This window comes from Undibacterium sp. JH2W (genome assembly GCF_049340425.1).
Taxonomy (GTDB): domain Bacteria; phylum Pseudomonadota; class Gammaproteobacteria; order Burkholderiales; family Burkholderiaceae_D; genus Undibacterium.
Genome location: NZ_JBMPOT010000004.1, coordinates 288,357 through 346,027, shown reverse-complemented (window position 1 = coordinate 346,027; position 57,671 = coordinate 288,357). Strand labels below are relative to the sequence as shown.

At 51.0% G+C, this 57,671-nt stretch carries 44 protein-coding genes (2 of these 44 cut by a window edge); 20 read left to right on the top strand and 24 right to left on the bottom strand.

What is annotated here, in order from left to right:
* A protein-coding gene (locus ACO0LC_RS07925) for an MdtB/MuxB family multidrug efflux RND transporter permease subunit (RefSeq protein WP_423002146.1) crosses the window boundary here: on the bottom strand, positions 1-2,123 show its 5' portion. The gene continues 982 nt to the left of window position 1, outside the view; the window shows 2,123 of its 3,105 coding nt (coding positions 1-2,123); the start codon lies at positions 2,121-2,123; its stop codon lies off the left edge, out of view.
* 30 nt (positions 2,124-2,153) lie between these two features.
* Complete coding sequence (locus ACO0LC_RS07920; RefSeq protein ID WP_423002096.1) at positions 2,154-3,491, bottom strand: MdtA/MuxA family multidrug efflux RND transporter periplasmic adaptor subunit; 1,338 nt, start codon at positions 3,489-3,491, stop codon at positions 2,154-2,156.
* A 312-nt stretch (positions 3,492-3,803) separates the two neighbouring features.
* Between ACO0LC_RS07920 and ACO0LC_RS07915 the strand changes: the two genes are divergently transcribed.
* Positions 3,804-4,052 (top strand): hypothetical protein, encoded by a 249-nt coding sequence (locus tag ACO0LC_RS07915; RefSeq protein ID WP_423002095.1) that lies wholly within the window; start codon positions 3,804-3,806, stop codon positions 4,050-4,052.
* 139 nt (positions 4,053-4,191) lie between these two features.
* On the opposite strand, the gene ACO0LC_RS07910 is transcribed toward ACO0LC_RS07915, so the two are convergent.
* The gene (locus tag ACO0LC_RS07910) at positions 4,192-5,214 is read right to left on the bottom strand and encodes a LacI family DNA-binding transcriptional regulator (RefSeq protein ID WP_423002094.1); all 1,023 of its coding nucleotides are present in this window, start codon (positions 5,212-5,214) and stop codon (positions 4,192-4,194) included.
* A 113-nt stretch (positions 5,215-5,327) separates the two neighbouring features.
* On the bottom strand, positions 5,328-6,878 hold the full coding sequence (locus tag ACO0LC_RS07905) for a tryptophan halogenase family protein (RefSeq protein ID WP_423002093.1): 1,551 nt from the start codon (positions 6,876-6,878) through the stop codon (positions 5,328-5,330).
* Positions 6,879-7,159: 281 nt separating this feature from the next.
* On the opposite strand from ACO0LC_RS07905, the gene ACO0LC_RS07900 reads away from it, so the two are divergent.
* Entirely contained in the window at positions 7,160-9,592 is a 2,433-nt protein-coding gene (locus tag ACO0LC_RS07900) for a TonB-dependent receptor (protein ID WP_423002092.1), read from the top strand.
* Positions 9,593-9,806: 214 nt separating this feature from the next.
* Positions 9,807-10,283 carry a cache domain-containing protein gene (locus ACO0LC_RS07895; protein WP_423002091.1) on the top strand — a complete coding sequence of 159 codons (477 nt, stop codon included), beginning with the start codon at positions 9,807-9,809 and terminating at the stop codon, positions 10,281-10,283.
* A gap of 49 nt (positions 10,284-10,332) precedes the next feature.
* Here ACO0LC_RS07895 and ACO0LC_RS07890 read toward each other — a convergent pair whose 3' ends face one another.
* Complete coding sequence (locus ACO0LC_RS07890; RefSeq protein WP_423002090.1) at positions 10,333-10,638, bottom strand: DUF6882 domain-containing protein; 306 nt, start codon at positions 10,636-10,638, stop codon at positions 10,333-10,335.
* A gap of 511 nt (positions 10,639-11,149) precedes the next feature.
* Complete coding sequence (locus tag ACO0LC_RS07885; RefSeq protein WP_423002089.1) at positions 11,150-12,487, bottom strand: GH1 family beta-glucosidase; 1,338 nt, start codon at positions 12,485-12,487, stop codon at positions 11,150-11,152.
* Positions 12,488-13,505: 1,018 nt separating this feature from the next.
* On the opposite strand from ACO0LC_RS07885, the gene ACO0LC_RS07880 reads away from it, so the two are divergent.
* Positions 13,506-14,840, top strand: a complete 1,335-nt coding sequence (locus ACO0LC_RS07880; protein WP_423002088.1) for an MFS transporter — start codon at positions 13,506-13,508, stop codon at positions 14,838-14,840.
* On the opposite strand, the gene ACO0LC_RS07875 is transcribed toward ACO0LC_RS07880, so the two are convergent.
* Complete coding sequence (locus tag ACO0LC_RS07875; protein ID WP_423002087.1) at positions 14,825-15,433, bottom strand: hypothetical protein; 609 nt, start codon at positions 15,431-15,433, stop codon at positions 14,825-14,827. The genes ACO0LC_RS07880 and ACO0LC_RS07875 overlap by 16 nt on opposite strands.
* A 359-nt stretch (positions 15,434-15,792) precedes the next feature.
* Here ACO0LC_RS07875 and ACO0LC_RS07870 point away from each other — a divergent pair, with 359 nt between their 5' ends.
* Together ACO0LC_RS07870 and ACO0LC_RS07865 are read left to right on the top strand one after the other, a co-directional pair.
* Complete coding sequence (locus ACO0LC_RS07870) at positions 15,793-17,178, top strand: pyridoxal-phosphate dependent enzyme (protein WP_423002086.1); 1,386 nt, start codon at positions 15,793-15,795, stop codon at positions 17,176-17,178.
* Positions 17,175-18,368 carry a trans-sulfuration enzyme family protein gene (locus tag ACO0LC_RS07865; RefSeq protein WP_423002085.1) on the top strand — a complete coding sequence of 398 codons (1,194 nt, stop codon included), beginning with the start codon at positions 17,175-17,177 and terminating at the stop codon, positions 18,366-18,368. Before ACO0LC_RS07870 ends, ACO0LC_RS07865 begins: the two co-directional genes overlap by 4 nt.
* A 69-nt stretch (positions 18,369-18,437) precedes the next feature.
* On the opposite strand, the gene ACO0LC_RS07860 is transcribed toward ACO0LC_RS07865, so the two are convergent.
* The 3 genes from ACO0LC_RS07860 to ACO0LC_RS07850 form a co-directional block, all read right to left on the bottom strand.
* Positions 18,438-19,529 (bottom strand): tryptophan 7-halogenase, encoded by a 1,092-nt coding sequence (locus tag ACO0LC_RS07860; RefSeq protein WP_423002084.1) that lies wholly within the window; start codon positions 19,527-19,529, stop codon positions 18,438-18,440.
* Between the two features lie 2 nt (positions 19,530-19,531).
* Entirely contained in the window at positions 19,532-22,483 is a 2,952-nt protein-coding gene (locus ACO0LC_RS07855) for a LodA/GoxA family CTQ-dependent oxidase (RefSeq protein WP_423002083.1), read from the bottom strand.
* 261 nt (positions 22,484-22,744) lie between these two features.
* Positions 22,745-23,497 (bottom strand): NUDIX hydrolase, encoded by a 753-nt coding sequence (locus ACO0LC_RS07850; protein ID WP_423002082.1) that lies wholly within the window; start codon positions 23,495-23,497, stop codon positions 22,745-22,747.
* A 156-nt stretch (positions 23,498-23,653) separates the two neighbouring features.
* Between ACO0LC_RS07850 and ACO0LC_RS07845 the strand changes: the two genes are divergently transcribed.
* A complete protein-coding gene (locus tag ACO0LC_RS07845) occupies positions 23,654-24,223 on the top strand; it encodes a 2OG-Fe(II) oxygenase (protein WP_423002081.1) in 570 nt (189 codons plus the stop codon).
* Positions 24,224-24,238: 15 nt separating this feature from the next.
* On the top strand, positions 24,239-24,787 hold the full coding sequence (locus ACO0LC_RS07840) for a 2OG-Fe(II) oxygenase (protein WP_423002080.1): 549 nt from the start codon (positions 24,239-24,241) through the stop codon (positions 24,785-24,787).
* Between the two features lie 66 nt (positions 24,788-24,853).
* Here the strand turns inward: ACO0LC_RS07840 and ACO0LC_RS07835 are convergent, their stop codons facing one another.
* The 4 genes from ACO0LC_RS07835 to ACO0LC_RS07820 form a co-directional block, all read right to left on the bottom strand.
* On the bottom strand, positions 24,854-25,957 hold the full coding sequence (locus tag ACO0LC_RS07835; protein ID WP_423002079.1) for a hypothetical protein: 1,104 nt from the start codon (positions 25,955-25,957) through the stop codon (positions 24,854-24,856).
* Between the two features lie 197 nt (positions 25,958-26,154).
* Complete coding sequence (locus ACO0LC_RS07830) at positions 26,155-27,273, bottom strand: hypothetical protein (protein WP_423002078.1); 1,119 nt, start codon at positions 27,271-27,273, stop codon at positions 26,155-26,157.
* 122 nt (positions 27,274-27,395) lie between these two features.
* Positions 27,396-28,226 carry a sugar phosphate isomerase/epimerase family protein gene (locus ACO0LC_RS07825; protein WP_423002077.1) on the bottom strand — a complete coding sequence of 277 codons (831 nt, stop codon included), beginning with the start codon at positions 28,224-28,226 and terminating at the stop codon, positions 27,396-27,398.
* A 7-nt stretch (positions 28,227-28,233) separates the two neighbouring features.
* Positions 28,234-29,073: a phytanoyl-CoA dioxygenase family protein gene (locus tag ACO0LC_RS07820; protein ID WP_423002076.1), complete on the bottom strand. Its 840-nt coding sequence runs from the start codon at positions 29,071-29,073 to the stop codon at positions 28,234-28,236.
* A 153-nt stretch (positions 29,074-29,226) separates the two neighbouring features.
* Between ACO0LC_RS07820 and ACO0LC_RS07815 the strand changes: the two genes are divergently transcribed.
* Complete coding sequence (locus ACO0LC_RS07815) at positions 29,227-30,156, top strand: LysR family transcriptional regulator (RefSeq protein WP_423002075.1); 930 nt, start codon at positions 29,227-29,229, stop codon at positions 30,154-30,156.
* 3 nt (positions 30,157-30,159) lie between these two features.
* On the opposite strand, the gene ACO0LC_RS07810 is transcribed toward ACO0LC_RS07815, so the two are convergent.
* Positions 30,160-31,602 (bottom strand): PLP-dependent aminotransferase family protein, encoded by a 1,443-nt coding sequence (locus ACO0LC_RS07810; RefSeq protein WP_423002074.1) that lies wholly within the window; start codon positions 31,600-31,602, stop codon positions 30,160-30,162.
* Positions 31,603-31,690: 88 nt separating this feature from the next.
* On the opposite strand from ACO0LC_RS07810, the gene ACO0LC_RS07805 reads away from it, so the two are divergent.
* On the top strand, positions 31,691-32,944 hold the full coding sequence (locus ACO0LC_RS07805) for a benzoate/H(+) symporter BenE family transporter (protein WP_423002073.1): 1,254 nt from the start codon (positions 31,691-31,693) through the stop codon (positions 32,942-32,944).
* 19 nt (positions 32,945-32,963) lie between these two features.
* Here ACO0LC_RS07805 and ACO0LC_RS07800 read toward each other — a convergent pair whose 3' ends face one another.
* From ACO0LC_RS07800 to ACO0LC_RS07790, 3 genes are all read right to left on the bottom strand, one after another.
* Positions 32,964-35,231, bottom strand: coding sequence for a CHASE2 domain-containing protein (locus ACO0LC_RS07800; RefSeq protein ID WP_423002072.1), 2,268 nt, complete (start codon positions 35,229-35,231; stop codon positions 32,964-32,966).
* A gap of 87 nt (positions 35,232-35,318) precedes the next feature.
* Positions 35,319-36,959: a GAF and HD-GYP domain-containing protein gene (locus ACO0LC_RS07795; RefSeq protein ID WP_423002071.1), complete on the bottom strand. Its 1,641-nt coding sequence runs from the start codon at positions 36,957-36,959 to the stop codon at positions 35,319-35,321.
* Between the two features lie 110 nt (positions 36,960-37,069).
* Positions 37,070-37,834, bottom strand: coding sequence for a 3',5'-cyclic-nucleotide phosphodiesterase (locus ACO0LC_RS07790; protein ID WP_423002070.1), 765 nt, complete (start codon positions 37,832-37,834; stop codon positions 37,070-37,072).
* Between the two features lie 313 nt (positions 37,835-38,147).
* On the opposite strand from ACO0LC_RS07790, the gene ACO0LC_RS07785 reads away from it, so the two are divergent.
* Together ACO0LC_RS07785 and ACO0LC_RS07780 are read left to right on the top strand one after the other, a co-directional pair.
* Positions 38,148-40,520 carry an ATPase, T2SS/T4P/T4SS family gene (locus ACO0LC_RS07785; protein ID WP_423002069.1) on the top strand — a complete coding sequence of 791 codons (2,373 nt, stop codon included), beginning with the start codon at positions 38,148-38,150 and terminating at the stop codon, positions 40,518-40,520.
* 89 nt (positions 40,521-40,609) lie between these two features.
* Entirely contained in the window at positions 40,610-41,029 is a 420-nt protein-coding gene (locus tag ACO0LC_RS07780; RefSeq protein WP_423002068.1) for a VOC family protein, read from the top strand.
* Between the two features lie 282 nt (positions 41,030-41,311).
* On the opposite strand, the gene pgi is transcribed toward ACO0LC_RS07780, so the two are convergent.
* Entirely contained in the window at positions 41,312-42,958 is a 1,647-nt protein-coding gene (gene pgi, locus ACO0LC_RS07775; protein ID WP_423002067.1) for a glucose-6-phosphate isomerase, read from the bottom strand.
* Between the two features lie 191 nt (positions 42,959-43,149).
* Between pgi and ACO0LC_RS07770 the strand changes: the two genes are divergently transcribed.
* On the top strand, positions 43,150-43,590 hold the full coding sequence (locus ACO0LC_RS07770) for a response regulator (RefSeq protein WP_423002066.1): 441 nt from the start codon (positions 43,150-43,152) through the stop codon (positions 43,588-43,590).
* Between the two features lie 170 nt (positions 43,591-43,760).
* Here ACO0LC_RS07770 and rsmA read toward each other — a convergent pair whose 3' ends face one another.
* From rsmA to ACO0LC_RS07750, 4 genes are all read right to left on the bottom strand, one after another.
* On the bottom strand, positions 43,761-44,543 hold the full coding sequence (gene rsmA / locus ACO0LC_RS07765) for a 16S rRNA (adenine(1518)-N(6)/adenine(1519)-N(6))-dimethyltransferase RsmA (RefSeq protein ID WP_423002065.1): 783 nt from the start codon (positions 44,541-44,543) through the stop codon (positions 43,761-43,763).
* A 29-nt stretch (positions 44,544-44,572) separates the two neighbouring features.
* A complete protein-coding gene (gene pdxA, locus ACO0LC_RS07760) occupies positions 44,573-45,616 on the bottom strand; it encodes a 4-hydroxythreonine-4-phosphate dehydrogenase PdxA (protein WP_423002064.1) in 1,044 nt (347 codons plus the stop codon).
* A complete protein-coding gene (locus tag ACO0LC_RS07755) occupies positions 45,616-46,980 on the bottom strand; it encodes a peptidylprolyl isomerase (RefSeq protein WP_423002063.1) in 1,365 nt (454 codons plus the stop codon). Before ACO0LC_RS07755 ends, pdxA begins: the two co-directional genes overlap by 1 nt.
* 262 nt (positions 46,981-47,242) lie before the next feature.
* A complete protein-coding gene (locus ACO0LC_RS07750) occupies positions 47,243-49,549 on the bottom strand; it encodes an LPS-assembly protein LptD (protein WP_423002062.1) in 2,307 nt (768 codons plus the stop codon).
* A gap of 147 nt (positions 49,550-49,696) precedes the next feature.
* On the opposite strand from ACO0LC_RS07750, the gene ACO0LC_RS07745 reads away from it, so the two are divergent.
* The 4 genes from ACO0LC_RS07745 to ACO0LC_RS07730 are packed head-to-tail and all read left to right on the top strand — an operon-like array spanning position 49,697 to position 54,049.
* Positions 49,697-50,761 (top strand): aminoglycoside phosphotransferase family protein, encoded by a 1,065-nt coding sequence (locus ACO0LC_RS07745; protein ID WP_423002061.1) that lies wholly within the window; start codon positions 49,697-49,699, stop codon positions 50,759-50,761.
* A gap of 18 nt (positions 50,762-50,779) precedes the next feature.
* Positions 50,780-51,493 (top strand): N-acetylmuramate alpha-1-phosphate uridylyltransferase MurU, encoded by a 714-nt coding sequence (murU, locus tag ACO0LC_RS07740; protein ID WP_423002060.1) that lies wholly within the window; start codon positions 50,780-50,782, stop codon positions 51,491-51,493.
* Between the two features lie 2 nt (positions 51,494-51,495).
* Positions 51,496-52,863 carry a Xaa-Pro aminopeptidase gene (gene pepP, locus ACO0LC_RS07735; protein WP_423002059.1) on the top strand — a complete coding sequence of 456 codons (1,368 nt, stop codon included), beginning with the start codon at positions 51,496-51,498 and terminating at the stop codon, positions 52,861-52,863.
* 4 nt (positions 52,864-52,867) lie between these two features.
* Complete coding sequence (locus tag ACO0LC_RS07730) at positions 52,868-54,049, top strand: FAD-dependent monooxygenase (RefSeq protein WP_423002058.1); 1,182 nt, start codon at positions 52,868-52,870, stop codon at positions 54,047-54,049.
* A gap of 10 nt (positions 54,050-54,059) precedes the next feature.
* Here the strand turns inward: ACO0LC_RS07730 and ACO0LC_RS07725 are convergent, their stop codons facing one another.
* Positions 54,060-54,818, bottom strand: a complete 759-nt coding sequence (locus ACO0LC_RS07725; RefSeq protein WP_423002057.1) for a hypothetical protein — start codon at positions 54,816-54,818, stop codon at positions 54,060-54,062.
* A gap of 229 nt (positions 54,819-55,047) precedes the next feature.
* Here ACO0LC_RS07725 and ACO0LC_RS07720 point away from each other — a divergent pair, with 229 nt between their 5' ends.
* The 3 genes in view from ACO0LC_RS07720 to ACO0LC_RS07710 are tightly spaced (at most 15 nt apart) and all read left to right on the top strand, a layout consistent with a single transcriptional unit that may run on beyond the window.
* Positions 55,048-56,325 (top strand): sensor histidine kinase, encoded by a 1,278-nt coding sequence (locus ACO0LC_RS07720; protein WP_423002056.1) that lies wholly within the window; start codon positions 55,048-55,050, stop codon positions 56,323-56,325.
* Positions 56,322-56,960 carry a response regulator gene (locus ACO0LC_RS07715; protein ID WP_423002055.1) on the top strand — a complete coding sequence of 213 codons (639 nt, stop codon included), beginning with the start codon at positions 56,322-56,324 and terminating at the stop codon, positions 56,958-56,960. The genes ACO0LC_RS07720 and ACO0LC_RS07715 overlap by 4 nt, the downstream gene beginning before the upstream one ends.
* Before the next feature lie 15 nt (positions 56,961-56,975).
* Positions 56,976-57,671 carry the 5' portion of a MipA/OmpV family protein gene (locus tag ACO0LC_RS07710; RefSeq protein WP_423002054.1) on the top strand. Its footprint extends 60 nt past the window's final position, so 696 of the gene's 756 nt are visible here — the first part of the coding sequence; it begins with the start codon at positions 56,976-56,978; its stop codon lies off the right edge, out of view.

Sequence of the window (57,671 nt, the reverse complement as noted above, 5' to 3'; positions counted from 1 at the left end):
TGCAGGCCCAGCTCTTGCTGGTCGCTGGCGACATCGGCCAGTTGTGGCAGCTTGCGCAAACGTTCCAGCAGCGCAGTAGTCGAGCGCGATAGTTCAGCAATATCAGGTGAACTCAGCATGAACTGGTACTGCGTCTTGGCTATCCTGTCTTCTATGGTCAGGTCCTGCACAGCCTGCATATAAATGGCGATGCCTGGCACCTTGCGCGTCCGCTCACCCAGGCGTCTGGCGATCTGGGTAGCCGATATCACGCGTACATTCAGGGGCTTCAGCACGATCAGCATGCGGCCTGCATTCAGGGTAGCGTTTGCACCATCCACACCGATGAAAGAAGATACGCTTTCCACCGCCGGGTCCGTCAAAATTACGCTGGCCAGCTCTTGCTGGTGTTCTGCCATGGCGGCAAACGAAGTGGATTGCGCTGACTCGGTAATGGCCTGTATCTGACCAGTATCCTGGACAGGAAAGAAACCCTTGGGGACAAAGATGTACAGCAAGCCAGTCAGAGCCAGTGTCGCCACAAACACCAGCATGGTGGTTTTTTGCCTGTCCAACACCCAGGTCAGCATGCGGCCATAGCCTGCAATGGTCTGGTCAAACATGCGGCCCACGGCACGCTTGACCGGGCCAAAGTCTTCTTCTTTTTCATGATGCAAAAGACGGGCGCACATCATTGGTGTCAGGGTCAGGGACACGAAGGCAGAAATCAATATCGAGACAGCCAGGGTAATCGCAAATTCATGAAACAGGCGGCCCACCACGTCGCCCATGAACAGCAGTGGTATTAATACCGCAATCAGCGAAACGGTGAGGGAAATGATGGTGAAGCCGATTTGCTGCGATCCCTTCAGGGCTGCTGCCATTGGCGATTCGCCTTCTTCGACATACCGGGCGATGTTTTCTATCATGACAATCGCATCATCAACCACAAAGCCCGTTGATATCACCAGTGCCATCAGCGTCAGGTTATTCAGCGAAAAACCTACCATGTACATGACACCAAATGTACCTATCAATGACAAGGGTACGGCAACACTGGGGATGATGGTGGCAGGCACACTGCGCAAGAAAACAAAGATCACGAAAACCACCAGGCCTATGGCCAGCAGCAATTCTATTTGTACATCATCGACAGAGGCGCGTATGGTGGTGGTTCTGTCGCTCAGTACCCGCACATCGACAGAGCCCGGCATGGCAGCCTGCAAGCTGGGCAGCAAGGCCTTCACGCGGTCTACCGTCTGTATCACATTCGCGCCAGGCTGACGCTGTACATTGAGAATAACAGCCGGGGCCTTGTCGGCCCAGGCTGCCAGGCGCATGTTCTCAGCATCATCGACCATGGTGGCAACATCACGCAGACGGATGGGGTTGCCATTTTTGTAGGCGAAGATCAGGTTGGCATATTCAGCCGCGCTTTTCATCTGGTCATTGGCATCGATCGTCGACGCGCGCAGGGGGCCATCAAAACTGCCCTTGGCCTGGTTGACATTGGCGCTGCCTATGGCAGTGCGTAAATCATCCAGCGACAGACCAAGATTAGCCAGTGCCGTGGGGTTGGCCTGTATCCTGACAGCAGGCCTGCGCCCACCGGCAATACTGACCAGGCCGACGCCACGTACCTGCGAAATCTTTTGTGCCAGACGGCTCTCGACCAGATCATGTATGCGTATGACTGGCAGGGTTGTCGATGAGACCGCGATCGTCAATACCGGCGCATCAGCAGGGTTGACCTTGCTATATACCGGCGGCATCGGCAAATCACTGGGCAACAGATTACTGCCTGCATTGATGGCGGCCTGCACTTCTTGCTCGGCTACATCGAGTGACAGACTCAACTCGAACCGCAGGGTGATCACAGAGGCACCACCAGAACTGGTCGATGACATTTGTGCCAGGCCCGGCATTTGTCCAAACTGGCGTTCCAGCGGCGCCGTGACCGACGAGGTCATGACATCCGGGCTGGCACCGGGATAAAGCGTGGTCACCTGTATGGTGGGGTAATCAACTTCAGGCAAGGCCGCGATAGGTAATAGGCGGTAAGCCAGCAAACCAGCCAGCAAAATCGCCAGCATCATCAGCGAAGTTGCGACCGGTCTTTCAATAAACAGACGTGAGGGGTTCAGGGTAGCCATGATGTGATGAGCTAAGTGCCCTTATTTCCTGGTTTCTGCTGTGGAGGCTGAGGCGGGAGCTGATGCCGCTGCTGGAGCTGAAGCAGGCACCGATGCCGACGCAGCCCCTGAAGCAGAAGCACCGCCTCCTTTACGTCGTTTGCCACCGCCACCACGCGGCTCATCACCGCCGCCTGGTCTGGCCGACGCTGCAATGACTTCCACCTTGCCGCCATCGCGCAAACGGTCTGCGCCATCGGTCACCAACTGGTCACCCGGCCTGAGTTCCGCCTTGACGGCCACCCAGTCGCCATCGGTGGCCAGTATGGTGACTGGCTTCAGCGTCACTACACCGCCTTCACCGACGACATACACAAAATTGCCTACCGTGCCGCGCTGTACTGATGCAGCAGGCACTGCCAGCGCGTCTTTCATGGTATCGAGTTGCAAGCGCACATTGACAAACTGGTTGGGGAACAGACCGTTGTCCTTGTTGGGGAACAGGGCCTTGACCTTGATCGTGCCAGTCGTCAAATCTATGCTGTTGTCAGTATTGGCGACACTGCCTTCTGCCAGGACATTTTTTTGCTCCCTGTCCCATGCTTCTACCCGCAAAGGCACATCATTCTTCATTTGCTGGCGCAATTTATCGAGGCGTACATCGGGGATGGCAAATACGATGGCAACCGGCTGGGTTTGCGTGATTGATACCAGGCCATTGGTGTCCGAGCTATGCACAATATTGCCCAGGTCAGCCTGCTTCAAACCAGCCAGGCCAGAGATGGGAGCGGTTACGCGGGTATAACTCAACTGCAGTTTGGCATTATCTACTGAGGCCTGGTCGGATAAGATGGTGCCGTGCAGTTGCTGCACCAGCGCCTCTTGCGTATCCATTTGCTGTTTTGGGGCTGCCTGCTTTTCGACCAGGTCTTTGTAACGCTGGTAATCGAGTTCGGCATTTTTTAACTGCGCCTGGTCACGCGCCAGCGTGCCCTGTGCTAGTGACAAGGCAATCTGGAAAGACTTGGGGTCTATCTGCGCCAGCAACTGCCCGGCTTGCACAGCCTGGCCTTCCTTGAAATAAATCGCTTTGAGTTCACCATCAGCCTTGGTGCGTACCACAGCTGTATTGGCGGCAGCGATATTACCTATCGCCGTGACGATCATGCGTATGTCACGCTTTTGCGCAGGCACGACGGATACTGGCTGTGCCTTATTGCCGCCATCACGTCCGCCACCTCGTTTCCCAGAGGGGGCATTGCCTGCATCTGCTGGTGCGCCGGCATCCGTGCGATGGGAATACCACCAGCCACCTGCCGCTACTGCACCTACTACCAATATGGCAGCAGCCGATTTCCAATTGACGATTTTTGATGTCATCTTCCTGCCTTCACACTGTCAGTTCTAAAGCGAGTAGCAAATCAGTTTGTATCCATGCGCTCTACAGAAAACCCTGAGGAAATACTATAAGTACAAACCAATAGCCGTTTTATCAAAACCATACTATCTGGAAAGTTCGAGCCTGTACAACGTGAAATTCAATTCGTTACTTAAAGGAAAGACTACGTTACTTAGCCTGCGGCACTTTATCCTCTGAAATCAAGTTCTGCTTATGACGCTAGCGTCTTTTGTGTTGCCATTCAGGCTATACAGCGTGCTCTTGTCTAAAAGCCTATTTCACAGAAGACTGCCTTGATATTTAGGTTTTCCCTGACGGGCATTGAAGGATTAGACGTTTATTTTTTGCGGGCAGTCGCTACTGCCGCGAAACTGGCATCGTCACTCGCTGAGGATACGACATTCGTTTCTGAAGGTTCGCCAGCACTCTACCTGCTACCTGCCATACTTGGAGGTGCAGGCGTGAATATTATTTCTCACGTACTGATAAAACATTTAGATGAAGCGAACAAGCTTTTCAAGCAAGATCATGAAAACTCATGAGTTGATGCGCTCTTCAAAAGCAGGTTCAGCGCCCTCCCATGGCGAAAGCTCTCAAGAGCAGGGTAGATAGGATCAATGCGGAGGTAGTGCATGAGTGACCTGCATTCTTTTCCTGAGCGCAATACTTATAAATATAAACTCAGCGCATGCGCCTGGTAGTTTCCCTGGCGATCAATTCCAGCCCCGGCAATACAGCATCCACCGCAGTGCCGCCAATCAAGCCCAGCAAGGTTTTGGTAGCGAGTAAGCCCATGTCATACAGGGGTTGATGTATGGTCGTCAATGGTGGCGTGGTATACAGGGAACTGGGTAAATCATCAAAACCTATCAGGGATATATCTTCCGGCACGCGTATCCCTTTGCGGTATAAGCCCAGCCTGACGCCGTAAGCAGACAAGTCATTCGCGGCAAAAACCGCACTGAATTGCTGCTGGGTTTCCAGCAAACGGTTAATTGCCAGCAAACCACTGGCCTCATGAAAATTACCTTCAGCTATCAGGTTTTTTTCGAAAGGGATATTGGCTTCCCGCAAGGCGCGCTGATAACCTTCCTGACGCTCACTGGCATCGGTATTATTTGCTGGCCCAGTGACAAAGGCAATACGCCTGTGACCCAGTTCTATCAAGTGCCTGGTCGCCAGGTAAGCGCCGTGGACATTATCCAGCTTATAGCCTATCGCGGTTTTGCTATGCAAACTGCGGCCAGTAGCAACAATAGGTTTATCCAGGGCAAATTCAAGCACTTTTTTATCAGCGATACGACCCGACAAAAGAATAATGCCATCCACCTTGCGTGCCAGTAAAAGCTTGATGCGGGCCGCCTCTTCCTCGGCATTCCAGTGCCCGCTGACGATGACCGAGGCATAACCAGTACCCTTCAGGCCATCATCGACACCATGCAATGTTTCATCAAAAAACGGACTGGCAATATCCTGCACCACAATGCCTATGGTCATGGAACGACCACTTTTAAGGCCTTGTGCCAGCTGATTTGGCTCAAATTTCATATCAGCAATGGCAGTTTCCACAGCCTTGCGTTTATCGTCAGAGACTTTGGCCGTACCATTCAAGATACGCGACACAGTACTGGGCGATACGCCAGCTTCACGAGCCACATCCAGCAAGGTTACAGGTTCATTTTTTCTTTTCGTTCTTTCAACCACGCCATGCCTTCCTGGTACGAGTATTCACAATTTAATGAAAAGCTTTTCACAATCAGCATACCATGAATTTTTGTGCACGCGTACTAAGTCAGCCCGCTATCATACAGATGGGACTAGCGTGCCGTCTTGCACAAGTGCTCTACCAGCAGCCTGTGGTCCGGCAGGTCTGCCAGGGCGCGCTGTGCCATTTGCGCTATCATCTGGAATTCCTGCCTGGCATCTTGCGCTTGTGGATAGTTAAAGTGATTGTTCGCCATATCGGTTTGAAACTCCATCCCATATAAAACAAATTGCCAGCTGGATGGCGGATACATTTCCAGATCGGCGATAAAATCCATGCGGTGCGGCGGGCGGCAGCTCCACATCTTCAGCTTTTCTTGCAGACTTTCAGGTATGGAAGCAAGCTCGCGGTTATCGCGCCAGAATGCCGAGTCTGTTCTCTGGCTAAGACAGAAATGCATTTTGACAAAATCAACGATACGCTCATAACGCGCTTTCATATGCTGATTGAACTGCCTGGCAACTGCCTCAAACTCGCCATTGAAAGGGAACAGATAGGTCAGCAAATAAGTGGCCGTTTCTATCAAGCCTATGCCGGAAGATTCCAATGGCTCTATGAAACCACCTGACAAACCTATGGCCACGCAATTCTTGATCCACTGGGTTTCACGGTAACCCACATTGAGCTTCAGTAATCTGGGTGTCATCTCATCTGCTGCGGGACCGATGTATTTGCGCAAGACTTGCTCAGCCCCGGCGTCGTCAGTGTGGCGACTCGAATAAACATAGCCTATGCCGCGCCTTTGCTGCAAACCAATATCCCATATCCAGCCAGCCTCTTGTGCGCTGGATATGGTGTATGAGGGTATGGCTGCATCCGGCCTTGCATAGGGCACTTGCAAAGCCACGGCACGGTCGACAAACAACACATCGTTGAGGGATTTGAAAGGCGACCCCAAGACCTTGCCTATCAGGCTGGCACTAAAGCCGGTGCAGTCTATGAACAAATCTGCCGCCAGCGCCTGGCCATCACGGGTATGTACTGCAGCAATAGCCCCCTGCCCGTCGAGTTGCACATGCTCTACCGTCGCCAATACCTGTTTTACGCCCAGCGATTGCCCATGCTCAGCCAGCAGGGCGGCAAGACGGCCCGCATCGAAATGATAGGCATAATTCATAGGCCCCAGAAAATCCTTATCAACAAATCTCTTGGGCGCGCGTGAGGCATCAGCAATGCACTTTTGCATGGTCACTGCATCAGCGAAACCTGGCTGCCGCCCTTCGCACTCTGCCAGACCTTGCAACCAATATGGCAGCAATTCCGGACCACGCTGACTGGGATGACTAAAGGGATGAAAGTAATGATCTGCACCAGCACTACCCGCGGGACGAACCCAGTGATCAAAGCGTATGCCTTGCTTGAATGTGGCATTGCAGGCTTTGACAAACCGGGCCTCATCTATGCCGATTGCGGCCAAAGTACCGCGTATGGAAGGAAAGCTACCTTCACCCACGCCAATAATGCCTATGTCTTTTGATTCGACCAGACGGATCTCTATGCCTGTCCCGGCCCTGGTCGAAGACAGGTGTTTCGCCAGGAAACAGGCACTCAGCCAGCCGGCCGTACCGCCACCGACGATCAGGATACTTTTGACAGCTTTCATAACGCATGCTCCCCTTAGTCAAGATGCCCTGCTCTGGTGATAATCATTGAGAAAAAATTCACTCAAGCAAGGACTGTTGCATCTCATATTTACTGCTCGCTTACATATTACAACATTCTTGAAAACGTTATCATTTTATGTTTGACATGGAAATCAAGTTCTATGTATTATGAAAACGGTTTCAAAAGAAAGCAAATGAAACACAAATAAGAAAACGTTTTCATAAAAACGTCATGGTTAATACAAATCAAAAAACCAATCCAACCTGTAACAGGAGACATATGAAAATCCGCAATCTTGCGACCCGGAAAGTCGCGATCACACCAGTTCAACTGGCGATCCTTACCCTGATCGCCAGTATGGGCGCAGCCCAGGCGCAAACCCAGCCGCCAGCACCTGCCCCCGCCACCAGCCAGACCAAGGCCAAGGACAATGCCGACAGCAGCACCATTTCCGAAGTCATCGTCACCGGCACTAAACGGGCCACTCCCTTGCAGCGTACCCCAGTCGCCATCACAGCCATCAATGCAGCGGCACTGGACGATGCCCACGTGCAAAACGTACAGGATGTGGTCAATCTGGTGCCTGGCTTTCAGGCCACCAATGAAGGCGATCATGGCGTCATCACCATGACCATGCGTGGCATAGGTAATGACAGTGCTAAAACCGAGTATGCTGATCCTGAAGTGGCCTTGTTCATCGACGGTATTTATGCTCCCCGCCCCGAAGGCGCAAGCTCTCTGCTGTTTGATCTCGAAGGCATAGAAGTATTGCGTGGCCCGCAAGGAACATTATGGGGACGCAATGCCACCGTAGGTGCAGTGAACATGCAGACTGCCAAGCCAAAAATTGGTGAAAGCTCGGGCAGCCTGGAAGGCGGCCTGGGTAGCTACAATCGCTTTGGTGCCCGTGGCGCATTCAATATACCAGTGAGCAATGAGTTCGCCTTGCGCTTTGCCTTTGCCCATGAAAAACATGACGGCTATGTCGATTACCAGGCTCCAGCCATGCTATCTCTGGATAGTCAGAAAGCAGCATTTGCCAGCTATCTTAAAAACGGTGGCACCGTCGTGGCTTTCCAGCCTATCAACTATGCCTTGTTTGTTCAGGATGGTCCCAAGTATGGTGCCCAGGATCAAAGTGCAGCACGCATCAGCATGTTGTGGAAACCGAATGCGGCTACCAAGATTGACCTCTCTTATGAGAAATTCATAGACCGTGGCACGCCATCGATGAACCTGCTGCAAACACCGCGCCCAGGTCAAAGTCACTGGTCGGCCTTGATCGACACTGCCCCCTTCGTGGAACGGGATAGTGATGCTGTCAGAGGCAGGATAGAATACGCCATCGACAAAAATATGCAACTGACTTACATAGGCGGCTATTCCAAGTTCAGCGGCTCCTCTCGCTTCGATCAGGATGGCGGTGCCAATGTACCGACCAGTTTTACATCTGGCGGCAGTATGCAGGCAAATAATACAGTGTCCTCACACTATAAAAATTTTAGCCATGAAGTGGAATTGCAATCCGTCGGCAGCCGCGATATAGACTGGCAGCTCGGCCTGTACTATGGCTCCGAAACCAATGACATCCGTTTTGATATTCCTATCCTGAATGGCACCTACCAAGGTACTGTGGGCTGGCAAGGCTCGTTTATCCAGCCCAAGGAAACCGTAGAAACCGCGGCAGCCTTTGGCCAGGCCACCTGGAATGTCAGCAATGAGACCCATATCACCGGTGGCTTGCGCTACACCCAGGACAAACGCACAAATGTCGGCGGCCGCGGCTATGGTTTTTCAGGCAAACCAGAACTCAGCCAATTACCTATCACACCGAATGTCAATCCCGCCTCAGCCAATTCCAACTTCTCCGCTTACTCCTTCAATGATGGCAGTTATAGCGGCAACAAAGTCACAGGTTTGCTGCGTCTTTCGTACGATATTGACAAAGATAATATGGTGTACGGCAGTCTCTCTACCGGCTATAAATCTGGTGGATTGCAAGATGGTGGTAAAACCTATGGCCCGGAAACCCTGACCAACTTTGAACTTGGCTCCAAGAGCACTTTGATGGGGGGAGCAGTCAGGTGGAACAATGCCCTTTACTATGGCAAGTTCAAGGACTTCCAGTTCAGTGCTCCCGTCACCGCACCTGATGGTACCCGCGGCTTGCAGACTTCCAATGCAGATGGCGCAACGGTATATGGCTTTGAATCCGAACTGGCAGCAAAACTCAGCAAGGACGACAAACTGCAAGTCACCATAGCCATCGCCAAGGCGACCCTAGGTAACCTGATCGGTGGCTCGAATGACTATGCGCTGCCACCCTGCAAGATACCGGGCATCAGCAACTGCCTGGACGTATCAGGAAATACCATGCCACATACCCCGAAGTTCTCGGCGCAAGTCTTGTATCAACATACTTTCCATCTGAGTGAAGGCACATTGACGCCACGTATCAGCCTGCATTATGAAACTGATACCTGGTTAAGCGTCTTCAACTATGGGGATGGCGACAAGCAAGAAGCCTATGCCCGTGCAGACCTGGGCATGCGCTATCAATCCACAGGCAAGGCCGCTTGGTATGCAGACTTCTTTGTGCGCAATGCAAGTGACAACAAGGTCAAAACCAGTGCCTTGAATGCCAACGGCCCATGGCAGGCACAATACCTGCCACCACGCACATTCGGCGTGAATGTCGGTATTGATTTCTGAGAACTGAACCAGCGTTGCTCCCCCTCTCTCCCTGGCTCACGCAAGTGAGCCAGGGATTTTCATTGCGGGTCTGGAAAAAGACGTTTTTTCATTGTTTAACATATGTGCAAATCGCAAACATTGCATTATGTAAATTCAACATTAGAATGAATTCAGGCCAAGCGCGACTGAGCTTTCCCCTTTGCCATGTATTTTTTAACAATAGGAGATCAAGATGCGAAGATTATTCATCAAAGCTACACTTGCTGTTCTGGGTTGCTCACTCATGGCATTCAGCCTGGCCTCAGCCGCCGCCGAGAAAGGCAGTGCAGATGAAGCTGTTGCCCTGGTAAAAAGGGCCGCCGCCTATTTAAAAGAAAACGGCAAGGACAAGGCTTATGCTGAATTCAACAATACCAACGGGCAATTTGTCGTTAAAGATTTATATGTTTTCGTCTATAACACCAACGGCGATGGCATCAATCGTGCCCATGGTGCCAATCCCAAGATGGTAGGTAAAAACCTGCTGGACTTAAAAGATGTGGACGGCACACCCATAGTCACAAAATTCCTGAACGTAGCCAATAGCAAAGCCGGGCAAGGATGGGTTGATTATAAATGGCCCAACCCAACCACCAAGGTATTGGAACCAAAATCTACCTATGTAGAAAGAGTGGGGGATGTGTTGATAGGGTGTGGGATTTATAAATAAAATTATTTGCGGTATCTGGGAGTTTGCTCCTCCCAGATACGAAAATGAATCAGACCTTTCTAATTTCCCGAATCAAGAGGAAACTGGCACTACCTTCATGAGGGCTACGATAAACGCCTTTGGCATCCAGAACATGGGCTGCGACAGCGGCCATTTCCCATGCATCTGCAGTCTCGGCTCCCCATTTTGCGGTATTTAGCCAAGGGTATTCATGTTTCTCACCAAATTCACGCCCCCTTAACATGCGCTTACGAAAATTTTCTTTTACGTGAAAATTTTCCCATGCCCACAACCAATTGCTATAAGTCGTTGAATAAGAGCCGATTAAGTCTATATCTGCGATGACCGCAGTCACACTATCCTGACACCAATCGTGACGCTCGTGCTCTCCAAATTGAAAACTGCCGTTTCAGTTCATTTATTTTACCTTGCAATTCTTCTATACAAGTATCGACAAAATCGCACCAACGTTCATAGGAAAGCCACTTCACATAATCCAGGCTGGCAGTACACATGTCGCCATAACAAACATGACAGGCGATATTAATCGGCGTTAAATCTACATTGCGCTCACTCCACTCACCTTCCGCCTGGTAATGCGCATTACATACCGCACATCAGGCATAAGGCCAAGGGTTTTCAGCATCTGGATAATCCGAGTGCCATTTTTGCACAGGATCGGCAATCAGGTGCTCACATACATAAGTCGCATGCGCCTTGCCATGTTTAGTGCAGTCCAACTCATCAAATCCAGCATTCACACCAATACGGTTCGTACTATTCGAATATCTGAAACTAACAGTAAACCGTCAGCTTGGCAATGCGGTCTTCAAAAATCCTAAGCTTGGTATGGTCAGTATGCATCCTCAACGATAGCTCAATTGCGTTCGCACGAAATCCCTATACCAATAGGCACTGTCCTTCAAAGTGCGCTGCTGGGTTTGGTAGTCCACATGCACCAGACCAAAGCGCCTGGCATAGCCAGAGTTCCATTCAAAATTATCCAGCAAGCTCCAGTAAAAATAGGCTTGCACATCAACTCCACTCTGCATGGCAGCATGCAGAGCCTGCAAGTGCAACTGCAGGTATAGTATGCGTTGTTCGTCATGGACTTTGCCATCTTCCATTTCATCTGCCACTGCCATGCCATTTTCTGTGATGTAGATTGGTGGCAAGTCTGGATATTCTGCGTTCAGCTTCAGCAATAAGTCCGTCAAACCAGATGGATAAATCTCCCAGCCCATATCAGTAAAACCCAATTTTCCTTCAGGCAGCCTGGGTGGATTTTCAGTGCTGACAAAGGCACGAAAATAATAATTCACGCCGAGGAAATCCAGCGGCTGATGGATGATATCCATGTCTTCGGGATGAACATGAAATTGACTCATGTCCATGCGGTCCAGCGCTTTTTGCGGATAGCAGCCTTTGAATATAGGGTCCATGAACCATTGCACCGACCGCGCATATTCCCATTCAGCCTGAGCAATATCTGCAGCAGATGCCGTTGCTGGCATGGCCGGCCATTGATTCAAGACTATCCCCAGTTTGGCTGGACAATGAATAGTCCGCATGGCTTGCATGGCCAGGCCATGCGATAGCAAAAGATGATGGGACACTTGTATGGACAAGGCAGTATCGGCCACACCCGGAGCAAACTGGGCATTGCCATACCCCAGATTAGCCGTGCACCAGGGTTCATTGTGCGTAGCAATACTGGCCAGGCGATGTCCAAAGCGACGTGCCACTTCAGTCGCATATTCAGCAAAGCGCAAACAGGTATCACGATTCAGCCACCCACCGAGGTCTTGCAAGGCTTGCGGCAAGTCCCAGTGATACAAAGTCAGGTGGGCGGCTATGCCATGCGCTTCCAGTGTATCCAGCAAGTTTGCATAAAACTCAAAACCTTTTTCATTCCAGTCACCATAACCCATGGGCTGTACCCGCGACCAGGAAACAGAAAAGCGATACGCCTTTACTCCCAGCGCTGCAATAATACCTACATCGTCCACATAGCGATGGTAATGATCACAGGCCACATCTCCTGTACTGCCATCAATGATGGTGCCAGGAGTATGGGTAAAGCTATCCCAGATGGAAGGTCCGCGACCATCAATATCTGCCGCCCCTTCTATCTGATAGGCACTGGTGGCCACGCCCCAGGTAAAAGCAGGTGAAAATGCAGGCATTGTTGAAGGATTAGTCATAATCTCACTTAGTATAAGTTTGCTTTAGGGAACCCCTGATTCAGTTACTGCGCGACGCTATTTGGGACCTGCGATGCTCGCCGTACAGTCATACGAAACGCTTCATGCCAGTCAATGCGTCCAACTGACGCCGCTCGCTACACTTAATCTGAGATTCCTTAGGTATATTCAAGTGCATATTGCTACCATGCATCACCATGTTTCATCACTTAAGAGCGCAATAGCCACTCTTTTTTAGCGCCCCGGCCCCGGCCCCGGCTCTGCGCTAAAAATATGAAACAAGCCACACAAAAAAAAGAAAACGTTTTCAAAAATACCAACAATTAAACAGCCTCACCACCGCAGTCCGTTTTATCAATAAATCAGCCTCAAACGCGCATAATTCTTATCGGATTTCAAATAAAGATAAATGAAAACGTTTTCACAACCGGAATTTATCACTGGATATTTAAGCTGTCAACGCCCGACTCCATCAATTTGGATGACTTCCCATGATAGTCGGTGACATTGCCAGGTAAAGCAGCGCTTACACTAGCCTGATTTTTATCCGCAGTTCACTTATTAATCAAAATCATTCTCAAAAAAAAATCATTGCTATCAGCTATGGTGTGCCACGCTTTAATCACGAAATGCCAGCAGTATTTCTTAAATAAATCATGCTGTGAGAAACTAAAAAAATCTCAAAAGGACAATAATCCCTATATGAAATTAATCAGTCAAGTTTGCATACTGCTTCAACTATTTTTGGATTTTTTTAATAATCTGAAGTGCATGAAGAAAAAATCATGCTATCCTGCGCTTGAAAAGGTTTTCATATCAACGTAAGACCTTTCCCCATAAAAAACCATATTAACGAGACAGCCTGACTAGTCATTCTCCTGCTACAAATCAGCTTCCAAATTGATTTCAGCTTCAGGTGAGAGAATGCAAGCCGACATCAATGCCATTGCTGAATTGTGCACAGGTATAGATCAAGCGCAGCAGGCTTGCCGCCCACTTGTAAAGAAGCGTGCAGCCCATGATAACTGAGACAGAGATCCATATTCCGACGGCAAACCCAGTCAGAAAATCCCCCTTATTCTGGGTGCCGACAACTTACTTTACGATGGCACTGGCCTATATGATGCTGACCAATGTCAGCGCCATCATGTTCAAGAACATGGGCATGGACAACGGCAAGGCAGCTGAATATGCGAGTTACCTTATCCTCGCCTATACCATCAAGCCCCTGTTTGCCTCTTTCGTGGAAATGTACAAGACCAAAAAATTCTTTGTCATTTGCACGCAACTCATCATTGCTCTAGGTTTTGTCTGCGTCACGCTGACCATGTCCTTGCCTAATTACATGCTGATACTGATGAGCCTGTTCTGGATTATTTCATTCCTCGGCGCTACGCAAGATATTGCTGCTGACGGTGTATATGTCACATCGCTGGATAGCAAGGCGCAGTCACTGTATTGCGGCATCCAGAGTTTGAGCTGGAATATCGGGCCCATCGTTGCAGCAGGTGGTCTGGTCTATTTGAGTGGCAAGCTGCATACTGATCTGTTTCATCACGACCCCAAGGTATTCGGGGCCGACTGGATAGACGCCTGGCGGGTGATTTTCCTGGTCGTGGCCGGCATCATTGCCCTCATGGCAGGCTGGCATTTACGTACCATGCCGGATGGTGCCAAGGCAGAAAACACACCTGCCAATGTCGGTGAAGCCCTGTTCATCCTGCGCGATTCTTTCGTCACTTTCTTCCAGAAACGCGATGTCTGGCTCATGATAGGCTTTGCCTTCCTGTTCCGTCTCAGCATAGGCTTCCTGGAAAAAATCGGCCCTTTCTTCATGGTTGATCCCGTCAGCAAAGGCGGCCTGGGCTTATCAAATGAAATGCTGGGCCTGACCTACGGCACGTATGGTCTGATCGCCGTGTTACTCGGTTCTTTATTGGGCGGCTGGTTCGTCGCCAAACGCGGCTTGCAACCTACTCTGTTCATACTCTGCTGCGCAGTCAACATACCCAACGCCAGCTTTTTGGTCATGAGCATCTTCCAGCCAGAAAGCCTGTGGCTGGTCACCACCGGTGTCGCCGTGGAGAAATTCTTTTTCGGTTTTGGCTCAGTCGGCTTCATGATCTATCTGATGCAGCAACTCGCCCCAGGCAAATACACCACAACGCACTACGCCTTCGGCACTGGCCTCATGGGCCTGTGCATGATGGTCACCGGCGTTATTAGCGGCCACTTACAGCAATTGCTGGGCTATACAAATTATTTCATCTTCGTCATGCTGGCCACTATCCCCTCATTTGCGGTATGCTGGTTTGCGCCCTTCCATCACAAAGAAGGTCAAACAGAGCACTGACACGCAGCACACAATAAAATAAAGGCGGCTCGTCCCAACCGTTCACGCTTTAACGTAACAAGTCCCCCACTTTCAATGCCGCCTTGCGCGGCATTTATTTTTGTTGGTTGTGGATGCTGTGAATGAGCATATCTTAGGGTATCACCAGTATCAAAAAATAGATCAAGGTCGCTTTGGTGTTGCCGTTGATCTTTGTGTTGCCGTTGATCTTTGTTTTGCCGTTGATCTTTGTTTTGCCGTTGATCTTTGTTTTGCCGTTGATCTTTGTTTTGCCGTTGAATTTGGTGTTGTCGTTGCTTTTGAAGTTCGTAGTTCCCATGTGTCGATGCCTTTGCTGCATGGCAGAAAATGGAAATAGAAAGTCCGATGTTTGAGCGTAGCGAGTTTTCGGACTTTCCCATTTTTTGCCATGCGGCAAAGGGAACCCCGCAGGGGCAGCGACGCCTGGGTCGCCTTTTTGGCACACCTTTTTGGCGAAGCAAAAAGGTGTGTAGCTGCCGGTCTACCACCGGCCTGCAATCGCAAATAACGAATGAAGGAATTTGAAAAATCCGGCTCGAAATTGACAAAATTTCGATGTAAATAAACTTCATGGCCTACGACAAACGCCCCTGGATTCCTGCCAAAAGCACGCAGGAATGACGTTATTAAGTATATTCGTTTGCGGCCTTCGAACAGCCGGATAGGACACAGCACCATGCTTCACACATAAAGCCTTGATATAAGCAAACCGCATATACCCCAACAATTTTCCAAACTATGGCTATACTATTCCCATACTTGCCACTTTGACCTCAAATCAATCTTACCCAAATGCAAGTAAATCATTTTCCAACTATGCATAGTTGGAAAAATTCCTTAGCCTCAGGAGATGAAATAGCTAGCATAGCTGCCTCATAAACAAATGCTAAACCTGTCGCACTACACTGTATGCACCCAGGAGCACACTAAGATGACAAAACAAACTGATCCCGCAGTACTTGCGTTGATTGGCAATACGCCTATGGTCAAGGTTACCCGCTTTGACACAGGGCCATGTGAATTATTCCTCAAACTGGAATCACAAAACCCTGGCGGCTCCATCAAGGACCGCATAGGCAGGTCAATGATAGAAACAGCAGAACGCGAAGGCCGCCTGCAGGCAGGTGGTACCGTGATAGAGGCCACTGCTGGCAACACCGGCCTGGGCCTGGCGCTGGTGGCGCGCGCCAAGGGTTACCGCGTGGTGCTGGTGGTGCCGGACAAGATGTCCACAGAAAAAATCCTGCACTTGAAAGCCATGGGTGCAGAAGTTCACATCACCCGCTCGGACGTAGGCAAGGGCCATCCCGAGTATTACCAAGACTATGCCGCACGCCTGGCCAGGGATATCCCGGGCTCCTTCTTTGCCGACCAGTTCAATAATCCAGCCAACCCACTGGCGCATGAAACCACGACAGGGCCAGAAATCTGGGCACAGACTGATCATAAAGTCGATGCCATCGTCGTTGGCGTAGGTTCTGCCGGTACGCTGACTGGCCTGACACGTTATTTCAACAAGGTGCAACCTGAGCTGGAATTTGTACTGGCCGACCCTAAAGGTTCGATACTGGCCGAGTACATAGAGACAGGCAATGTCAATGAAGTCAGCGGCTCCTGGGCGGTCGAAGGCATAGGCGAAGATTTCATCCCCGGCATTGCCGACATGAGTTCGGTCAAGCACGCCTATACCATCGACGATGCCGAAAGCTTTGGCACGGCACGTGAACTGCTGCGCGCAGAAGGCATACTGGCAGGCTCTTCTACTGGCACCCTGCTGGCCGCAGCCTTGCGCTATTGCCGTGCCCAGACCACACCCAAGCGCGTAGTCACCTTTGTCTGCGACACTGGCACACGCTATCTGTCCAAGGTGTATAACGATAACTGGATGACAGATCAGGGCTTGCTCAAGCGCAAAAACTATAACGATCTGCGCGACATCATCAGCCGCCGTTACGATGAAGGTGGCGTCATCAGCGTCAATGCCAGCGACACCTTGATGGTGGCTTTCAACCGCATGCGCAGTGCCGATATCTCGCAATTGCCTGTCATACGTGATGGCGCGATTATCGGTATCATTGATGAATCAGACCTGCTGTTGAAAGTATCTGCCGATGCCAGCCTGTTCCGCAGTGCCGTAGAAGACACCATGACCAGCCAGATAGAAACCCTGGCACCGGATGCCAGCATCGCTGCATTGCGCGCAACGCTGGACCGCGGCCTGGTTGCCATCATTGCCGCCGACAAGCCTGAAAAACAGTTTTATGGCCTGATTACCCGCTTTGACCTTCTTAACCATATGCGCAGGACACTTTCATGAGCTATCCCGAATACAAGAAGCCTACCCACCCGCAAGCCTTTGGCACGCGTGTCATCCACGCCGGGCAATTCCCCGACCCGGTCACCGGTGCCATCATGCCGCCTATCTATGCGACGTCCACCTTCGTGCAGGACAGCCCTGGCGTACACAAGGGCCTGGACTATGGCCGCTCACACAATCCCACCCGCTGGGCGCTGGAACGTGCAGTAGCTGACCTCGAAGGCGGCGCGCAGGCATTTGCTTTTGCTTCCGGCCTGGCAGCAATAGCCACTGTGCTGGAAATCGTCGATAGCGGTGCCCACATCATCGCCGGTGACGATATGTATGGCGGCAGCTATCGCCTGTTTGAACGCGTACGCAAACGTAGCGCTGGCCTGCAGTTCACCTACGTGGACATGACCAAGCCGGAAGAAGTGCTGGCCGCGATACGCCCTGACACCAAGATGCTGTGGGTAGAAACACCAACCAACCCCATGCTGAAACTGGCGGACCTGCGCGCGATTGCAAAGATCTGCCGCGAGCACAATATCATCGCCGTGGCAGACAATACTTTTGCCAGCCCTAAGGTACAACGTCCGCTGGAACTGGGTTTTGATATCGTCGTGCATTCCATGACCAAATACCTGAATGGCCACTCCGACATCATCGGTGGTATTGCCATCGTTGGTGGCGAAGCCCATCAGGCTGACTGGCGCGAACGCCTGGGCTTTTTGCAAAATTCCGTTGGCGCGATCGCCAGCCCCTTCGACAGTTTCCTCGCCCTGCGTGGTATCAAGACCCTCAACATCCGCGTTGAACGCCATAACTCAAATGGCCTGGATTTGGCACGCTGGCTGGAAAAGCAGCCCAAGGTCAAAAAAGTGTATTACCCGGGCCTGGAAAGCCACCCGCAACATGAGCTGGCCAAGCAGCAGATGGATGGTTTTGGCGGCATCATTTCCATAGAACTTGATACCGATCTGGCAGGCGCACGTCGCTTCCTCGAACGTTGTGAAGTATTCGCCCTGGCCGAGAGCCTGGGTGGCGTAGAAAGCCTGATAGAACATCCAGCCATCATGACGCATGCAACGATCCCGGCAGAACAAAGAGCCAAACTGGGTATTACCGATTCATTCATACGCCTGTCGGTAGGCATAGAAGATGTGGAAGACTTGAGGCAGGATTTGCAGTCTGCTCTCGATGCAGTTTGACGTAGTCTGATGTAATTTGATGTAATGTTGAACTACAGCCCCTGGCCTGGCAAACCAGGGGGAGTACATTCAAGCAGCAAGCCGCCGTTTCCAGAATGATTGATCTGCCCAGCGTTGCTCCTGCTGATACCAGACTTGCAGATGATGCAGATAAGCTGCCTGTATGGATGCCAACTCCGCCACATAAGCAGCTTGTGCCTCAGCATTATAATGCGACACAGCCTCCGCAGCAGCGAGGCCAGTGTACAAGGCATTGAATATGCCTTGCGAAGACAGAGGATCAAAACTCAATGCGGCGTCCCCAATGGCCAGCCAGTTGGGCCCGGCAAATTGCTGCAGTACCGCAGTGCGGGCAGCACAATATCCATGCTGCTGTCCTGGCACAAAACCATATTCATCAAGACAGGCCGACAATTGCATATTCTGGCGCAGACGCTGTAATAGCCCTTGCTGATGATTGCAGGCGGCTGCTTCCGGCAAATCGGCATCGGTGTAAAACGCCACGATGCGGCCCTGCCCTGGCAGGGATGAGCTATACCACCAGCCGCCGGCTTCGGCACTGATGTGACTGGAACCTGCTGTCTTGTCTGTGTCCCTGCCCACCAGCCAGCTGCACACCAGCTTATCCATGGCTTTGCGAGCTATACCCAGTTGCCGTGTCAGTAGCGATTTTCTGCCGCTGGCATCGATCAGCATTTTGGTCTCTACCTGCACAGTCTTGCCCTGCACGGCGATGACGACATCCCAATACTCAGGATTGCTTTTTGCCGATGCAAAAGACAGCAGCTTGCTTTGCCTCAGCAAAGCCGCACCACGCTCTTGCGCGACATCCTGCAACCAGCAATCAAAGCGTTGACGATCGAGATACCAGCCATGCCCATCAAGATTGCGCATGGCATCCTGCTCTGTCGCCAGATCACTGCCCCAGTGACTGATATTCAAATGCGCAGGCTGGTGGCCTTGCTGTAAAAATGCTTCATACAAACCCATGTCAGCCAACAGCTTGCTGGCTGCGGCTGGCAGGGATTCACCTATGCGCATGGCTGCTGGCGGTGCTGCTTCCAGCATGACTACTTTTTGAAATGGCGCGAGGTTCAAGGCAAAGGCAGAGCCCGCAGGCCCTGTCCCTAAGACCAACGCATCTATCTGCAAGATCGTCATACTTAACGATGCAAACCCCGCGGGAAGCGGCGTACTTTTTCTATCGTCATGATATCGACAGATTCAGCATTCGTCACTTCTGCTGCCCCTACCCTGGCATGCTCATCATGCGCGACATGCTGAGCATTGGGTGCAGGCATGTCGGCGATAGGTATGTGCTGGTCTTCGACTTCAAACTCCGCCGGAAAGTGTGCATGATCAGATGGGCCGGGATACACTTCCACCACACCGAGATGATCAAAATGATGGATCATATTATTGATCTGGTCGGTATAGCTGGTGCTGCCCAACGGGTTGATCCATGAGGCGCGGTTGGCAAATGCGGCCAGTCTTTCACCCAGCGGCTTTTTCTCATCCATGACGACGGCATAGTTTTGCTTGGTCAGAACCTGATTGGGCACACGGGCAGGCCAGAAGCTGGGTACATAAGGGTCATAAGACTTATCGTAACCCGAGCGGCAGCTTGCGGTATCTGTCTGCCATGGCACAGCCATCCAGCGGGTAATGCCGCCAGCCTGCTGGCCGTACAAGGGGCCGTTAGGTATAGTGACTCCGTCGCTGGTCAGTATCTCGCCCAGGCCAGGTGCAATCCAGCCATCGACGGCATGAGCAAAGCGGAAGGGTGCCATATACATGGTGCTGGCACGTACCGGCCAGGTCATTTCACAACCTGGGTGGAAGGCATCGGCCAGGCAAAAGTCCAGCGCTGCCTGCGTCAATGTGTCGCCTTGCTGCTCCAGCGGCACCTGGTCTATGCGCTCAGCATGTTTGCGATCAGGGTCGTAGTCTTCAACAAAATTACCCTCTGCCCATTCCATCAGCATTGCCAGTTGGGTTGCCGTTAGCGAGGCATTTTGCCTTGGTGTTTGCGCAGCGGGGATAGCCATGGCATCGCCATACAGCCACGGCCAGGGCTTGGGCGACCAGGCATCGACTTCATAATTGCGGAACTGGTTGGCGATGGTACGGCGCAATTCTACATAGGCGGTATTGGTACTCGCCAGGCGCGACAATGCCTGCTCACTCGTGAGGTCCACCATGCCCTTCCAGCCAAAACCTGCATTGAAGCCAGCATTCACCCATTGCAAGCCATGCAGGCGCTCAAACAGGGGCAGGATATCGAAAGTAAAACTGGGGCGTTTTGGCTTGGGCAAAGTACCGGCAGTAATGGCGACATCGCGCATCAGATCCCACATGGTACGCACTGATTTTCTTTGCGGCGCATAATTTGGTGGCGCGACAACGACCCAGGACGGCTCTACCATCAATTCCAGCCCTTCATAAACGACCTTGGCGTTGATGGGGCCGTCAGAAGTATCATCATGCCAGCCTTCATTATTGGCGAAGGTAATAGCGCGGCTATTGTCGTAAGAGGCGGATACACCATGCCCACCCAATACAATCAAACGACCTTGTTCATCAGTGAAAGCCTCGCCCAGATCTACAGGCTTGCCCATGAATTTGCCATCATCAAAACGCTGCGGCTTGGATTTTTTGCCGCTGACTTTTCTTTGCTTCGGCGTGATGGACAACATGGTCCTATCCGGCACTGCCGCATTGCGCAAGGTGGTTTGCGGTGCCGATGCGGCTTCAGGAATATCCAGCGCCAGCTGGAAGCCATACCAGGCTGACTTGGTATTGGCGAGTTGCACCTGCCACTCTATCTTGGCATTGTCGGCATTGAGTTCCTTGACGATCTCGCCTTTGGCATTCACGCCATAGACGCGGAACCTGGCTCCCTGGCGTTTGAGTTTTTTATGGGCGTCGCGGTAATAGCCGGGGGCCTCTGGTTTTGGATAAGGCACTTCCGGCCCCAGAAACCATTCTTTCTCACTGGTGCCTACACGCGCCACACCGATGGACGGGTAAATCACGGCCTTGACGATGCAAGTGTCCTTGACTACGGGTTCTGCTTTTGCCTGCGCTACCGCATGAAAGGGACAGCCCGCAGTTGGGGAACGCGGCTCGCGTGGATCTTGCAGGCTTTGGCCATTGGCTTCATGCCTGGCATCTGCACCTGCTGCATACACGACTTTGCGCGCCTCGGCGATAGAACCAACTGGTGCCTGCTCTGGCGGCACGCGCCAGATATTGAAGGCCAGGCCCTGGCCATATTCAGACTGTCCACGCACACTGATATCCTGCTGCGGCAAGATCAGGGTGGCGACATGGATGAAAGGGCTTTCTGACTCTGGCCATTCCACCGTTGCTTCATCCAGCGGCATGGTCTTGGGATTGGTACGCAGTTGCACCATGAAGCGGAACTGGTATTCACGCTTGGCCAGGCGGTTGCACATATCGACTGCCAGATAGTCGCGCTCATCATTTGGCACGTTCTCTGGCGGTGTCACTGGCTCCAGGCGGTATTTGACATAGTCTTTTTGCCCGGCATGAAACGGCAGGATGGCCCAGTAAGTCGTGGTCAGGGTGCTGCCCTCGACCTTTTCCATCTGATCCAGTATTTTTGCAGTCTTGGGATGTTTTTTCAGATAGCCGGGATAATCCTGCGCGATCACACCGGCATAAGTGAACTCCACCATCTCCTTGGCATTATCGACAAAGAAGACCGGGAAGTTTTGCATGATGAAGTCAGCAGTGTCGCCATCATCACCCAGCGCCTTGGGGCCGGGCACGCCAAACAGTTTGATGCCTATGCCCAGGGTTGAATACAAATCGGGGGAAGTTGGTGTGGTGTCGCTGGAAAACCTGACCCAGGCATCCAGGCTCTCATGCGCAAAAACACCGACCTTGAGTTTGGCCGGTATTTTCTTTTCCATCACCAGCCTGGCGCTGGCAACCCCATGCAATTTGCGGAAAACCGCACGCTCTGCCGGACGCTGGCCCAGCCTGATACGGTTTCCCTGTGCTATCCCGACAAACATCTCGGTCAGACGCTCAGGTGCCTGATTGGCCTGGTCAAAACATGGCGGAATGGGGTCTTGATCTTTGCTCATACACTGTCTCCCTATTTGTACTGAATGCGCAATTGCTAGCTTTAGTTTTAGCTGGTGCGCATTGTTGACACGGACATTTGTCGGACACGCATAGCAAGGCGTGTCCGGCAAACATGAAAATCAGGAATGCAGAATGATTATTTGATAATATTAAATTTTCGTCAAGTTTAGATGTGCACGAATGTGCATTTTTGACAAAACTTGACGATGTTGGTTTGGGGCATTAACTCAAAATGCCCCAAACTAAAGATGCAGAAAAAGCTATTTGGCCCCGACCTCACCCGTCATCAGGCGATTGAAGTAAACCGTGCCCTGGCCCTTGCGCAAGCCATACAACTGCGCCGGACGATTACTTCCCAGACGCCACTTGCCCGGCAACTCTTCCAGGAAATCACCTTCCCGGATACGCTTGCGAAACGCGCTCTTGTCCACCAGACGCCCCAACAAGACCTGGTACACGCGCTGCAGTTCAGACAGCGTGAATTCTTCCGGCAATAAATGTGCTGGCAAGGAGGTGTATTCCACCTTGTTGCGCAGGCGCTGGACTGCCACATCGAGGATCTGCGCATGATCAAAGGCCAGCTTGGGCAGGCCCTCGTCCGATTCAACCGGGCACCAGCGCACCGCATCGGCATTGCCACCGTGGCTGAGCGTAATGCGGTCAGAAGAAATCAGGGCAAAATAAGCAAAGGTGGTAGACCAGCCACGCGGATCACGGTTGCGGCTGCCAAAGCCCTGCAATTGCTCAAGATAAGGCGCTTCTACCCCGGTCTTTTCCTTGAGCTTGCGCAGCGCTGCGCCATCCAGGTCGATATCATTGTGGACATCGATAAAGCCACCAGGCAAACTCCATTGCCCCTTGCAAGGATGGTCACCCCGCTTGACCAGCAAAACTTGCAGAGCCTGATCCCTGATCGTGAAAATCACCAGATCTACACTGGTTAAAGGGACATCATAGTCATGGATATTGTAATTGAGCAGAAATTCTTTTTCGCTTTGCTTAACAGTCGCCATGCTTTTTCCTCTGAGTATTCAATGCTGACATTGTAAGCGAAAGCTGGATTTAGTACAAATCCGCCACTAAGTTTGTAAATATTTAAAACTAACTTAGTTGAAATTTGCAACAAAGTGCCTTATATTACAGTCAGTACGAAACAAATCGAGAACGACATGGAACTCAATAACTACGGTGCAGGCGTATTTGGCATTAAGAATTTCATCACTGAAGAAGAATGCGAGCGCATGATCTTTAGCAGTGAACAAATGGGCTATGAAGAAGCCATGATACAGACTGGCACAGGTATGCGCATGTATAAGGATGTACGCAATAATGACCGCGTCATCTTTGACGACAAGCCCCTGGCAGCCGCTATCTTTGAAAGAGCAAAGCTGTTCCTTCCTGCAGAATTAAAAGAATGGACTCTGCTGGGCCTGAATGAACGCTTTCGCTTTTACCGGTATGAAGAAGGTCAGTATTTTAAATGGCATAAAGATGGCAATTATGCCCGCAATGAAGATGAAGTCAGTTTTTTGACCTTGCTGATTTATCTCAATGGTGACTACACAGGCGGCAGCACTTCATTTCGCTGGGAAACCATACAGCCAGAAAAAGGCATGGCCCTGGTTTTCCCGCATATGATGTTGCATCAGGGTGCACCCGTGGAAAGCGGGGTGAAATATGTCTTGCGTACGGATGTCATGTACAAAAAGGCTCCAGGCTCAGAAATACATGCAGCATAGTGTTTTAAAAACCTTATGAAAATAGATGAACATGGTTCAGGTGTATATAGCATCAAAAACTTCCTGACCGAAGAAGAATGCAAGCGCATGATATGTTGCAGCGAGCAGATCGGCTATGAAAAAGCTGATATACAAATTCAATCGGATGCAAGCAGACAAGAACAGGTGCGCAATAATGAGCGCATTATTTTCGATGACACTGCACTTGCCGACTCCATGTACAAGCGCAGCCATCTAATTCTGCCAGCGACCTTGAAAGAATGGACTTTGTCAGGCTTGAATGAACGCTTCCGTTTTTATCGTTATGAGGCTGGCCAATATTTCAAATGGCATCACGATCTCCAATTCAAGAGATCAGAAGTAGAAAGCAGTTTCTTTACTTTATTGATTTACCTGAATGCAGATTATCATGGCGGCCATACAGCATTCCGTTTTGCAGACATCAAATCTGAAACAGGCATGGCATTAATTTTCCCTCACTTGCTAGCACATCAGGGAACAGCTATTGATACCGGAATTAAATATGTCTTGCGCACTGACATCATGTATAAGAAGCTAGCGTAGAAAACACGCATCCATGTCTGACTCAAGCCATTGAACATGATTGCCTGTTTGCGGATGCACTCATAGTCAGGATTTTTGCTGATAGCTGCGAATCGCCTCATTGTGTTCACGCAGATCAAACTGATACAAGCCAAACCATCCCTTGCGCACCTTGACGGTCAGGGCTTCATCCATACGCTTGCTGCACCAATAAGCCCTGCTTGGCTGGTGATATTTGACGACCGGCAGGTCCTTATCTTCGGGTAGCAAATTCATGCAATTCGCATCACGGTGATATCTGGCTTCCAGCAATGATCCACCGGCGATTTGATTAATACGAATACCGCCTATATAACTGGAAAAACCAAATATCACCCCGCTGAGCAGCGCCAGGCCAACGACTATGCTTCGTGGTATGACATCAGGCTTACTTGCCTTGATCATTAAAAAGACCAGTATTACGACGACTGCCAGCCCTGAAACAATATGCGGTAAAAAATAACTAAAGTTAAAGAATGCATATTCCTCATGCTGCAGCAACACATCCACGAAGCTGTATGTGGCCAGCACCGCCATTGCCAGCAATACCATCCTGGTAGCGGAGTGTTTCAGCAAGTCAAAATCAGACGCTTCAAGCTGAGTGTTTTTGGGGAATTTCTCCAGAATTGCTAGTTCACGAAACACTTTGAGCAAATCAGGTTCTGCATTTCCGCTATTTAAATCAGCGTTTTTATTTTGGAGCTGCCAGTCTTTAACATCTATGCTCAAGGGGCTGGCTGCATAAGTTGGACGCAACTGTATCAACTGCAAACGTTTCATATAGCTAGCATCTTTCAAATCACTCCAAAGCAACTCTCTTTCAAGGAAATTGACGATTGCAAGGCCACTTCCTGGTGGGAGCTTGAGTCGCACACCAGACTCGTCAATATGCAATTTAGCTGCACGATAAAATGCAGCCTTTATAAGATCAAAGGCAATAACTGCGATGCAGGCCAGAGTAGGAAATAGCGGCAAAGATATTTCTGATGCGATCTTCAGGAGATCTTTCGGCCTTAGTAAGCCCTGATACACAAGCCAAATGAAAGGCCCCGTGACAACAAGTAAAAGTAATGTGAAAATTAACAGATGAAAAATCGACGACTGTCGATTTTTCTTCCAGCTAAATACATAGCTTGCAGGTGTAATTTGCATACTATTTTTTAATTGATTTGTGCACTCAAAAAACCGATTAGCCTGCATGATGCGATAGATAAATGCCTGCCTCAATATCAATCATGATCGATGGGGCAAACACAATTCTCGTCACGAGCATGGTGCACATGGCGCACATGGCGCACCCTACCCGCTTACCAGGCTAGCCACGTCACTACCCTGGCTGACAACCTGCCTTAAGATTTTTGCTTAAAACTGCGTATTGCCTTCGTCTGCTCCCTGAGATCAAACTGGTACAATCCAAACAATCCCTTGCGGACCTTGACCATGACTGCATCCTCTGCGTCTATGCTGCACCAATAGTCTTTAGTCTTGCTGGTATATTCAACGACAGGTAAGCTCTTCTCTACAGGAATTAAGTTTTCACAACTATCATCCCTATGATATTCGGCCGAGATCAAAGGGCCGCCAGCGAACTGGTTAATCCGGATACCGGCAACATAGCTAGTGACCACAAACGAAAAGCTGGCAAACACGATCATCGCTGCAATAATCCCCTTGGGAGGGGGCTCGCTTTTATTTGCTGTCAAGACCGCCCAGGCCAGCACGAGTGTCGCCAGAGCAGCAATAATAATATGGGGAAGCAGATAATCTTTATTGAAAAATGCCCAGCCCTCCTGCTGCATCATGACATCGGCAAAGCAATAAACAACGAGGGCAGCAACTCCCATTAATATATTCCTCGTTACCGGATGCTTCATTAAATCAAATGTCATCGCCGCCAGACGTGGATCTTCACCTTCAGACGCTGCCTCGAAAATACCCAGCTCGCGCAAGACGCTGAGCAAATCGCTACGCGCAGGTTTTATTGCATATTGCGAGAGTTCAGCACCGGGTATTTTCCAGTCCTTAAGTCGTATCGCCCAAGGGAGCCAGCTTGTTTTCGAACGAAGTTGCACGACTTCAAACCTGGGTAGATAAGTTGCATTTTTCAAGTCTGCCCACTCTATCCTCTTCTCAAAGAGCTTCCATTTAGCAAATACTGATCCTGCTGACCACTCCAGAAACATTCCCTTTCCATCAACAACAAGCTTCATTGAACGGTAAGCACATTGAATACCAAGCTGGATAAAAATAATAAGCGCCAGGGGTAGGATCATGGGAAGAGTTCTTTGCCAGGCCTTGCCTGATACCAGAATTTTTTTAAAGTCTTCGGGCTTGAGTAATTCCCAATAGCGCATCCATATGATGATTGCCACAAACAATAAAACTGGAACAAACAGTATCAGCTTTTCCCGCATTGACAAGGCACTCTTGCCATGGATAAAGGTGTATCTTTGTTGTTGATCTTGCATGTAGCAAATCTCAGTTGGAATGGAGCTACAGTATAGACAGAAGAGGAATGCCTTGTCACAAAAAACAGCTCCTGGCAAGCCTCGCCATACTGGTTTACTTTTTCAAAGATGGTCCAAGGTTTTTATTTCCCTGTATAACGCTTACGCAGCAACTGCATCATCGCCACATTCAATTCCCAGGCATCAGACACTACCTGGTTCGTATATGGCAGGCTTTGCGTATAAGGTGCAGGACCAAACTCTGGTGTGAGCGTAATCTGCTTTGCACCTGAGGTACTCTGGCTGGCAACAATCGCATCCCACCAAGATAGGTGCTGTTGCAAGGCTGCCGCATGCTCAGGTGCGCGGAAATCATTGACTTGCGGACCCTGGCTATGGCCGACGCGGGCATGGATGTGGCGCACATGAGGGAATACTTTTTCCAGTATATGCGCCTGGTCTTCCAATAGGGATTCACAGGAGCAGCACCAGTGTGAAAGGTCTGCATTGAGTTGCAATTGTGGGCGTTGCTCAAGGTAGGGCAGCAAGAGCATGGGATGGCCACTGAAGCGACTGCGGTGGATTTCGTGGACGATGGCGACACCGGTTTCAGCAGCTATCTCGTCAGCTAGATCCAGCAATTCATTGTTTTGTGCCTGGCTGTAAAAGTCCTTGCCGGTATGAGTGTTTACGAACAGGGGTTTTGCTGCGCAGGCATTGCGTAGCAAATCTATGAGTGCTTGCTTGTGTGTGGCAAAGTCACTGTGAAAAACAGTTTCCCATTGCTGGGCGATGAGCTTTAGACCTGCTGCGTCAATCGCGCTAGTCCATGCCTCACGTTCAGCCACATCCATAGGCAGGGACATTTCTATGCCATCGAAACCAGCTTCCAATACTTGGGCAATAAAAGCTTCACGGCTAAGGTGAGCACTGCCCCAGTGCGGGGCGAAAATCAATACTTCAGCATTCATCATATGCTACTCAAACAAAACCACGGACAGGGAAACTGGCATCACGTTGTATCCAGTTTTGCGGCGAATAATTGGTAGTTCCATCCGTTACATGCAGGGTATAGGCATGGCGTGAAACTGCAGAGCGATTTGGTGCGCTGTAATGTGGCAGCAAGCCATGGAAGCATACCAGGCTGCCTGCCTTGACTTCCAGAGGAATAGCCGTGCTGTCATCTGGCCACGGCATGCTGTCGAGTTTTTCTACCCGCACCTGATCGCCTTCGCGCACAAAGCGTTCACGCATGGGTGTGCGGTGCCCGCCCGGTTCGGCCGACATGCAGCCGTTTTCCAGAGTCGCATCTTCCAGGGCAAACCAGAAAGTGGTGACACTGACAGGGTCGGTTTCAAAATACGTTGCATCCTGGTGCCAGCGTACTTCACCACCTATGCCAGGCTGCTTGAAGATATACATGGACTGGTAAATCTGTGGCTGCTGCAAACCCAGTTGCTCAGCCACTTTAGCCAGCGCAGTACCGCGCGAAAATGCGCTGAAGACAGGATCAAGATCATGTATCGCATGGCCTATCTTGTTGATGGACAAGGACTTGGCCTGGCGCAGATTACCTTGTTCATCAAAGGCTTCTTCTTCAAAGAAACAACTGATGTTATTGGCAGAATTGAGGAAGTAATGATCGACCTTCTTTTCCTGCTCCTTGGTTGTGAAGATGGTTTTGGAAGAAGCCGGATCAAATTCATCAACGATCTGGGCAGCACGCTCGCGCAAGGCGGCTATTTCGTCTGCACTTTTGAAATTGGGGACGATGACGTAGCCGTCTTGCTGAAATTGCTGGATTTGTTGTGCGTTGAGCATGTTGACTCCTGGCTGTGAATGCGGGGGAAGCAAAAGACCATCATTTGTTGTGATGCTTTAGCTTGATATGCATCAAGTGTAGCCAAATTAGCTTGTCTTCCACAATACCAACAATAGTTGACAGATTGTCGTCAAATTGAAGACAATCCCTTTATGGACCAACTAAAGGCAATGGAAATCTTCGTCGAAGTAGCAAGGCAGCGCAGTTTTAGCGCGGCAGGACGCCACCTTGGCATTAGCCGCGCCATGGTCAGCAAGCACATCATGCAACTGGAAGCGGAACTGGGCGCACGGCTGCTGCACAGGTCTACCCGTGAAGTCAGCCTGACCGAGCTAGGGCAAGCTTACCTGGAACCTTGCAGCGCCAGCGTGGAACATGCACGGCAGGCGCGGCTGGTGGTCAGCCAGGCGGGCAATGAACTGGCCGGTGGCATACGTATACAGGCACCAAATAGCTTTGGCAGCGAATGGCTGGCCGATGCCCTGGCCCGCTTTACCCTGCTCCACCCCATGCTGCAACCTACCTTGCATGTGGATGACAATCTGCTGGACCCATTCAAACACGGCTTTGACCTCAGCATACGGGTAGGTGGTATCCCTGACAGCCCTGGCTTGCATGCACGCAGGCTGGCCCCCTGTCGCGGTCTGTTGTGCGCCAGCCCGGCTTATTTGGCAAAGCATGGCATGCCAGCCCACCCTACAGAATTGAACCGGCACCGCTGCCTGCACTTCAGCCATCTCACCCAGGGCAATACCTGGCATTTTGAACGGGATGGTGAAACCCTGGCAGTGGATATCACACCGGGCTTTGCCTCCAACAATGGTAAGGTCTTGCACCAGGCTGCTTTGCGTGGGCTGGGTATAGTCTATGACACGACTTTTCTGGCATGGCGTGATTTAATCGAAGGTAAGCTGGTGACAGTTTTGCCAGACTGGGGCTTGCCGCTGAACGACTTTACCGCGCTTTACCCTGCTACCCGCAAGGTCAGCCCCAAGGTGAGGGCACTTATCGATTTTCTGGTGGAAGAGTATCAGCCTGTGCCGGAATGGGACAAGGCATTGATAACAGCAAAACTGATCTGAACCTCATGAGCTAAACTCTTGCGCCAGCTTACCCAAAGTCTTGATACCCTGCTCCATCTCCCGTCCCCATGGTCGCCCTATATTCATGCGCAGATAATTGGCGTATTTGCCTGAGCCAGAAAACAGGCTGCCGGGTGTAAAAGCAATACCCGTTTCCACTGCCTTGCGTAGTAAAGCCAGACTATCTACATGCTCAGGTAATTCCAGCCATAGCCACCAGCCACCGGCAGGGCTGATGACTTGTGTACCCAAGGGGAAATAGCATGCTATGGCCGCAGCCGCCAGCGGGATATTGGCTGCCAGGCGTTCACGTAATTTGCGTAAATGAGATGGCAAGGCCCCTGAGTCAATGAACTCAGCCAGTACCGCCTGTTCAAACAAGGGAGTGATTAAAGACGCACTTAGTTTCAGAGAATTGATCCTGGCCTGATAGCGGCCACCCGCTATCCAGCCTATACGAAATGCTGGGGCCAGGCTTTTGCTGCAAGAACCACAATAAATGACCCTGCCATGCTTGTCCCAGGCCTTGATGGCTTGCGGTCTTTCCTGCTGGTGCGACAGATCGCCAAAGACATCGTCTTCTATCAAGGCCAGGTCATATTGTTCGACCAGGCGTAGCAGGCGTTTTTTGTTTTTTTCCGGCATGGAGCAACCCAGAGGGTTCTGGAAATTCGGCATGACGACGATAGCGCGTACCGTGCCCTGATGTTCCAGCGCATATTCCAGTGCTTCCAGGCTGATGCCCTGACCTGGCACACAGGGGATTTCTATGGCCTTGATGCCCAGGTTTTCCAGCATTTGCAACAAACCAAAATACACAGGGGATTCGACGATGACAGCATCACCCGGCTGGGCAACGGCGCGCAAGGCCACACTCAAGGCTTCTGTGCTGCCATTGGTGATGAGCAGATCGGTGGCCTGCAAATCCATGCCTGCGCTTTTCAGCCAATGTATCAGACTGGTTTTCAAGGCAGGCAAGCCAGTCCCCCCCGGGTAGACACCGATCAGCATGGGGTCTTGTCGCAGCAGGCGCTGAGCTATTTTGGCGAGTGCTTCACAGGGATACCATTCTGGTGCAGCACTGGCCAGGTGCAGGCCCAGATGCAGGGGTTGTGCCGTCAGTGAATACAACTCTGTCATTCTGTGTTGCAGGGACATCAGCTTGTCATACTCGACTACTGGTGTAACCTGGTTGAGTTTTTTTTTCGTGCCAGTGTTTGTCAGTTGCCTGGTTTTCCAGTCTGCAACAAACATGCCAGACTTATTGCGCGCCTCGACCAGCCCCAGGCTTTCAAGATAGCGATAACAGCGTATGACCGTAGATACGCTGACCTGCTGTTTTTCTGCAAACTGGCGCACCGATGGCAGGCGTTCACCGACCTGATAGCGGCTGGCCCGGATATCTGCGCTGATAGTGTCTGCCAGTTGCCTGTAACTGTGCTGCATAACAGATGCTCTTCAATTTAATCTGTATAGCATAAGACAGATAGACACTGTAAGTAAATGCCCGCCTGTACTGAACTAGACTAGATGCATGAATACACCACACTCCCTCCCTCTCCCTGCCCCGGCAAATGCTGTCAAGCCGGGTTTTGCCGCTACGGCGGCAGATTTTTTTCCCGCTGTACTGGCTGGTTTGATCGCCGTCCTGATCTCGTATGCCGGGCCCATGCTGCTAGTGTTGCAAGCTGCACAAAGTGCAAAACTAACAACAGCACAGACCAGCTCGTGGATATGGGCTATCTCCATAGGTTCTGGGCTGGTCGGGGTCTGGATGAGCTGGCGGCACAAGATACCGGTGATCTGTGCCTGGAATACGCCGGGCGCTGCCTTGCTGGTGACCGGTTTGGCGACCGTTCCTTATCACCAGGCCATAGGTGCCTACCTGGTTGCGGCAGCCGCAATCTGGCTGATAGGCATTACTGGAGTCTTTGAGAAGCTCATGGCGAAAATACCCAAGAGTCTGTGTGCAGCCATGCTGGCGGGTATCCTGTTTCGCTTTGGCGTCGATGTATTTGCCAATGCCCACAGCGATGTGGCAGGTGCGCCATTGCTGGTGACTACCATGTTTGCAGTTTATCTGATATTCAAGCGCCGCAGTGCACGCTATGCGATTGTGCTGACTTTGCTGAGTGGCGTCATGCTCTGGAGTCTCCTGGGCTGGGGTGACAGCAAGCAAGGACAGGTCATAGCCGTGCAACTAGGTTTGACCATGCCAGTCTGGACTACGCCTGAATTTTCTTTGAGTGCCATCATCAGTCTGGGCTTGCCATTGGCCTTACTTTGCCTGACTGGCCAGCAAGTACCCGGCGTGGCTGTCATGCGGGCCGCTGGTTACGAACAGGCCCCCACCAGCAAGCTGGTCAGTGCCACCGGTTTTGTCAGTATCTTGCTGGCCCCATTTGGCTCCCACGGTGTGAACCTGGCAGCGATTACTGCAGCGATATGCACAGGGCCAGAAGCGCACCAGCAAGCAGAAAAACGCTGGGTTGCTGGCGTAGCCTGCGGTGGATTTTATTTATTGATAGGTAGCTTTGCCGGTTCCCTGACCGCTTTGTTCCTGCATTTGCCACATGCGCTGGTGACTACGGTTGCTGGCCTGGCCTTGCTGGGAGCAATTCAAAATGGTCTGGTGAATGCCATGCAGGAAACAACTGAACGTGAAGCTGCGCTGATTACCTTCATCGTCACCGCATCGAATATCAGTTTGCTGGGCCTGGGTTCTGCCTGCTGGGGCATCGTTCTTGGTGTCATTAGCTACTACCTGCTGCGCGTGAAATCCAAATAAGGAAAGCCTTGCTTGAAGCTCACTCGCTGAACTTGCTGACAAAGGTGGCGACCCCATCCCAGTCGGCAGGCAGCGGGTTTTGCCGGTAGTGGGCAATACGTTCCAGAAAGACCTGGGCAGCCTGGTCTTCTGGACGTACTTCCAGATAAGACAGGAAAGACTTTTCTGCAGCATCCCATTGCTGTGCACGAAAATCATCAAGTGCCTGATGCCAGAGTTCCAGTAAGGCAGATTGCGCATCATCTATGGTGGTCGCGATGGCAAGCGGCTCAAAGATGGAGATGGGCCTGGTCTTGCCTTTGACCCTGACCCTGTCCAGTTCTCTATAAGCAAATTCTGGTGCGGCAGATTGTGTCGCTTCACCAACCACGATACCTACGCCATATACTTTGGTGATTCCTTCCAGACGCGAAGACAAATTCACCGCATCGCCCATAACAGTATATGCCAGCCTGATCTGGGAACCCATATCGCCTACGCGTACTTCTCCGGTATTCAAGCCCACCCCTATCTTCAGCGCAGGCCAGCCGCGCTTGACAAAACTATCACTCAAGCCTTGCGTGATAGTCTGCATTTTCAGGGCACTGGCAACGGCCAGTCTTGCATGGTCTTCCAGGCGCACCGGTGCTCCCCAGAAAGCCATAACACAATCACCTATGTATTTATCGAGAGTGCCGCGATTACCACGTATTTCTTCTGACATGGCGGTCAGGTAGATGTTGATGAATTCACGCAAATCTGCCGCACTCAGGGTTTCGGAAATTGTCGTGAAACCGCGTACATCAGAAAACATCACGGTCAACTCACGAATTTCACCAGCCATGGTGTAGCTGTCCGGTTCTTCTGCCATCACAGCAACCAGTTCAGGCGCTACATATTCACTAAAACGTCTGACCACGCCACGCAGTTTTCTGGATTCAACCAGATAACCCCAGGCCAGATTAAATACAAACAAGGCGGATATCAATAACAGTGCAGATGCCAGCGGCAGCACCAGATCGAAGGACTGGTACATCCAGTAATTGAAACCAATAACTATCACAAAGGTGGCTGAGGTAAAGAAGATCGCTGCCAAAGCCTTGAACCTGGTCAATGCAAATGTCAACAGTAATCCCAGCAAAATAATCTGCATCACTTCGAAAGCGCGACTGGTGTCTGGCCGCTGCTTGAAGTCACCATCGAGTATGGAGGCAATCACGTTGGCATGCATCTCTACCCCCGGAAAGTCCAGGCCCACAGGTGCTGTACGCAAATCTTTCAAACCCGCGGATGTCGTGCCTATCAAGACAATTTTATTGGCCAGCCTATTTTCTGGCAGGACTTTCTTCAACACATCTGCGGCAGACACATACACAAAGCCACCACCACGCGGGCCGCCCTTGCTCTTGTATTGTATCAAGACAGTTAGCAAAGGTTCTAAAGGAACGGTGAGATTAGGAGTCGAGTTAAGCTTGATCGCCTCTATGCTGCCATATTCATTCAAATAATTTTGCGAATTCACGCCATCCGACTGCAGGAAAACTGGTTTGATCTTGCTGGCATTGAGCGCCACCCTGGCTGTGGCCAGGGAAAGCGATTCATAGTATCCGGTATCAAATTTGGCCAGCAAGGGGACACGACGAATTACGCCATCAGAATCAGGGGAGGGATTAAAGAAGCCACCGGCAATAGCTGCTTTTTGCAAGACTGGAAGATTGCTGATGTATTTGCCAAACACCGCCGATTCAAGATGACGGCCACCGAGTTCTGCATCAGTAAAAGCCGGTGTCGGCAATAAACCCTTGGAGAGGTCATCCACCTCATTGGACAAGGCAAAGCCAAGGACTATGGGGCGTCCAGCCAGCGTCTTGGCCAGCCTGTCATCGAAGTCCAGCTGTGTCCTCAGGCCACCCATCTGGCTCAGGAAATGCTGATCTTCTTTCAGTTCCTTCTTTGCCAGGTCTTCCAGAATCCCCAAACCGGAACTACCGTCAGGCTCGGGGAAAACCGCATCTACCCCTACCGCTCTGACATGATAATCATCTGTCAGTCTTTCCAATAGCGTGGCCAGGGTATTGCGTTTCCAGGGCCACTGCCCATATTCCTTGAGGCTTTTTTCATCAATATTGACGATGACGATGGCATTGTTGAGTTTGACAGGCTGCACCCGCATGCGCATGTCATAGATGAAATTATCAACCCTGTCCACCAGGGTCACAGGAAGAAAAGCATTTGCCTGTAAAACCGCGACGATGATCAACAGCAGGCAAGCTCCCCAACGCGCCATTTTATTGACAGGTCTACGCAAGTTACCTCCGCATTAATATGCTGCTCAAGTCAGGATCGTGGCCCGGACCTCAGGGTCAGCAAATCTTTTTTGATGCTGTCGTACTGCTCAGGCTTTATATCCAGGAATCTGACTGGCATCCACTTCATCGATCTGCGCCTTGTCCATGAAGCGTTCGGCATAAGTCAGGTAGACTTTTTTCCTGACGAAGATATCGAACAAGTCCGGGTCTATATGACCATTCAAGGCAAAACTGCCCAGTATGCGCAAGGATTCGGTCAGGGTCTTGCCATCCTTGTAGGGTCTGTCTTTCGCTGTCAGTGCTTCAAAGATGTCGGCTATCGCCATGATCTTGGCTTGCACTGACATTTGCTCACCACGCAGGCCGCGTGGATAACCTTTGCCATCCATGCGTTCATGATGGCCACCAGCATATTCAGGCACGTTTTGCAGGTGTTTGGGCCAGGGCAAGGCTTCCAGCATTTTGATGGTGGTGGAGATATGATTATTGATGATGGCGCGTTCTTGCGCATTCAGGGTACCCGCACGCACCGAGAGATTCTCGACTTCGTCGGCATTCAGGAAAGCCTGCATTGTGCCATGGGCATCAGTCCATTGCCATGCGGCGATATCGGTCACACGTTGTAAATCTTCGGGGCTGGTTCTTTCTGAACCTATGTTCAGTTTGTGTAAAAAATTCCTGGCATCTTCTATTTTAGCCAGCTCAGCCTGCAAACCCAGTTCCAGTTCGGCGATGAGATTTTGATTATTGACGCTGGCCTGGTACAAGGAGCATTTACTTTGCAATACCCTGATTTCAGCATCACGCTTCAAGACTTCAAAGCGGGTATCGAGCAAATGCACACGGTCAAATATGGTTTCCAGTTTGGTGGATTTTTCGACCACATGCACTGGGGTGGAAATCTTGCCGCAATCATGCAGGATGCCAGCCATCCATAATTCCTTGCGGTCCTTGTCTGTCATGGAGAATTGTGCCAGTGGCCCGTCTTCGGTTTCATGTACGGCATTGGCCAGCAACATGGTCAGTTCTGGCACATGCTGGCAATGCCTGCCCGTGTGGGGTGATTTTTCATCTATGCCTATATTGATCAGGTGTACCAGTGAGACAAACAGATTTTCCAGTTGCGATATCAATTGCTGGTTGGTCAGGGCGATGGCCGCCTGGGAAGCCAGGGCTTCAATAAAACGCTGGTCGGTTTCGGTGAAGGCGCGCGGTTCGCCAGTTTCAGGATCGGTGGCATTGATGAGTTGCAGCACACCTATCAACTCACCCTCATGGTCATGCATGGGTACGGTCAACAGGGATTTGGTCTTGTAATGAAATTGCTGGTCAAAATTGCGGGTGCCAGAAAAATTGAATACACCAACGGTGTACACGTCCTGGATATTCACCGACAGTTTGTAATTGGCAGCATAGGCAGCCACGGCATTGAGGTTTTTACTGCCGCTGGCATCCACCAGCGGGATATTGGGTATATCTACAGTTTGTCCCTTGACACCACCCTGATACATATTCAGGGTGTCATTCAGGGAGATATTGAAGCACAGGCTTTGTTTGTCCTTGCTGGTGCGGTACAGGGTGCCGCCATCGGCATAGGTGATGCTTTTAGCCGAACGCAGTATATTTTCCAGCAACAGGGGCGTGTCGTGATTACTGCTCAGCTCCAGGCTCAGCTCGGTCAGCTTTTCCAGGCGTTGTGCAATTTCGCTACTGCTTAGTGCAGTCATAATCACTTTCTCCAGATCTCATCGAGGTTCTTGGTAAACTGCCTGCGCATGCATCTTGCCATTACTTTGTTTCGGCAACATGAACAGTGTATGACTTTCGCCACTGAATTTCAAAAATCGAAATCATCACCAGACTTCAGGGCTTTGAAGATCCTATGCTCATTTTGCCTCAGTTCTTCCATGATTTGCACTTCCTGCCCGGGTTTTAAATGATAAATATAAAACTCTACTGACTCGGGTATCGCAGCAATATCATCTATCAACGAGGATGGACAAAAATGCCTGGAAATCAGGGCCAGTTCTGCTTCAGCATTGGGGAAGGAACAATCGACTATCACCATGTCCAGGGCAGCTTGTCCGGCCAGACTGTCCCATAGCGCGGGCGTACTCGCCATGTCACCTGTAAATACAAAACCTTTGTCCGCTTTACGCACCCAATAGGCAACCGAGCCTGGGGTATGGTCGACAGCAAGCGAGCTAATCAGCCTGTCCCCCAAATTCATGGTACTGCCTGGCTGCATTTCCTGATATTGCATGCATGGCTTGTCAGCGTTCGGCAAAGTACTGAAATCCGGCCAGATGATCCAGTTGAATATATGGGTTTTCAGGGCATGCAAGACTTCTGCAGAGGCGTGTACGGTGACAGGACTACTGCGTTTGCCAAATACGGCATCCATCAGCAGGGGCAGTCCGGCGACATGGTCAAGATGACAATGACTGATAAACACATGATCTATCGCCACCAATTGCTCTATGCTGAGCCGTGACAAACCTGTGCCAGCATCGAGCAAGACATCTTGATCAATTAATAAGCTGGTTGTGTAAGGCTCGCTACCACCTATGCCGCCTGCACAACCAAGAATTTGTAATTTCATAAATACAAAAATAGTGGGCCACTGATACTACATGACTTTGTTATCTTAAGAACAACATTCATCTATCCAGACCTCAGAAGCAGCTTAACACTTCTCTGAAGGCAAGAGAGTTCAAGAGTCTCATTCCTTCCCTGAAGATAGGCTAATTTGCGGCTTTGCGCTATAAAGAGTTGACTTTGTAGTCAGACATTCGACTTCCGTGATACATTTTTGTAAAAATTGACTTAAGAGAATAATAATTTACAGTATCTTGCAATAGCTCCTATGCTTTAGCCGATAATTAAAGCTGAAAGTCACAATTCAAGGAAAACGAATGGTGGTAACTGCTCAAGTCGCAAATGCTTCCAAAGAGAGTCTCGATCACAGGCTGCAATTTTTCAAGAATCTCCAGACACTGACAAACAAAATACATGGTGCAGATGCTTTGGACCAGATCATGCTGGATGTATCACCTGACATCTGCAATCTGTTCGAATGTGATCGGCTGACCATCTATGTCGTCGCCCAGGACAAAATCACCCTGATATCCAAAATCAAAACCGGGCTCAACTCTTTCAAAGATTTGCGTTTATCGATTTCTGACCAAAGCATCGCCGGTCATGTTGCCCTGACCAAGAGCATGATCAGCTTGCGCGATGTCTACGATGATGAAGAGCTGCGCTCACACTCTCCCACCCTGAAGTTCCAGCGCGCCGTCGATCAGCGCACCGGTTACCGCACCAAGCAGATGCTGGTCGCCCCGATCATTGATGCGCAAAGCAAAGACTTGCTGGGCGTCGTGCAATTCATCAATCATCGCTCGGGAGAAGCATTTACCGCCATTGCCGCGGAGGGTGTGCAAGCACTGTGCGAAACCCTGGCTGTTGCATTTTCACAAAAAAGCAAGACTCTGCCTACCAATACACCACGCACCAAATTTGATTTCCTGGTGTCGGAAGCCATACTCTCGGCCCCTGAACTGGAACTGGCGGTCAGGTCGGCACGTCGCAATCTGCAAGATCTGGAAGATGTACTGATAGATGAATTCCAGGTCTCGCGCAAGATCCTGGGACAAGCCTTGTCCAAGTATTTCAACGTACCCTATGAAGAATACAAGGCTGACCGCATTATCCCGATTGACCTGGTCAAAAAACTCAAGCGCCAGTATGTGGAACAAAATTCCTGGCTACCCATCACGGAGGACCAGAATGGTCTGACGGTATTAGCCATAGACCCAGAACATACCAATACCACCCATGTGGTGAATCATGTATTTGCCACTTCCAAGATACATTACCGCGTCACCACCAAGAAAGAATTCCGCCAAACCATAGACCAGTTCTTTGGTAGTGCCAGCGACAGTGGCTCAGTAGATGAGCTTTTGTCCGGCATGGAAGACGAAGATGATGAGCATGCTGGCCAGGCCGTGGTGGAAGTCTCAGCCGCAGTCGAAAATGAACTGGTCAAACTCATCAATAAAATCATTATCGACGCCTATCAGCAGGGTGCCTCCGACATCCATATAGAACCGCGGCCAGGCAAGGAAAAGACCCTGATACGCTTTCGCAAGGATGGTTCGCTGTCACCATATATAGAGATACCGGCCAGTTATCGCAGTGCTTTGCTGGCGCGTATCAAGATCATGTGCGACCTCGATATCTCGGAACGCCGCAAGCCCCAGGATGGCAAGATCAAGTTCAAGAAATACGGCCCCCTGGACATAGAATTACGGGTCGCCACCATCCCCTCCTCTGGCGGTATGGAAGACGTGGTCATGCGCATACTGGCAGCGGGCGAACCTATTCCCCTGGAGAAGCTGGGCATATTGCCTTACAACCTGGAACGCCTGAAACAGGTGGTCAGCAAACCCTATGGCTTGTTTTTTGTCTGCGGCCCTACCGGTTCCGGCAAGACCACGACCTTGCACTCGGTGCTCAGTCATCTGAACACGCCAGAGACCAAGATCTGGACAGCCGAAGACCCGGTAGAAATCACCCAGAAAGGTTTGCGCCAGGTACAGGTCAACCGCAAGGCAGGCATGGACTTTGCCACTGTCATGCGAGCTTTTTTACGGGCTGACCCTGACATCATCATGGTCGGTGAAATGCGCGACAAGGAAACCGTTTCCATAGGCCTGGAAGCTTCACTGACCGGTCACCTGGTATTTGCCACCCTGCACACCAATAGCGCACCAGAATCCATAGTCCGCTTGCTCGACATGGGCATGGACCCTTTCAATTTTGCCGATGCCTTGCTGGGCATACTGGCGCAGCGCCTGACCAAGCGCCTGTGTGGAAAATGCAAGCTGCTCTACCATCCGGAAAAAGAAGAAATGATGGCTTTGCTGGATGAATATTGCCAGGAATTGCTGAACACCGATGCCTTTGTCAAAAACCCTCTGGAAGCCAAGAAAAAAGTATTCACTACCTGGCAAAGCCAGTACGCCGACAAGACCGGAAAATTCACTTTCTACAAGGCCGTAGGCTGTGAGCAATGCTCAAATGGCTATAAGGGCCGGGTGGGTCTGCATGAACTGATGGTAGCGAACGACATGGTCAAGAAACTCATACAAGACCATGCCCGTGTCTCCGAATTGCTGACTGCAGCCCTGGCCGATGGCATGCTGACCCTGAAGATGGATGGCATAGAAAAAGTCATGTCGGGGATTACAGACATGAAGCAGGTGCGCATCGTCTGCATCAAATAGATTTTTGCAAATTCAGCTAAAATCTCTGCCTGAACTTTACAAACTTTCCAGTGAAAGCTGGAAAGTTGTCTACATTTGAAAAGGCTAGCATGAAATACCTGCACACCATGGTGCGCGTCACCGACCTTGAGGCTTCCCTGCGCTTTTATCGCGATGCACTGGGGCTGGAGCTGGTACACCAGAAAGAATATCCCAAAGGCCGCTTTACCCTGGTTTACCTGGCTGCGCCTGGCGATCATGATGCCCAGGTTGAGCTGACTTATAACTGGGATGCGGAAGAATATACCGGCGGCCGCAATTTTGGTCACCTGGCGTACCGCGTCGATGATATCTACCAGCTATGCCAGCGCCTGATGGATCACGGCGTCACCATCAATCGTCCGCCACGTGATGGCCATATGGCCTTTGTACGTTCCCCGGATAATATCTCGGTAGAGTTACTACAGGCAGGTGAGCCACTGGCACCAGTCGAACCCTGGGCTTCCATGCCTAATATTGGTAGCTGGTAATTAGTAGGGTGCCCGTAAAAAACGCAGACCCTGGTCTGCGTTTTTTCTATTGATGATAATCTGGACGACGACTTTCCTTGTTCATCGCACGTATCAGGATAATAACGGCAATAAAAAAAACTATGCCTATAAAAGTGAAAATGCCAGTCCACATAAAGAAATCCAAGCGCGAATAAATGATGTTTCTTTATATCAAGCTTAAATATATTAAGTCAATGCCAAAACTATTGTTTTGACTTTCCTTATCAATTGGCAAATAAATCCAAACTCTTGACCTCCCTGTCAGACATGGCCATGCCTGCGGAAATAAGCAATCAAGCCACTGGTCGAAGTATCCAGATGGGCATCATAATCCTGGTTGCCCAGGATGGCTGGCAAGAGACGGTTTGCCAATTGCTTGCCCAGCTCCACCCCCCATTGATCAAAGGAATTAATACCCCAGATCACACCCTGGACAAAGACCTTGTGCTCATACAAAGCCAGCAGCATGCCTAACTGGAAAGGGTCCAGGCTGGGCATGAGTATGGTGGTCGATGGCTGGTTACCGGCAAACACCTTGTGCGGCAAAAGCTTGGCGATATGGGCATCGCTGAGCCCAGCCTGTGACAACTCATCACGTGCCTGCGCCTCGGTCTTGCCAAAGGCCAGGGCTGCGCTCTGGGCCAGGCAATTTGCCAGCAGGGGAGCCTGGTGGCCCGGCAAGGGATAATCGCTGGAAGCTGCTACCACGAAGTCGCAAGGAATCAGCCATCCGCCCTGGTGCAAAAGCTGGAAGAAAGCATGCTGGCCATTCACACCTATCTCCCCCCAGACGATGGGGTTGGCGCGGCAAGTCAGGGCTTCACCATCACGGCCTACGGTCTTGCCGTTCGACTCCATTTCCAGCTGCTGCAAAAAGGCAGGCAGATGGCGTATCGATTCGTTATACGGCAAGATGGCCGTGGTTTCAGCACCGAGGAAATTGGTATTCCAGATCGAGATCAGGGCCAGCAGGACTGGCAGGTTCTTTTCCAGCGGTGCCTGGCAAAAATGCTTGTCCATGGTTTCTGCACCTGCCAGCAGGCGTTCAAAACCATTCATGCCTATCGCCAGGGCAACTGATAAACCCACTGCCGACCATAGCGAATAGCGCCCGCCTACCCAATCCCAGATTTCCAGGATATTGGCATCAGGTATGCCAAATTCATGCGCCTTGGCCGGACTGGATGTCACTGCAATGAAATGCTTGCTGACTGCCCATTCTTCCATCGCTGCTGCCATCAACCAGGTGCGGGCAGTCTGGGCATTGATGCTGGTTTCCTGTGTGGTAAAAGTTTTGGAAGCGACGATGAACAGGGTAGTGCGCGGATCGAGTTTTTCCAGCAAAGGTGCCAGATGGGCACTGTCAAGATTCGAGACATAGTAAAAAGCCAGGCCGGGATGCTGGAAGGCAGACAAGGCACGCGTGGCCAGCTTGGGGCCCAGGTCTGAGCCACCTATGCCTATATTCACCACAGTCTGTATCGCATCGCCCTTGAAGCCACGCCACAAGCCACTGCGCACCCGTTCGACGATGTCGCGCATTTGCTTGCGCACTGCCCTGACCTTGGGCATGACATCTTCGGCCTCATTGGGGAAAGGGGTGAAATCGGTGTGTCGTAAAGCCGTATGCAGGACGGCGCGGTCTTCACTGATATTGATTTTTTCGCCCGCGAACATGCGGTCACGCCAGCCCTCTACTTTGGACAAGCGGGCCAGAGCCATCAGGCTGTCCAAGGTAGGCTGGTCTATGCGCTGCTTGGAATAATCCACCAGCAAGCCATCAAGTTCCACAGAAAAATGCCTGAACCTGTCAGTGTCGGCAGCAAACAATTCGCGCAGATGCTGATGCTCCAGCCTTTGTTGATGTGCCAGCAGTGCTTGCCATTCGGGGGTGTGGGTAATATTCATATTATTCCTGAAATGTATGCCTCAGATTATAGGTCAGGCAATTATGCATGTAGCCAGCTTATTTATTGCTAAAATAAACATTAATTAACTTATTCAGATTTTTGCAGACAAAAACACAAACTGGAATTATCGTAAACAGAATTAATAGCAGAAATTAATGCATCTCTGATGAGCAGGGGAAACAGATGATCATGTTAGACAGACAGGACATAGGCATCTTTATCGTTGATGATAACGATATCAGCCGATCCATGCTACGTCACATCTTGCATAGCGAGGCATTCAATGTCATCGGAGAGGCGTCAAGCGGTGTAGCGGCAATGGACTGGCTGGAAAAAACCATCCCTGAAGTTGTTTGCCTGGATGTCATGATGCCGGATATCAGTGGCCTGGAAATTCTCGAGCACATCAAGAAAATTTCACCCGACACTGTGGTGCTGATGGTCACCGGCAGCAATAATAAGGAAACCGTGGTCAAGGCCATCAAGGCGGGGGCAAATGGCTTCATCGTCAAACCCTTCAACCCCGCGACCCTGCTGCAATCCATGCATTATTCCGTCAACAAATCCCACAAGCAATTGAAGACCCTGATAGATCGCAGGAAGGCCTGGCGTAATAGCGGATTGTTGTAAGAACCCGCTTACGATCTTAAGCTCATGCATCATTGGAGTTCATGCGGGGCTCATGTGCTGCTCAAAATGCTCATATACTGAAGTACATTCCGCTTTTTGCGCTGCGTTTTTATTACTCTGACCCCGTTGACGCCCGCTCGCTACAGATCGAAAACAGGTTCCAAACGGCTTCAGACCTGGCGTGCACTCAGCAGGTTGGCCATGGCAACATAGGCTTCCAGCGCGATAGTCTCCGGGCGCAGTTGTGGGTCAACGCCACAGGCCAGCAAGTCAGCTTCTGTCAGCAAACCGGCGACGCAATTGCGCACTACTTTGCGCCTTTGAGAAAAAGCCTTGGTGACCACTTCTTCAAGTTTTTTGATATCGCAAGGCAAGGCACCCGGCTTGGGTATCATGCGCACGATGGCTGACTCTACCCTTGGTGGCGGATCGAATGCCTCGGGCGGGACGATGAACATCAATTCCATGTGGTAGCGTACTTGCAGCATGACAGACAGGCGGCCATAAGTTTTGCTGCCCGGTTCGGCAACCATGCGTTCTACCACTTCTTTTTGCAGCATGAAATGCTGATCTTCCACCAGCGGTGCGATCTCGGCCAGGTGGAACAGCAAGGGGCTGGAGATGTTATACGGCAGATTACCCACCACACGCAGCTTCTGCCCTTCCGGCACAGGAATGGAAGCAAAATCAAATTGCAGGGCATCACCCTCGTGAATGATGAGCTTCTCTGGCGAGAAATTTTTCTTCAGTCTGGCGACCAGATCCCTATCCAGTTCGACTACATGCAATTGCGTCAATCCATCCAGCAACTGGCGTGTCATGGCAGCCAGGCCAGGACCAATTTCGACCATGGTTTGTCCAGGACGCGGGTTGATGACGCGCGTGATATTGCTCAAGACCAGTTCATCGGTCAGGAAATTCTGGCCAAAGCGTTTGCGAGGGATATGTTTCATAGTGTTCTTACTTATTTTCTTGCTTGTTTTTACTTATTTTCTTGCTTATTGACCATGCTGGCTGCAACACGCATTGCCACCAGCATACTGCTGACATCGGCATGACCGGTGCCCTTGGCAGCCAGGTCCAGGGCAGTACCATGATCGACCGAGGTGCGTATCAGCGGCAGACCCAGGGTGATATTCACGCCCAGCCCAAAACTCGCATGTTTGAGTACTGGCAGGCCCTGATCGTGGTACATGGCCAGGATACAGTCGGCCTGCTCCAGGTATTTTTGCTGGAACAGGGTATCAGCAGGATAAGGTCCACTGACCTGCATGCCAGCCGCCTGGGCTTTTTTAATAACGGGCGTAATGACTTCAATTTCTTCCATGCCCAGATAACCGTTTTCACCGGCATGCGGGTTCAGTCCAGCTACCAGGATGCGTGGGTTTTCTATACCAAATTTGCTGCGTAAATCTGCATGGATGATTTCCAGGGTCTTCCACAGGTCATCAAATTGTATGGCTTCAGCAACTTTGCGGAGTGGCAAATGGGTAGTCGCCAGTGCCACCCGCAAGGCTTGCGGCAAGTGATCATTGGCTTCACTGGCCAGCATCATGACGACGCGGCCAGTATAGGTTTTCTCGGCGAAATATTCAGTATGACCACTAAAAGCAACGCCCGCATCATTGATGGTGCTTTTTTGCAGCGGTGCCGTCACTACGGCCTGACACCATTTGCGCTGCACGCTTTCTATCGCTACATCCAGGGTCTGCAAAACGGCCCGGCCATTTCGCGGGTCCAGCTGACCAGCGATGACAAAGGCACTCAAGGGGCAATCGATGATGGTCAGGCGTTCATTGCCAGACGCAGGCAAGCCCTGATGGCGCAAGGCTTGCAGGGATACGCCCATCATGCTGATGGCGGGGTCCAGCTCGGCGGCCAGCATGGACAAATAGGCAGTGTCGCCTATCAGCACTGACCTGACTTCATGTCTTAACTGCCAGGCAGCCCGTATTGCAATTTCAGGCCCTATGCCGGCCGGTTCGCCTACGGTTACCGCGATAACCGGCAAACTGGGCTGTGGCATTATTTGTCTTCCAAACGGTAATCGACGTAGGCACGATCACGGATTTCACGCAGCCAGTCTTGCAGTGCTTCATCGGATTTGCGGTCACGCACTGCCTGGCGGGCAGCCATGCGTTGCCTGTCTTTCGACAATTCATCCGATTTGCGCTCAGTCACCTGGATGATATGAACGCCAAACTGGGTAGTAATGGGTTCACTGATCTGATTGATCGCCAGTTTGTCCATGGCTTGCTCAAACTCAGGCACAGTGTCACCTGGATACAACCAGCCCAGATCACCGCCCTTGGCTGCAGAGCCATCAGATGAATGCGTCTTGGCCAGTTCTTCGAAAGTCGCTTCCTTGGCTTCTATCTTGCGTTTGAATTCTTTGAGCTTTTGGCCAGCTTCGGCTGCGGTCACGATCTGGCTGACCTTGATCAGGATATGGCGGGCATGGCTTTGTTGCACAGCCGCTGCGGCCTTGCTGTCATTGGCAGCACGTTTGCCATTGACTTTGACGATATGAAAACCATTCGGGCTGCGGACGATCTCAGAAATCTCGCCGACCTTGACCTTGCTGATTGCATCGACAAACAATTGTGGCAAACGGTCTTGCTCGCGCCAGCCTATGTCGCCACCTTTCAAAGCCTCGGAACTATCCGAATAAGTCACGGCTGTCTTGGCAAAGTCCGCACCCGAGCGCAGCTTTTGCAAGACTTCTTCAGCACGCTGACGGCGTGCCGCGATTTGTTCAGCAGATGCCTTTTCAGGAATGCTGATCAGAATATGAGCCAGATTCAGTTCCTGTTTGGCGACTTTATTGTTCGCATCTGCAGCCAGGTAATTATCGATCTCGGTTTCAGATACTTGTATCTTGCTATCGACTTCACGCTCACGTATGCGCTGCTTGAGGATGTCATCGCGAATTTCTTCGCGGAATTTTGCGTAGGATGTACCTTCACGCTCGATCTGGTTACGGAATTCCGGCAAAGACATCTTGTTTTGCTCAGCCAGACGCAGCATGGTGCGGTCCAGCATGACATCATCGACACGCATGCCATTTTCTTTGGCAACTTGCATTTGCGCACGATCGACGATCATGCGTTCCAGCAATTGCTTTTGCAAAGCAGCGCGGTCTGGCAAGGGAGTGCCCTGTCTTTTTAAATTCGTTTCTACGGCCAGGATTTGTTCATTCAATTCCTGACGGGTAATGACTTCATCATTCACCACCACAACGATACTATTCACCAGTTGCGCCTTGCTTTGCGTTTTAGGCGGGGCAACAGGGCTAAGTTTGACTTGTGACGAGGCTGTCGTGCTGATGAGCAAACCAGCAGAAACTGCCAGTGCAGTGAATAAGCTGGAAAGTAAGTTACTTTGTTTCATTTGCAATAAATGTCGCATATCGGTCCAAAATCCTGTTAAGCCATTCCCGTTATAGAGCTACAAAGCGGGCAAAAGTTGCAATATACACGTTCGCTCCCGTTTCACAAACAACGGGTTAGTGCATACTTATTGTTAATACAGCAAATTATTCATTTCTGACTAATGTTTAGAACCTGTTTACGATCTGTAGCGAGCGTCAGCGGGGGTGAAGAGCAGCACATGAGCACCGATCACGCACGTGATTCAGATCGTCAGCAGGTTCTTAGCGATCATTAGCAGACTGGTAACCTGTAATATTCTTCTTCAAGGCATCAAGTGGATTGGCGCCAAAGCCCAGCCTCGCCAAACCATTCAACTCCAGTTGTATCGAAAAGCCGGATGTATTGTTAACGCTGGTGGTAGCAAAACGCTGTGCCAGGAAACGCAAAGACCAGCAATCTGCTTTGTATTCAAAACCCAGCAAACCATCCACCAGTTTTTTATCCATCATGGAATAATTACTACGGCCTACTGCATACCAGCGGTCTGCCAGGGGCCATTGAGTAGAGACATCCACTTGTTCAAGGCTATTGCGCTGGTAACGATATTCCAGGTTCAAGATCTTTTTCGGTGAAGGCTGCCAGTGTATGCCATAGTTGGCACGTACCGATTGCCTGTCTGTCTGGCTCAATTGCAAGGCCATTTCACCCGTCAATGTTGTTGATATTTTGCCTATGGCGGCCAGCAACAAATCTGAACGGCTAGGACTGACAGTATTATCCAGTGTGACTTTTTGGGTATTGAAATAGAAACGCTGGCCGATAGCCAGTTTCAGGCTTTCATCACCATTACCTTCAATGAAGCGAGAAATCAGGGCAGCCGTGATCTGATTGGAATCGCCTATCCTGTCCTGACCGGTAAAGCGGTTTTCACTGAAAATCTGGGCAAAATTAAAATCGGCGACCGCACTATCAAAATTCGGCATGCTCGACTGATCGCGGTAAGGCGTATTCACATAGAACAGGCGCGGTTCCAGCGTCTGTGTCAATTCCTTGTCGAACATATTGGTCTTGCGTTCAAATACCAGACCACTATCGACGGAGAAAGTGGGCACTACGCGATGGAAGTCTGCCTCTTTGCCAGGATCAGGATTAACCAGGTGATAACTGGTAGCATGCAGGGATATCTTGGGAATGACAAAAACACCGGCCTGTACCAGTGGCAAGGAAATCTGCGGATTGATCACTGTACGGTCACCACGCACCTGGGTAGGATGCCAGAATCGTGTCAATATGGTATCGAGCGACCAGTCCAGCCCTGCCACATCATGCTGTTCTGCATGCAATTGCAATTGCGGCAAACGGTCATAGGGGCGGTCAATATGAGAAACCGGATCTTGCAAAACCTGGTAATTCGAGGTCCTCAGACCTACATTCCAGAAGGAACCAAAATACGTCAGATTGGCTTCGCGCAGCAAAAGGCGCTGGGCTGTCTTGGTAATAGTGCGTGAAAAATCTGCCGGATAATCATCATCCGAGGCTGAATTGATATTCCAGGATAAAACCAGTTGCGGCAACAGTTGCTGCTGATGAATAGAAGCCACCGCATAGCGGTTGGTATTGGTGACCCTGTCATTGAGCAAACCTTCGACACTGGTTTCACCAGAATAAGTCTCACCCAGGTAACGCCCTTCCAGGCCCAATTGTAAACCACGTCTGGCAATCAGCTTGGGATAGACCGTCAAATCACGATTGGGGGCAATATTAAAATAATAAGGCACCATGATTTCCGGGCCACCTTTGGATGAAGCACCCAAGGTCGGTGGCAAAATGCCGGAATGGCGGGCACCGGACAAGGGGAAAGTCAGTGAAGGTGTTGCCAGTATAGGCACGCCCTTGAAATAAATCACAGACTTGCCAGCCGTACCACGGTCAAGACCGGTATCGAGATTGAGTGTGTCGGATTCCAGATACCAATCCGGGTTCAGGCCCTCGCAAGTACTATAGGTGCCGCGCGTGATGAGTGAACGTTCTTCATCCTGGAAATCGATACGCGCCGCATGACCCTGAGCATTATTGCGCAAGAGTTTATAGACGGGATTAGTGACAAAACCAGAATTCGAATCCAGCTTCATGCGCACGCTATCGCCTATGTAGCAATCGCCATAGCGCTGCATGTTGACCCTGCCAATAGCCTCGATCTCGTCGTCGAGGTTGCGGTAGGTAGCTTCATCAGCATTGATCTTGGTGCCGCCCTTGATGACTTCGACGTCATGCTCGAACTTGATATAGCGTTCCGGGCTGCCTATAAAACTGCCCGAGCGTATGGTGACAGGCGCATTCTTGTCATCCTGCTTTTGCTTTTCGCTAAGCTTGTCGAGTCGCTTTTGATCTTGCAGCAGCTCTTTGGCTGACATTTCATCAGGCCGTTTTTGCGGCTGTATTTTTACCTGCCCATCCTCAGGCTTGTCCGAGGGTATGCTCTGGGCCATTGCCTGAGAAAAATAGGCAGGCACCAAAACCGACACCAGAATCGCCGGGATAGTAGGAAACAACAGCGGTGAGTGAGATAATACGGGTTTCCTGCGCATGAATTCAGTGGTCAATAAGCGTTTTGCCAACAATGCTGGACGATGTCATACAGACAATATGCCAGAAATCAGTCGCCTATTATAGGTTAAATGCTGGCAAAACCACTTGAAGTATGCAGACAAACTAACTTCTATTAAATTTTATACATGTCTTCTACAGCAATCCCTGCAAATTCTGCTACTCCTGCGCCCATCGCACCAGACCGGGAACAGCGCAAACTCGCCCTGCAAACCTGGCTTGCCGACCTGAATGGACACAGCCTGAAACTAGCCAGTATCCGCACTGCCTCGGCCGATGCCAGCTTCCGTCAATATTACAGAATTGACACAGAAAATGGTGGCAGCCTGATCGCCGTCGATGCGCCACCCGCGACGGAGAATAGCGCTGCCTTTATTAAAATGGCAAATTTATTAAAGAGTATCAACCTGACAGTACCTGAAGTACTGGCACACGATCTGGAACAGGGTTTCATGCTGGTGACGGACATGGGCACCAATACCTATGGACATATCCTCAATAGCGACAATGCCCACAAGCTGTATCTGGATGCCATCGACAGCCTGATCCTGTTACAGGCGCAAAGCCAGGCCGAGGTCTTGCCGGAATATGACAGGGCTTTCTTGCTGCGCGAACTGAATATCTTCAAGGAATGGTATATAGGCAAACACCTGGGTGTGAACCTGACAGAAGCCCAGGAAGCCACGCTCAACAAGGTATTTGATCATTTGCTGGCAAGCGCCCTGGCACAACCACAAGTGTATGTGCACCGCGACTACCACTCCCGCAATCTGATGTGGATGGACAAGGGCAACCCTGGCATTCTCGATTTTCAGGATGCGGTGTATGGTCCTATCACTTACGATCTGGTGTCGCTGTTGCGCGACGCCTATGTGCAGTGGGATGAAGAAATCGTACTCGACTGGGCCATACGTTATTGGGAAAAAGCCAGGCGTGCCGGTTTGCCAGTGGCACCGGACATCGACAGCTTCTACCGCGATTTTGAATGGATGGGCTTGCAGCGTCATTTGAAAATCCTCGGCCTGTTTGCCCGTCTGTGGCACAGGGATGGCAAGGATAAATTTTTGGGCGATATCCCTACCGTCATGGAATATGTGCGCAAGACTTCCCATCGCTACAAGGAACTGATCCCACTGTTGCGCTTGCTCGATGAGCTGCAAGACAATGCGCCGCAAGTTGGCTATACCTTCTAAGGCGGGGCAATAAAAATCATGAAAGCCATGTTACTTGCCGCCGGGCGCGGCGAACGTATGCGCCCATTGACCGATACCTGCCCCAAGCCTTTGCTGAAAGTGCGCGGCAGGCCGCTAATCGTCTGGCATATCCTGAACCTGGTGAAAGCCGGGATCACCGAGATGGTCATCAATCATGCCCATCTGGGCCATATGATAGAAGATGTCATTGGCGACGGTTCGCGCTTTGGCGCAAAAATACAATACTCAGCCGAAGAGCAAGCACTGGAAACCGCAGGCGGCATTGCCAAGGTTCTGCATTTGCTCGGTGATGATCCCTTTATCGTGGTGTCTGGCGACATCTATATCCCTCACTTCAATTTTGCAGAATGCTTGAATACCCTGGAAGAAAATGATCCCTGGGGCAATCCACATCCGGCAGACAAACGTGATATCGCCTGGCTGTATATGGTGAAGAACCCCGGTTTCCACCCGACTGGCGACTTTGCCCTGACACTCATGGGATTGGCGAATGAAGGCACGCCTAGACTTACTTTTGGCAATATAGGCGTCTATCGCCCTGAAATGTTTGCCTCGATACGCCCTGGCGACCATGCCAAACTCGGCCCCCTGCTGCGTGAATACGTAGATGCAGGCCGCATAGGCGGTGAGCTATACCGTGGTGACTGGCATAATCTGGGCACGCCAGACCAGCTTGAAGCGCTGAATGCGCCCCTGAATTTCAAAGGATAAACATGAGTGTGAACACGACTGCCAAATTTGCTGCCTATACGGCGCGCCGCCAGCAACTGATGGCGCAGATACAGGCGCAAGGTGGTGGTGTGGCTGTCATACCAACAGCGCGCGAATGGATACGCAATAGCGATAATTACTTCCCTTTCCGCCACGATAGTCATTTTTATTATTTGTCTGGTTTTACTGAGCCTGAAGCTGTGATCGTGCTGATCGCCACTGCCGACACGCAACAATCGATTTTATTTTGCCGCGAAAAAGATCCCGAGCATGAAATCTGGGATGGCTTTCGCTATGGGCCTGAAGCTGCAGCCAAAGAATTTGCTTTCGATGCTGCTTATCCCATTATCAGTCTGGCAGAAAAATTACCTGCCCTGCTCAGTGATGCGCACCAACTGTTTTACAGTGCCGCACAAGAACCCCATATAGACAGCCAGGTGCAGCAAAGCCTGCAAGCGGTGCGCGACAAGAGCCGCAGCGGTATCAAGTCCCCCTCCATTACGGTGGACGTACGTGAGCTGATAGATGAAATGCGCCTGTTCAAGGATGCAACAGAAATCGCCTTGATGCAGCGTGCAGCCAGCATTTCTGCTGCTGCCCATGCGCGCGCCATGCGTAGCACCCTGCCAGGCAAGTTCGAGTATGAACTGGAAGCCGAGCTGCTGTATGAATTCCGCCGCAATGGCGCTCAGGCACCTGCTTATGGGTCCATCGTCGCCACTGGTGCCAATGCCTGCATCCTGCATTATCAAAGCAATCAGGCGCAGATCAAGGATGGTGACCTGGTCCTGATCGATGCTGGCTGTGAATTTGATAGCTATGCATCTGATATTACCCGTACCTTCCCGGCGAATGGCAAGTTCAGTCCCGCGCAAAGACGTTTGTATGAAATCGTACTGGCATCGCAGCAGGCAGCACTGGAATGTGCACGCCCAGGTTCTGTCTATATGGATGGCCACAACGCAGCAGTACGTGTGCTGACTCAGGGTATGCTTGATTGTGGCTTGCTGGATAAAAACAAGGTCGGCAGTCTTGATGATGCGATTGCCAGCGCCGCCTTCCGCCATTTCTATATGCATGGTACTGGCCACTGGCTGGGACTGGATGTACATGATGTTGGCGACTATCGCGAGGCACTGAAAACTGGCGATACCAGGGCTTACCGCCAGTTGCAAGCCGGCATGGTCATCACTATAGAACCCGGCATCTATGTGCGTCCTGCCGAAGGCGTACCGCAAGAATACTGGAACATAGGCATACGCATAGAAGACGATATCCTGATTACGGCTGATGGCCATCTCAACCTGAGCCGCGACACACCAAAAACCGTAGCAGAGATAGAAGCAGAAATGGCCAAGCCCCAAGGCTAAAAAGATGACTCACACTATCAATGATGTCGATATCGCCATTTGTGGCGCAGGCCCGGTAGGGCAAGCGCTGGCTTTGTTGTTGCAACAACAGGGTTACCCAACTAAGCGCATTGCACTTTACGATGCCAAGACCGCTGAGCAGGCAGCACAGGATGCCCGCTCTATTGCTATTTCCTATGGCAGCAGGCAAATCTTGCAGGCAGCTGGTGCCTGGCCCGTCAAGGCAACTGCCATCCAGGAAATCCATGTTTCACGTCGTGGCCATTTTGGCCGCAGCCTGATGCGGGCAGCTGACTATGCAGTGCCTGACCTGGGTTATGTAGCCCGTTATGGCGACATCATACGACCACTGCAGGCAGCCATCAGTAACAGTGGCATACGTATACAGCGACCACTGAGCGTGACCGCTCTGGAAGAAGCTACTGACCATGTGCGCCTGACACTGAGCCATGCAGACACAGGGGAAATCAGTCATGTCAGCGCCGGCATCGTCATACAGGCGGAAGGCGGCACTTTTGGCGATCAGGAGCAACGCAGTCAGCGCCATGATTACCAGCAAACTGCCATCATCGCCCATGTAAATAGCGACGCCCAGATAGCCGGGCGCGCCTTTGAACGCTTCACTGAACAAGGCCCGCTGGCCTTGTTGCCGCAGGAAGATGGCTATGCCCTGGTCTGGTGTGTGCGTCCTGAGCAGGCAGAGCATTTGCTGGCACTGGATGAGCAGCAATTCAGACTGGCCCTGCAAACTGCCTTTGGCCATCGTCTCGGCAACTTCATCAAGACCTCGGCGCGCATATCTTACCCCCTGGGCCTGAATGCACAGGCACATGCCACTGCCCGCACTGTGGCGATTGGCAATGCAGCGCAAACCCTGCACCCAGTCGCAGGACAAGGTCTGAACCTGGGTTTGCGTGACAGCCTGGTATTGGCACGTGCACTGACGAGGCACTCGCATGACGCTGCCAGTTATGACACTGCGGCCGCCTTGCAAGCCTATCTGGCTGAACGCCAGGCCGACAGAAAACTGACCATACGCATCACCGACAGCATGGCACGTGTATTTGCCAGCAGCCCCGATGGTTCATTCAGCCAGGCATTGCTGGGCCTGGGCCTGAGTGCACTGGATATGGTCAAGCCAGCAAAACGCATGCTGGCAGAACAGATGATGTTTGGCTGGCGCTGAAGCCACTCCGCTAGTCATACAATGTCCCTATGGCCAGCGGCTTGCTGGTCGCTATGATGTGCCCCAGCACTGGCCAGTCAGAAAACTTGTAGACAGCCACCCTGTACTTGCCCATGGAGTCATCTTCAAATGGTGAACCTTCACTGACTGGCAAGTCACGTGCCAGTTGTGCGGCATCCTTGAAATTGATGGCGATCTTGCTATCACTCCTGTTGTTACTGAGTGCATAGACAAATTTGATGCCAGCACATTTCTTGCCTATCAGCCGGATGCGATAACCCGATTCACGCTGGGCGCTGAGCAATTGTTCGCAGGCTGAGCGCATCTCTGCAACATCGTAAATGCCGTCTTCGCGCTCCCTGATGGAATAGCGCCCGCTAAAGTAAAACTGTCCTTGCGGGCGATTCAGGCGCAAGACTGCATCTTCATCATAAGCCTGTTTCAATATGGGCAGACTGGCACGCCCCAGGGCATCGACAGCAATCTCCAGCCTGGTTTTTTCTCCTACTAATTGAAGCTGCAAACCAGCCATCGATGCATCCCTGGCATTTGGCAATGGGCGTAGTTGCATATGTGCCTGTATCAGGGGCCTGGTCCGTGTATAAGTCGCGAAGAAGCTAAAAGCCTTGTAGGCATGGCGATAACTGCCCCACTCTGCCCTCTCTACATTACGCAAGGCCGCAATTTCAACCTTTTGAAGTTCATTGTCATTTTCAGCCATCGTCAAGCGAGGCAAGAAAACCAGGAGTAGCAACAGAGATTGCTTCATGTATGAGAAACCGGAATAGCACTGAGGCAGAGCACACATTGTAGAGCATCACCATTCGAACTACCCGCGCATGAAGGAGAATTTTTGAACCATGACTTCTGGCACTCCTCCTAGTCTGATGCTTAGCGTAAAATTGCGCCGGATTGCCCATAGCCCTGAATAGATACGCAACTGCCATCAAAATTGTCACTGAAACCGTCACTGCAACTTTCACTACTCCAGGCTCTCATTGAGAAATCTCATCCACCATATCCGTCGCAATCGCTACATCTTTGCAGGGATAGCCTTAAGCCTTTTCATTACAGGGCTGGAAAGCTTGCTATTGTGGCTGCGTGGTCCTCAAGTCGATGATATGCGCAGCCTGCTCGGTCAGTCAGTGATCTGGGTAGCCAGGCAACTCACCAAGCCACCCAGTCTGACCAGTGCAGGATCAGATAGAAGCGACCTGATTTATCATCTGTTCTTTTACAGCTATACACTGCTGAGCCTGGGGTTTTCAGTCTTGCTATGGCTGGTTTGCAGAGGTGTCAATCTGCTACTGACAGAGCAGCGAACCAAGTCCAGAGATGCTGTACTACTGCTATTACAGTTGGTCATCGCATGTAGCGTCAACTCCGCTTTTTTATATATAGTCGCTGCCGAGCTGGCTTGCATTTACCCATTGAGGAAGAGCTTGCCGTGGCTGCTGGCTCAAATGCTGCTGCATGCTGGCATAGCTATCTGGTCTGCCTCTGCCATCATCAGCGCAGATGAAAATATGAAGATCTTCCTGCTGTATCAGGGTGCTGAGTTAGTCTTGCAAATCATGGTGTTTGCTGCCTGCCATGTGGGCATACTGGAGCGACGTGGCCGTTTGCAACTGGCCAAAGCCAATGCAGAATTGCTGGCAACCCAATCCCTGCTGACAGAAACCGTGCGTGTCTCTGAACGCATGCGTATAGCCCGTGACTTACATGACATCGTCGGCCATCACCTGACTGCGCTGAAGCTGCATCTGAACCTGGCTCTGCGGCAAACGGAAGAAGCAAGGCTGGAGTCCTTGAACTTGTCTTCAGAATTGGCGGGTAGTTTACTGGCAGAAGTCAGGGACATCGTAGGCAAGGAAAGGCGCGAACAAGACATAGATTTGCGCCATGCGCTGGAAAGCTTGTGCGCCGGTATTCCACAGCCAGAAATACAGCTCAGCTTTACAGGGGCAATCAAACTGCACACGCCTGCCAGCGCCCATACTTTATTTTGCTGCATACAAGAAGCCATCAGCAATACCATGCGTCATTCGCTGGCCACCCAGATGCGCATAGATCTCACGTCTACCGAAAGTGGAAAAGCAATACAAGTCCTGATGCATGACAACGGCCAAGGCTGCCAGCAATTAAAAGAAGGCAATGGCTTGCAAGGTATGCATGAAAGAATTGCAGAACTTGGCGGCAGCTTACTCGCCATGAATCATCATGAAGCTGGCTTCATGTTAAAGATCAATATACCCAATGAAAGGACACTGGCATGATCAAAGTGATCCTGGTCGACGACCAGATGCTGGTGCGTAGCGGCATACGTGGCCTGCTTAATCTGACGGATGACATCCGTGTCGTCGCAGAAGCTGCCAATGGGGAAGAAGCGATTGCCATCATCCGCCAAACCCAGGCCGATGTGCTTTTGCTGGATGTACGCATGCCAGTATGCACAGGCATAGAATTATTACAAACCCAGACAGACTTGCCCCCCACCATACTGTTGACGACTTTCGACGATGACGATGTCTTGTTTGCCGGTATGCGGGCTGGTGCCAGGGGATTTTTACTCAAGGATATTTCGCCTGAAAGACTGGCCGAGGGCATACGTCGTATTGCGACGGGTGCCACCCTGTTCCGCCCCGCCTTGACAGAACGCACTCGCGCCTCCTACGAAAACCCGGGTACGGCCAAAGCCAGTGAAGACAAGCGCCTGCGTGACAGCCTCACAGAGCGTGAAATCGAAACCCTGGCCTTGATGGCAGCGGGTTTGAATAATCATGAAATTGCCACAGCACTGGGACTGGGAGAAGGCACCATCAAAAATCATGTGTCCAGCATCTTGTCCAAATTAGCTGTGCGCGACCGCATGCGTGCCGCCTTGCGTGGCATAGAACTGGGCTGTATTTGATTGATATCTGAGATCATGCCCAAGAAAAAATACTTACTACTGTTTTGCAGCAGCTTTTGCCCCATGCTGCATGCGCAAACACCCGACATGATGCCGGAAGGCTCTACCGACATAGATCTGGGTGTGGCGGCACTGATTGCCCCCAGCTATGAAGGAAGTGACAAGCAAAAATTTTACCTGCTGCCCTTCGCTTCGGTCGTCTGGAGCAATGGCGTTTTTCTCGCACCCGGAGAAATCGGACTGCGCCTGCCCTCACCGCAACATCTGCAATATGGCCCACTGCTAAGCTATGAATTGCAGTCAAATAGAACAGATCGCAATGCCTCGTCATCACTGGTATTTACGCCAGGTGCTTACTTCAATTATCGTCTTGACCATCAGCTTGGTTTTCGCTCACGCCTGGATTATGGTGCAGCTAGCCTGCACCAGGGTATACGCCTGCATCTGGCAAGCTGGTTCAGCATGCCTTTGGCACCACACCAGAGCCTGTCAGCAGAGTTGGGCCTGACGCTGGCGAATCAGCGCTATATGCAATCCTATTTTGGCATCAGCCCTGAACAAACAATGAACAGCGGCTTACCCGCATATGCCGCCAGAGCAGGCATCAAGAACACCTATCTGCAAGTGGGCTGGAACATGGAATTGAGCCCTAAATATGATTTCTCCACACGTCTCAGCATCAATCGATTATGGGGCAGTGCTGCCAGCAGC

What these genes read in the sequence shown, in the direction of transcription:
- ACO0LC_RS07795 (WP_423002071.1), bottom strand. Translation starts at nt 36,959, where the DNA reads ATGACTGCACTAAGCAGTAGCGAAATTGCACAACGCCTGGAAAAGCTG.
- ACO0LC_RS07845 (WP_423002081.1), top strand. Translation starts at nt 23,654, where the DNA reads ATGGAACTCAATAACTACGGTGCAGGCGTATTTGGCATTAAGAATTTC.
- ACO0LC_RS07785 (WP_423002069.1), top strand. Translation starts at nt 38,148, where the DNA reads ATGGTGGTAACTGCTCAAGTCGCAAATGCTTCCAAAGAGAGTCTCGAT.
- ACO0LC_RS07770 (WP_423002066.1), top strand. Translation starts at nt 43,150, where the DNA reads ATGTTAGACAGACAGGACATAGGCATCTTTATCGTTGATGATAACGAT.
- ACO0LC_RS07920 (WP_423002096.1), bottom strand. Translation starts at nt 3,491, where the DNA reads ATGACATCAAAAATCGTCAATTGGAAATCGGCTGCTGCCATATTGGTA.
- ACO0LC_RS07885 (WP_423002089.1), bottom strand. Translation starts at nt 12,487, where the DNA reads ATGACTAATCCTTCAACAATGCCTGCATTTTCACCTGCTTTTACCTGG.
- ACO0LC_RS07805 (WP_423002073.1), top strand. Translation starts at nt 31,691, where the DNA reads ATGAATACACCACACTCCCTCCCTCTCCCTGCCCCGGCAAATGCTGTC.
- ACO0LC_RS07830 (WP_423002078.1), bottom strand. Translation starts at nt 27,273, where the DNA reads ATGCAAGATCAACAACAAAGATACACCTTTATCCATGGCAAGAGTGCC.
- ACO0LC_RS07820 (WP_423002076.1), bottom strand. Translation starts at nt 29,073, where the DNA reads ATGCTCAACGCACAACAAATCCAGCAATTTCAGCAAGACGGCTACGTC.
- ACO0LC_RS07855 (WP_423002083.1), bottom strand. Translation starts at nt 22,483, where the DNA reads ATGAGCAAAGATCAAGACCCCATTCCGCCATGTTTTGACCAGGCCAAT.
- ACO0LC_RS07755 (WP_423002063.1), bottom strand. Translation starts at nt 46,980, where the DNA reads ATGAAACAAAGTAACTTACTTTCCAGCTTATTCACTGCACTGGCAGTT.
- rsmA (WP_423002065.1), bottom strand. Translation starts at nt 44,543, where the DNA reads ATGAAACATATCCCTCGCAAACGCTTTGGCCAGAATTTCCTGACCGAT.
- ACO0LC_RS07895 (WP_423002091.1), top strand. Translation starts at nt 9,807, where the DNA reads ATGCGAAGATTATTCATCAAAGCTACACTTGCTGTTCTGGGTTGCTCA.
- ACO0LC_RS07850 (WP_423002082.1), bottom strand. Translation starts at nt 23,497, where the DNA reads ATGGCGACTGTTAAGCAAAGCGAAAAAGAATTTCTGCTCAATTACAAT.
- ACO0LC_RS07860 (WP_423002084.1), bottom strand. Translation starts at nt 19,529, where the DNA reads ATGACGATCTTGCAGATAGATGCGTTGGTCTTAGGGACAGGGCCTGCG.
- ACO0LC_RS07840 (WP_423002080.1), top strand. Translation starts at nt 24,239, where the DNA reads ATGAAAATAGATGAACATGGTTCAGGTGTATATAGCATCAAAAACTTC.
- ACO0LC_RS07790 (WP_423002070.1), bottom strand. Translation starts at nt 37,834, where the DNA reads ATGAAATTACAAATTCTTGGTTGTGCAGGCGGCATAGGTGGTAGCGAG.
- pdxA (WP_423002064.1), bottom strand. Translation starts at nt 45,616, where the DNA reads ATGCCACAGCCCAGTTTGCCGGTTATCGCGGTAACCGTAGGCGAACCG.
- ACO0LC_RS07725 (WP_423002057.1), bottom strand. Translation starts at nt 54,818, where the DNA reads ATGAAGCAATCTCTGTTGCTACTCCTGGTTTTCTTGCCTCGCTTGACG.
- ACO0LC_RS07870 (WP_423002086.1), top strand. Translation starts at nt 15,793, where the DNA reads ATGACAAAACAAACTGATCCCGCAGTACTTGCGTTGATTGGCAATACG.
- ACO0LC_RS07745 (WP_423002061.1), top strand. Translation starts at nt 49,697, where the DNA reads ATGTCTTCTACAGCAATCCCTGCAAATTCTGCTACTCCTGCGCCCATC.
- ACO0LC_RS07900 (WP_423002092.1), top strand. Translation starts at nt 7,160, where the DNA reads ATGAAAATCCGCAATCTTGCGACCCGGAAAGTCGCGATCACACCAGTT.
- ACO0LC_RS07780 (WP_423002068.1), top strand. Translation starts at nt 40,610, where the DNA reads ATGAAATACCTGCACACCATGGTGCGCGTCACCGACCTTGAGGCTTCC.
- ACO0LC_RS07835 (WP_423002079.1), bottom strand. Translation starts at nt 25,957, where the DNA reads ATGCAAATTACACCTGCAAGCTATGTATTTAGCTGGAAGAAAAATCGA.
- ACO0LC_RS07825 (WP_423002077.1), bottom strand. Translation starts at nt 28,226, where the DNA reads ATGATGAATGCTGAAGTATTGATTTTCGCCCCGCACTGGGGCAGTGCT.
- ACO0LC_RS07905 (WP_423002093.1), bottom strand. Translation starts at nt 6,878, where the DNA reads ATGAAAGCTGTCAAAAGTATCCTGATCGTCGGTGGCGGTACGGCCGGC.
- ACO0LC_RS07865 (WP_423002085.1), top strand. Translation starts at nt 17,175, where the DNA reads ATGAGCTATCCCGAATACAAGAAGCCTACCCACCCGCAAGCCTTTGGC.
- ACO0LC_RS07750 (WP_423002062.1), bottom strand. Translation starts at nt 49,549, where the DNA reads ATGCGCAGGAAACCCGTATTATCTCACTCACCGCTGTTGTTTCCTACT.
- pepP (WP_423002059.1), top strand. Translation starts at nt 51,496, where the DNA reads ATGAGTGTGAACACGACTGCCAAATTTGCTGCCTATACGGCGCGCCGC.
- ACO0LC_RS07815 (WP_423002075.1), top strand. Translation starts at nt 29,227, where the DNA reads ATGGACCAACTAAAGGCAATGGAAATCTTCGTCGAAGTAGCAAGGCAG.
- ACO0LC_RS07875 (WP_423002087.1), bottom strand. Translation starts at nt 15,433, where the DNA reads ATGAAGTTTATTTACATCGAAATTTTGTCAATTTCGAGCCGGATTTTT.
- ACO0LC_RS07715 (WP_423002055.1), top strand. Translation starts at nt 56,322, where the DNA reads ATGATCAAAGTGATCCTGGTCGACGACCAGATGCTGGTGCGTAGCGGC.
- ACO0LC_RS07730 (WP_423002058.1), top strand. Translation starts at nt 52,868, where the DNA reads ATGACTCACACTATCAATGATGTCGATATCGCCATTTGTGGCGCAGGC.
- ACO0LC_RS07880 (WP_423002088.1), top strand. Translation starts at nt 13,506, where the DNA reads ATGATAACTGAGACAGAGATCCATATTCCGACGGCAAACCCAGTCAGA.
- murU (WP_423002060.1), top strand. Translation starts at nt 50,780, where the DNA reads ATGAAAGCCATGTTACTTGCCGCCGGGCGCGGCGAACGTATGCGCCCA.
- ACO0LC_RS07810 (WP_423002074.1), bottom strand. Translation starts at nt 31,602, where the DNA reads ATGCAGCACAGTTACAGGCAACTGGCAGACACTATCAGCGCAGATATC.
- pgi (WP_423002067.1), bottom strand. Translation starts at nt 42,958, where the DNA reads ATGAATATTACCCACACCCCCGAATGGCAAGCACTGCTGGCACATCAA.